This is a genomic window from Aeromonas sp. FDAARGOS 1405 (genome assembly GCF_019048265.1).
In the GTDB taxonomy this organism is placed as follows: domain Bacteria; phylum Pseudomonadota; class Gammaproteobacteria; order Enterobacterales; family Aeromonadaceae; genus Aeromonas; species Aeromonas veronii_A.
Window position 1 is genome coordinate 792,501 of record NZ_CP077311.1, and the last position, 57,458, is coordinate 849,958.

Annotated in this window: 52 protein-coding genes, 6 tRNA genes and 1 riboswitch (2 of these 59 cut by a window edge); of the genes, 25 read left to right on the plus strand and 33 right to left on the minus strand. The window is 59.8% G+C overall.

Annotated elements, in window-relative coordinates:
* On the plus strand, positions 1–2,233 hold the 3' portion of the coding sequence (rapA, locus tag I6L35_RS03775) for an RNA polymerase-associated protein RapA (RefSeq protein WP_216979578.1). Its footprint begins 635 nt before the window's first position; only the last 2,233 of its 2,868 coding nucleotides appear in the window; its start codon lies beyond the left edge, outside the window; the stop codon is at positions 2,231–2,233.
* Between the two features lie 115 nt (positions 2,234–2,348).
* A complete protein-coding gene (rluA, locus tag I6L35_RS03780; protein WP_216979579.1) occupies positions 2,349–3,005 on the plus strand; it encodes a bifunctional tRNA pseudouridine(32) synthase/23S rRNA pseudouridine(746) synthase RluA in 657 nt (218 codons plus the stop codon).
* Positions 3,006–3,065: 60 nt separating this feature from the next.
* On the opposite strand, the gene I6L35_RS03785 is transcribed toward rluA, so the two are convergent.
* The 5 genes from I6L35_RS03785 to treR all read right to left on the minus strand — a co-directional run bounded on the left by I6L35_RS03785 (position 3,066) and on the right by treR (position 8,276).
* On the minus strand, positions 3,066–3,254 hold the full coding sequence (locus I6L35_RS03785) for a hypothetical protein (RefSeq protein WP_005336040.1): 189 nt from the start codon (positions 3,252–3,254) through the stop codon (positions 3,066–3,068).
* 120 nt (positions 3,255–3,374) lie between these two features.
* On the minus strand, positions 3,375–3,974 hold the full coding sequence (locus tag I6L35_RS03790; RefSeq protein ID WP_216979580.1) for a sugar O-acetyltransferase: 600 nt from the start codon (positions 3,972–3,974) through the stop codon (positions 3,375–3,377).
* A 3-nt stretch (positions 3,975–3,977) separates the two neighbouring features.
* Positions 3,978–5,639, minus strand: a complete 1,662-nt coding sequence (treC, locus tag I6L35_RS03795; RefSeq protein ID WP_216979581.1) for an alpha,alpha-phosphotrehalase — start codon at positions 5,637–5,639, stop codon at positions 3,978–3,980.
* A 67-nt stretch (positions 5,640–5,706) separates the two neighbouring features.
* A complete protein-coding gene (gene treB, locus I6L35_RS03800) occupies positions 5,707–7,137 on the minus strand; it encodes a PTS trehalose transporter subunit IIBC (RefSeq protein WP_216979582.1) in 1,431 nt (476 codons plus the stop codon).
* Positions 7,138–7,328: 191 nt separating this feature from the next.
* On the minus strand, positions 7,329–8,276 hold the full coding sequence (gene treR, locus I6L35_RS03805; RefSeq protein WP_144716009.1) for a trehalose operon repressor TreR: 948 nt from the start codon (positions 8,274–8,276) through the stop codon (positions 7,329–7,331).
* 137 nt (positions 8,277–8,413) lie between these two features.
* On the opposite strand from treR, the gene I6L35_RS03810 reads away from it, so the two are divergent.
* The 6 genes from I6L35_RS03810 to pbpG all read left to right on the plus strand — a co-directional run bounded on the left by I6L35_RS03810 (position 8,414) and on the right by pbpG (position 14,140).
* A complete protein-coding gene (locus I6L35_RS03810; RefSeq protein ID WP_216979583.1) occupies positions 8,414–9,364 on the plus strand; it encodes an AEC family transporter in 951 nt (316 codons plus the stop codon).
* A 164-nt stretch (positions 9,365–9,528) separates the two neighbouring features.
* Positions 9,529–9,723 (plus strand): heavy-metal-associated domain-containing protein, encoded by a 195-nt coding sequence (locus tag I6L35_RS03815; RefSeq protein WP_005357810.1) that lies wholly within the window; start codon positions 9,529–9,531, stop codon positions 9,721–9,723.
* A 130-nt stretch (positions 9,724–9,853) separates the two neighbouring features.
* The gene (gene ansB / locus I6L35_RS03820; protein ID WP_216979584.1) at positions 9,854–10,912 is read left to right on the plus strand and encodes an L-asparaginase 2; all 1,059 of its coding nucleotides are present in this window, start codon (positions 9,854–9,856) and stop codon (positions 10,910–10,912) included.
* A gap of 263 nt (positions 10,913–11,175) precedes the next feature.
* Positions 11,176–12,468 (plus strand): hemolysin family protein, encoded by a 1,293-nt coding sequence (locus I6L35_RS03825; protein ID WP_005336050.1) that lies wholly within the window; start codon positions 11,176–11,178, stop codon positions 12,466–12,468.
* 18 nt (positions 12,469–12,486) lie between these two features.
* Positions 12,487–13,152, plus strand: a complete 666-nt coding sequence (locus tag I6L35_RS03830) for a DedA family protein (protein WP_005336051.1) — start codon at positions 12,487–12,489, stop codon at positions 13,150–13,152.
* A gap of 160 nt (positions 13,153–13,312) precedes the next feature.
* Positions 13,313–14,140, plus strand: a complete 828-nt coding sequence (gene pbpG, locus I6L35_RS03835; protein WP_005348750.1) for a D-alanyl-D-alanine endopeptidase — start codon at positions 13,313–13,315, stop codon at positions 14,138–14,140.
* A gap of 9 nt (positions 14,141–14,149) precedes the next feature.
* Here the strand turns inward: pbpG and I6L35_RS21235 are convergent, their stop codons facing one another.
* From I6L35_RS21235 to pncC, 13 genes are all read right to left on the minus strand, one after another.
* Positions 14,150–14,278 (minus strand): hypothetical protein, encoded by a 129-nt coding sequence (locus tag I6L35_RS21235; RefSeq protein WP_302056540.1) that lies wholly within the window; start codon positions 14,276–14,278, stop codon positions 14,150–14,152.
* A gap of 206 nt (positions 14,279–14,484) precedes the next feature.
* Positions 14,485–14,561: transfer RNA gene (locus tag I6L35_RS03840), tRNA-Arg, on the minus strand.
* Between the two features lie 28 nt (positions 14,562–14,589).
* A tRNA-Arg gene (locus I6L35_RS03845) sits at positions 14,590–14,666 on the minus strand.
* 28 nt (positions 14,667–14,694) lie between these two features.
* A tRNA-Arg gene (locus tag I6L35_RS03850) sits at positions 14,695–14,771 on the minus strand.
* A 25-nt stretch (positions 14,772–14,796) separates the two neighbouring features.
* Positions 14,797–14,873: transfer RNA gene (locus I6L35_RS03855), tRNA-Arg, on the minus strand.
* A 100-nt stretch (positions 14,874–14,973) separates the two neighbouring features.
* Positions 14,974–15,050 (minus strand) — tRNA-Arg (locus tag I6L35_RS03860).
* A gap of 3 nt (positions 15,051–15,053) precedes the next feature.
* Positions 15,054–15,146 (minus strand) — tRNA-Ser (locus tag I6L35_RS03865).
* 213 nt (positions 15,147–15,359) lie between these two features.
* Positions 15,360–15,548, minus strand: coding sequence for a carbon storage regulator CsrA (gene csrA, locus I6L35_RS03870; protein WP_005336053.1), 189 nt, complete (start codon positions 15,546–15,548; stop codon positions 15,360–15,362).
* 103 nt (positions 15,549–15,651) lie between these two features.
* A complete protein-coding gene (locus I6L35_RS03875; protein ID WP_005336054.1) occupies positions 15,652–16,890 on the minus strand; it encodes an aspartate kinase in 1,239 nt (412 codons plus the stop codon).
* Between the two features lie 16 nt (positions 16,891–16,906).
* The gene (alaS, locus tag I6L35_RS03880) at positions 16,907–19,531 is read right to left on the minus strand and encodes an alanine--tRNA ligase (RefSeq protein WP_108570813.1); all 2,625 of its coding nucleotides are present in this window, start codon (positions 19,529–19,531) and stop codon (positions 16,907–16,909) included.
* A 295-nt stretch (positions 19,532–19,826) separates the two neighbouring features.
* Positions 19,827–20,336: a regulatory protein RecX gene (locus tag I6L35_RS03885; protein ID WP_139742581.1), complete on the minus strand. Its 510-nt coding sequence runs from the start codon at positions 20,334–20,336 to the stop codon at positions 19,827–19,829.
* 41 nt (positions 20,337–20,377) lie between these two features.
* Positions 20,378–21,442: a recombinase RecA gene (gene recA / locus I6L35_RS03890; RefSeq protein WP_005348744.1), complete on the minus strand. Its 1,065-nt coding sequence runs from the start codon at positions 21,440–21,442 to the stop codon at positions 20,378–20,380.
* A gap of 80 nt (positions 21,443–21,522) precedes the next feature.
* Positions 21,523–22,014, minus strand: coding sequence for a nicotinamide-nucleotide amidase (gene pncC, locus I6L35_RS03895; protein WP_216979585.1), 492 nt, complete (start codon positions 22,012–22,014; stop codon positions 21,523–21,525).
* A 289-nt stretch (positions 22,015–22,303) separates the two neighbouring features.
* Here pncC and mutS point away from each other — a divergent pair, with 289 nt between their 5' ends.
* Positions 22,304–24,823 carry a DNA mismatch repair protein MutS gene (gene mutS / locus I6L35_RS03900; protein WP_216980232.1) on the plus strand — a complete coding sequence of 840 codons (2,520 nt, stop codon included), beginning with the start codon at positions 22,304–22,306 and terminating at the stop codon, positions 24,821–24,823.
* Between the two features lie 104 nt (positions 24,824–24,927).
* On the opposite strand, the gene ydiK is transcribed toward mutS, so the two are convergent.
* Both ydiK and I6L35_RS03910 read right to left on the minus strand, forming a co-directional pair.
* Positions 24,928–26,019: an AI-2E family transporter YdiK gene (gene ydiK, locus I6L35_RS03905; protein ID WP_216952793.1), complete on the minus strand. Its 1,092-nt coding sequence runs from the start codon at positions 26,017–26,019 to the stop codon at positions 24,928–24,930.
* Positions 26,016–27,404, minus strand: a complete 1,389-nt coding sequence (locus tag I6L35_RS03910) for a phosphatase PAP2 family protein (RefSeq protein WP_216979586.1) — start codon at positions 27,402–27,404, stop codon at positions 26,016–26,018. Before I6L35_RS03910 ends, ydiK begins: the two co-directional genes overlap by 4 nt.
* 185 nt (positions 27,405–27,589) lie before the next feature.
* Here I6L35_RS03910 and I6L35_RS03915 point away from each other — a divergent pair, with 185 nt between their 5' ends.
* From I6L35_RS03915 to I6L35_RS03955, 9 genes are all read left to right on the plus strand, one after another.
* Positions 27,590–27,970, plus strand: coding sequence for a hypothetical protein (locus I6L35_RS03915; protein ID WP_005340143.1), 381 nt, complete (start codon positions 27,590–27,592; stop codon positions 27,968–27,970).
* A gap of 256 nt (positions 27,971–28,226) precedes the next feature.
* A complete protein-coding gene (gene hslR / locus I6L35_RS03920) occupies positions 28,227–28,625 on the plus strand; it encodes a ribosome-associated heat shock protein Hsp15 (RefSeq protein ID WP_216952790.1) in 399 nt (132 codons plus the stop codon).
* Between the two features lie 83 nt (positions 28,626–28,708).
* Positions 28,709–29,593, plus strand: coding sequence for an Hsp33 family molecular chaperone HslO (gene hslO, locus I6L35_RS03925; protein ID WP_216980233.1), 885 nt, complete (start codon positions 28,709–28,711; stop codon positions 29,591–29,593).
* A 149-nt stretch (positions 29,594–29,742) separates the two neighbouring features.
* Positions 29,743–31,368 carry a phosphoenolpyruvate carboxykinase (ATP) gene (gene pckA, locus I6L35_RS03930; protein ID WP_216979587.1) on the plus strand — a complete coding sequence of 542 codons (1,626 nt, stop codon included), beginning with the start codon at positions 29,743–29,745 and terminating at the stop codon, positions 31,366–31,368.
* Positions 31,369–31,561: 193 nt separating this feature from the next.
* On the plus strand, positions 31,562–32,227 hold the full coding sequence (locus I6L35_RS03935) for a GntR family transcriptional regulator (protein WP_216979588.1): 666 nt from the start codon (positions 31,562–31,564) through the stop codon (positions 32,225–32,227).
* Positions 32,228–32,260: 33 nt separating this feature from the next.
* Positions 32,261–34,063 (plus strand): aminopeptidase P family protein, encoded by a 1,803-nt coding sequence (locus I6L35_RS03940; protein WP_216979589.1) that lies wholly within the window; start codon positions 32,261–32,263, stop codon positions 34,061–34,063.
* Between the two features lie 86 nt (positions 34,064–34,149).
* Positions 34,150–34,554, plus strand: coding sequence for a nitrous oxide-stimulated promoter family protein (locus I6L35_RS03945; RefSeq protein ID WP_216979590.1), 405 nt, complete (start codon positions 34,150–34,152; stop codon positions 34,552–34,554).
* A gap of 112 nt (positions 34,555–34,666) precedes the next feature.
* Positions 34,667–35,143, plus strand: a complete 477-nt coding sequence (locus I6L35_RS03950) for a GNAT family N-acetyltransferase (protein WP_139405189.1) — start codon at positions 34,667–34,669, stop codon at positions 35,141–35,143.
* A 119-nt stretch (positions 35,144–35,262) separates the two neighbouring features.
* Positions 35,263–35,730: a glycine zipper 2TM domain-containing protein gene (locus I6L35_RS03955; RefSeq protein ID WP_201952827.1), complete on the plus strand. Its 468-nt coding sequence runs from the start codon at positions 35,263–35,265 to the stop codon at positions 35,728–35,730.
* Between the two features lie 82 nt (positions 35,731–35,812).
* Here the strand turns inward: I6L35_RS03955 and amt are convergent, their stop codons facing one another.
* Positions 35,813–37,240, minus strand: coding sequence for an ammonium transporter (gene amt / locus I6L35_RS03960; RefSeq protein ID WP_216979591.1), 1,428 nt, complete (start codon positions 37,238–37,240; stop codon positions 35,813–35,815).
* Positions 37,241–37,744: 504 nt separating this feature from the next.
* Here amt and I6L35_RS03965 point away from each other — a divergent pair.
* Entirely contained in the window at positions 37,745–38,668 is a 924-nt protein-coding gene (locus I6L35_RS03965; protein WP_216979592.1) for a GGDEF domain-containing protein, read from the plus strand.
* 91 nt (positions 38,669–38,759) lie between these two features.
* Here I6L35_RS03965 and I6L35_RS03970 read toward each other — a convergent pair whose 3' ends face one another.
* The gene (locus tag I6L35_RS03970; protein ID WP_159159217.1) at positions 38,760–39,383 is read right to left on the minus strand and encodes an outer membrane beta-barrel protein; all 624 of its coding nucleotides are present in this window, start codon (positions 39,381–39,383) and stop codon (positions 38,760–38,762) included.
* Between the two features lie 248 nt (positions 39,384–39,631).
* On the opposite strand from I6L35_RS03970, the gene I6L35_RS03975 reads away from it, so the two are divergent.
* Positions 39,632–40,270, plus strand: coding sequence for an exopolysaccharide biosynthesis protein (locus tag I6L35_RS03975; protein WP_216979593.1), 639 nt, complete (start codon positions 39,632–39,634; stop codon positions 40,268–40,270).
* 66 nt (positions 40,271–40,336) lie between these two features.
* Here the strand turns inward: I6L35_RS03975 and I6L35_RS03980 are convergent, their stop codons facing one another.
* Entirely contained in the window at positions 40,337–41,611 is a 1,275-nt protein-coding gene (locus I6L35_RS03980) for an amino acid permease (protein WP_216979594.1), read from the minus strand.
* A gap of 64 nt (positions 41,612–41,675) precedes the next feature.
* Between I6L35_RS03980 and I6L35_RS03985 the strand changes: the two genes are divergently transcribed.
* Positions 41,676–41,930: a hypothetical protein gene (locus I6L35_RS03985; protein ID WP_216979595.1), complete on the plus strand. Its 255-nt coding sequence runs from the start codon at positions 41,676–41,678 to the stop codon at positions 41,928–41,930.
* Between the two features lie 153 nt (positions 41,931–42,083).
* Here the strand turns inward: I6L35_RS03985 and I6L35_RS03990 are convergent, their stop codons facing one another.
* Positions 42,084–42,974 (minus strand): sensor domain-containing diguanylate cyclase, encoded by an 891-nt coding sequence (locus I6L35_RS03990; protein ID WP_216979596.1) that lies wholly within the window; start codon positions 42,972–42,974, stop codon positions 42,084–42,086.
* Between the two features lie 349 nt (positions 42,975–43,323).
* Here I6L35_RS03990 and I6L35_RS03995 point away from each other — a divergent pair, with 349 nt between their 5' ends.
* On the plus strand, positions 43,324–43,641 hold the full coding sequence (locus tag I6L35_RS03995) for a hypothetical protein (protein WP_058056329.1): 318 nt from the start codon (positions 43,324–43,326) through the stop codon (positions 43,639–43,641).
* A gap of 23 nt (positions 43,642–43,664) precedes the next feature.
* Positions 43,665–44,300: a Vat family streptogramin A O-acetyltransferase gene (locus I6L35_RS04000; protein ID WP_216979597.1), complete on the plus strand. Its 636-nt coding sequence runs from the start codon at positions 43,665–43,667 to the stop codon at positions 44,298–44,300.
* Positions 44,301–44,389: 89 nt separating this feature from the next.
* Here I6L35_RS04000 and I6L35_RS04005 read toward each other — a convergent pair whose 3' ends face one another.
* The gene (locus tag I6L35_RS04005) at positions 44,390–44,971 is read right to left on the minus strand and encodes a penicillin-binding protein activator LpoB (RefSeq protein WP_216979598.1); all 582 of its coding nucleotides are present in this window, start codon (positions 44,969–44,971) and stop codon (positions 44,390–44,392) included.
* A gap of 286 nt (positions 44,972–45,257) precedes the next feature.
* On the opposite strand from I6L35_RS04005, the gene I6L35_RS04010 reads away from it, so the two are divergent.
* Together I6L35_RS04010 and I6L35_RS04015 are read left to right on the plus strand one after the other, a co-directional pair.
* Positions 45,258–45,671, plus strand: a complete 414-nt coding sequence (locus tag I6L35_RS04010) for a GNAT family N-acetyltransferase (RefSeq protein ID WP_201968239.1) — start codon at positions 45,258–45,260, stop codon at positions 45,669–45,671.
* Positions 45,672–45,976: 305 nt separating this feature from the next.
* Positions 45,977–47,623 carry an RNA-directed DNA polymerase gene (locus I6L35_RS04015; protein WP_216979599.1) on the plus strand — a complete coding sequence of 549 codons (1,647 nt, stop codon included), beginning with the start codon at positions 45,977–45,979 and terminating at the stop codon, positions 47,621–47,623.
* A 515-nt stretch (positions 47,624–48,138) separates the two neighbouring features.
* Here the strand turns inward: I6L35_RS04015 and thiH are convergent.
* The 8 genes from thiH to I6L35_RS04055 form a co-directional block, all read right to left on the minus strand.
* Positions 48,139–49,410 carry a 2-iminoacetate synthase ThiH gene (thiH, locus tag I6L35_RS04020; RefSeq protein WP_216980234.1) on the minus strand — a complete coding sequence of 424 codons (1,272 nt, stop codon included), beginning with the start codon at positions 49,408–49,410 and terminating at the stop codon, positions 48,139–48,141.
* Positions 49,411–49,445: 35 nt separating this feature from the next.
* The gene (locus I6L35_RS04025) at positions 49,446–50,213 is read right to left on the minus strand and encodes a thiazole synthase (RefSeq protein WP_216979600.1); all 768 of its coding nucleotides are present in this window, start codon (positions 50,211–50,213) and stop codon (positions 49,446–49,448) included.
* A 1-nt stretch (position 50,214) separates the two neighbouring features.
* Entirely contained in the window at positions 50,215–50,421 is a 207-nt protein-coding gene (thiS, locus tag I6L35_RS04030) for a sulfur carrier protein ThiS (protein WP_005342953.1), read from the minus strand.
* The gene (locus I6L35_RS04035) at positions 50,418–51,212 is read right to left on the minus strand and encodes a HesA/MoeB/ThiF family protein (protein WP_216979601.1); all 795 of its coding nucleotides are present in this window, start codon (positions 51,210–51,212) and stop codon (positions 50,418–50,420) included. Before I6L35_RS04035 ends, thiS begins: the two co-directional genes overlap by 4 nt.
* A complete protein-coding gene (gene thiE / locus I6L35_RS04040) occupies positions 51,202–52,809 on the minus strand; it encodes a thiamine phosphate synthase (RefSeq protein WP_216979602.1) in 1,608 nt (535 codons plus the stop codon). The genes I6L35_RS04035 and thiE overlap by 11 nt, the downstream gene beginning before the upstream one ends.
* On the minus strand, positions 52,806–54,797 hold the full coding sequence (thiC, locus tag I6L35_RS04045; protein ID WP_302056541.1) for a phosphomethylpyrimidine synthase ThiC: 1,992 nt from the start codon (positions 54,795–54,797) through the stop codon (positions 52,806–52,808). Before thiC ends, thiE begins: the two co-directional genes overlap by 4 nt.
* A 280-nt stretch (positions 54,798–55,077) precedes the next feature.
* Positions 55,078–55,190, minus strand: a riboswitch (TPP riboswitch).
* Positions 55,191–55,461: 271 nt separating this feature from the next.
* Positions 55,462–56,925: an aerolysin AerA gene (gene aerA, locus I6L35_RS04050; RefSeq protein WP_216980236.1), complete on the minus strand. Its 1,464-nt coding sequence runs from the start codon at positions 56,923–56,925 to the stop codon at positions 55,462–55,464.
* A gap of 260 nt (positions 56,926–57,185) precedes the next feature.
* Positions 57,186–57,458, minus strand: the 3' portion of a protein-coding gene (locus tag I6L35_RS04055) for a hypothetical protein (protein WP_216979603.1). 213 nt of this gene lie beyond the right edge of the window; the window shows 273 of its 486 coding nt (coding positions 214–486); its start codon lies off the right edge, out of view; its stop codon occupies positions 57,186–57,188.

Below are 57,458 nucleotides of genomic sequence, written 5' to 3' on the forward strand. Positions count from 1 at the left end.
CCAATGGCTGGTCGAAATGCTGCGCCGTTTCAACCTGCACTTCTCCCTGTTTGACGAGGAGCGCTGCATCGAGGCGTTTGCCGATGCGGAGAACCCCTTCGAGACCGAACAGCTGGTGATCTGCAGCCTCGACTTCCTGCGCAAGAAGCGTCGTCGCTTCGAGCAGGTGCTGGAAGCCGAGTGGGATCTGCTGGTTGTCGACGAAGCCCACCATCTGGAGTGGAGTGAAGAGGCGCCGAGCCGTGCCTATGAAATGGTGGAAGCACTGGCCGAACAGGTGCCGGGCGTGCTGCTGCTGACTGCGACACCGGATCAGCTGGGCCACCAGAGCCACTTTGCCCGTCTGCGCCTGCTCGATCCCGAACGTTTCTACGACTACGAGGCTTTCCTCGCCGAGGAGCAGGCCTATGGTCAGGTCGCCAGCGCCGCACAAGAGCTGCTGGATGGCGAGACCCTGAGCGATGAAGCCAGACAGATCCTCGCCAGCCAGCTGGAAGGGTTGGACTTGAGCGATGCCGCAGCTCGCCAGCAGGCGGTCGCCAAGCTGCTAGACCAGCATGGCACCGGCCGGGTACTGTTCCGCAACAGCCGCGCCAATATTCAAGGCTTCCCCGAGCGTCACCTCAACGTCTACCCCATGCCGCTGCCGGAGCAGTACAAAACTGCCATCAAGGTGATGGGCATGATGGGTGGTAACGGTGGCGATCTGCAGACCCGTGCCCTGCGCTACCTCTATCCCGAGAAGATCTTCCAGCAGTTCGAAGGCGACAACGCCACCTGGACCCAGTTCGACCCGCGCGTAGAATGGTTGCTGGAGCTGCTGCTCTCAGCCCGCCAGCAGAAGGTGCTGGTGATCTGCTCCGAAGCGGCGACCGCCATCGCGCTGGAAGAGGCGCTGCGTACCCGTGAAGGGATCCGTGGTGCCGTGTTCCACGAAGGGATGTCGATCCTCGAGCGGGACAAGGCCTCCGCCTATTTCGCCCAGCAAGAGGGTGGCGCCCAAGTGCTGCTCTGCTCCGAGATCGGTTCAGAAGGACGCAACTTCCAATTTGCCAGTCATCTGGTGCTGTTCGATCTGCCGCTCAATCCGGATCTGCTGGAACAACGTATCGGCCGACTGGATCGTATCGGTCAGCAGAATACCGTCGAGATCCACGTTCCCTATCTGGAAGGGACTGCCCAGCGCGCCCTGCAACTCTGGTATCACGATGGTCTGGACGCGTTCGAGCAGACCTGCCCGACTGCCCGCCCGGTATTCGAAGCGGTACGTGAAGAGCTGTTCGAGCTGCTGGCCGCCAACACCGGCGATCAGGCAACCCTCGAGGCCCTGCTGGTCAAGACCCGCGAACTGCACGAGCCGCTCAAGGCCCGACTGGAGCAGGGCCGCGATCGCCTGCTGGAGATCCACTCCAGCGGTGGCGCCGCCGCCCAGCAGCTGGTCGACAAGCTGGCCGCCGAAGATGACGACACCGGCATGATCTCCTTTGCCCTCAAGATGTTCGACGAGATCGGCGTCAATCAGGATGACCGTGGCGAGAACGCGCTGGTGCTGACTCCCGGTGATCATATGCTGGTTTCCAGCTTCCCAGGCCTGCCGCAAGATGGCATGACCATCACCTTCGATCGCAACACCGCCCTGTCGCGGGATGACATGGCGCTGCTCTCCTGGGATCACCCCATGATGCGCGGCGGTATCGACCTGATCCTGGGCTCCGAGATCGGTGCCACCTCGGTCGCACTGCTCAAGAACAAGGCGCTGCCCATCGGCTCCATCCTGCTTGAGCTGATCTTTGTCGCCGAGTCTGCGGCCCATCCCCAGCTCTACCGATTCATGCCGCCGACGCCAATCCGTCTGCTGATGGACAAGAACGGCCAGAATCTGGGTGATAAAGTGGCGTTCGATGCCTTCAACCGCCAGCTGACTCCGGTCAATCGCCACCTCGGCAGCAAGCTCGTGACTGCATCCCAACCGGTAATCCACGGTCTGATTGGCAAGGGCCAGGCCATTGCCGAAGAGCTGAAAGCCGGGATTGTCGACAAGGCCCGCGCCCAGATGGCGCAGACCCTGCAGCAGGATCTGGATCGTCTGGAAGCACTCAAGGCGGTCAACCCGAACGTGCGCGACAGCGAACTGGATTATCTGCGCAATCTGCAGGCAGAATTGCACCACCTGATCGATCAGACCCAACTCAAGCTGGATGCAATCCGCTTTATTGTGGTTACCCATAACTGACAAGGTACCGACCGACAGCGGCCAGACCCAGCTCAAACTGGATACCCAAGGCCGCTTTGTCGTGGTTACCCATAACTGATGGGGGCTTGCCCCCACCTTCTGATGCGAGACATTTATGTTTGAATACTCACCGCCTCTGGAACCCTGGCTCGATATCCTGTTCAAGGACAAGGACATCATGGTGGTCAACAAGCCCACTGGCCTGCTAAGCGTCCCCGGGCGCGGCCCCGAGAATGAAGACAGCGTCCTGCATCGGGTCAAACAGCAGCACCCCAAGGCGGCGGCAGCTCATCGCCTCGACATGTCCACCACAGGCGTCATTGTCATTCCCCTCAATCCCAACTCTCATCGGGAGCTGAGTCGGCAATTTCGCGAGCGGGAGACCGAGAAGCACTACCTCGCCTGGGTGTGGGGTGAGCCGGAGGCAGTGTCGGGTCAGGTTGACCTGCCGCTCTGCGTCGACTGGCCCAACCGCCCGAAACAGAAGGTGGATCACGAGGAGGGGCGTCACGCCCTGACCCTGTGGCAGAAACTGAAGGTGGAGAACGGCAACAGTCTGATCAAGCTGACCCCCATCACAGGTCGCTCGCACCAGTTGCGCGTCCATATGCTGGAGCTGGGGCACCCGATCCTGGGTGACAACCTCTATGCTCATCCGGATGCGCTGGCGGCCGCGCCCCATCTCTACCTTCATGCGGCCAGCCTGACCATCAGCCACCCCCGCAGTGGCGAGCGGATGACCTTCGAGGCGCCAGCTCCTTTCCCGGTCTAATCCCGCAAATCGCAGAGATAAAAAAGCCCCCATCGCAAGATGGGGGCTTTTTCATTAGGGTCAGACGCGAATATCGATCTTGCTTCCCAGAGAAGCGCTGGCCGATGTCGGTGCAACCGGCGCTGATTGCGCTGCGTTTTGCAGCAGCTTCAGCGCAGCTTCGCCCTCTTGGGTCTGCTGTTTCTTGGCCAGACTGGCCGTCATCAGAGCAGAACCAAACGACGCATTTGCAGAACTTGATATATCCATAGGGTTCCTCCTGCACTCAACAGTATCGGCCAAGCGGCCCCGAACATAAGCACTGAATGCAAAACAATCTGACAGTTGCTTTTCTATCAATCAGATAGCACTAGCATTCATGGCCCCTGTTCACCGCTGGATGACGCCTTCAAGCTCCTGTGCCGTCATCGCCCGAAGCACCTTGCAAGGGTTGCCAGCTGCCACCACGTTGGCGGGCACATCTTTGATCACCACCGAACCGGCGCCGATGACGCTGTTGTCACCGATAGTGACGCCGGGGCAGATGACGACGCTGCCGCCAATCCAGACGTTGTGGCCGATCCGCACTGGCTTGCCGAACTCGACACCCCTGATGCGTGGCGCCACCGCCACCGGGTGAGCGGCGGTGTAGATCTGCACCCCGGGCGCCAGCAGCACGTTGTCGCCGATGTGTACCTCGCAGACGTCGAGGATGGTGCAATTGACGTTGGCGTAGAAGTTCTCGCCGACGAAGATATTGGCACCATAGTCGCAGAAGAACGGCGGATTGATGGCGCACTCCTGGCCGCGGCTACCGAGCAGCTCGTGCAGCAAAGCATCCCGCGCCGGTTTCTCCTGCCAGCTGGTGTTGAAGGTGTGATAGAGCCTGCGGCAGCGCTCGCGCGCCGCTTTCAGCTCGGGATCGCCCGCATCATAAGGCTCCCCCGCCACCATCTTCTGCCACTCGGCACCACGCACCACCTTCTCCATTACCTACTCCATCAGCCAGATCAGGGATTCATAAGGGCGCAGCATACCCGATTGCGGTTGGGCCGGGCTATCCAAGTAGTTGCCGAGCAGCAGCCGACCTTGCCCGCTTTGCAGCTCGGCAGGCAAGGCAAACTCCACCGGCTCGCCGTAGAAGTTGCTCACCACCAGCAGGGTCTGACCGTTGGCACGGCGGGCATAGGCCCAGATCTGCGGGTGCCCGGTCAGCAGCTCCTGATAATCCCCCTGAGTGAAGATGGGGTGCGCCTTGCGAAGGGCGATGAGATCCCGATAGTGCCAGAACACCGAGTGCTGGTCGGCCAGCGCCGCCTCGGCATTGATCTCGGAATAGTTGGCGGCTGGCTTGAGCCAGGGCGTCCCTTGGGTGAAACCGGCATTGGCCGCAGCGCTCCACTGCATCGGGGTGCGCGAGTTGTCGCGGGACTTGGTACCGAGAATGGCGAGGATCTCGGCCTCGTTCATCCCTTCCGCCTGCTTGATGGCGAAGATGTTGCGGCTCTCCACATCCTGATAGTCGTTAATGTGCTGATAGCCGGGGTTGGTCATGCCGAGCTCCTCCCCCTGATAGATGTATGGGGTGCCTTGCAGGCCGTGCAGCGTGCTGGCCAGCATCTTGGCGGCCACTACCCGATGCTCGCCCTCATCGCCGAAACGGGAGACGATGCGAGGCTGATCGTGGTTGCACCAGAACAGCGCCGACCACCCCTTGCCGTGCATGCCGCTCTGCCAGTGGTTGAAGATGCGCTTGAGTTCGAGGAAATCGAACGGCGCCTTGGTCCACTTGTCGCCGTTGGGGTAATCCACCTTCAGATGGTGGAAGTTGAACACCATGGAGAGCTCGGAGCCATCGAGGGCGCCATAGCGCTGGCAGTGCTCCAGCGAAGTAGAGGACATCTCCCCCACCGTCATGGCTCCCACCGGGGCAAACACGTCGCGGCTCACGTCCTGCAAAAATTCGTGGATGCGCGGCCCGTCGGTATAGAAGCGGCGGCCATCGCCAATCTCGTCGTTCGGGAACGCCTGATCCTTGGAGATGAGGTTGATGACGTCGAGGCGGAAACCATCCACCCCCTTCTTGGCCCAGAAGTGGATGATGTTTTTCACCTCGGCGCGCACCGCCGGATTTTCCCAGTTGAGATCCGCCTGCTCGCGGGCAAACAGGTGCAGGTAGTACTGACCGGTAATCTCATCGAGCTCCCAGGCGCTGCCACCAAACTTGGATTGCCAATTGTTGGGCACGCCGCCATCCACCGGATCGCGCCAGATGTAGTAGTCGCGGTAGGGGCTGTTTTTATCACCCAGCGCCGACTGGAACCAGGCGTGCTCGGTGGAGGTGTGGTTGACCACGATATCCATCACGATGCGGATGTCGCGCGCGTGGGCGGCGGCCAGCAGCGCCTCGAAATCAGCCATGGTGCCGTAGGCGGGGTCGATGGCGTAGTAGTCGGCGATGTCGTAGCCGTTGTCCACCTGCGGCGAGACGTAAACCGGGGTCAGCCAGAGGGCATCGACCCCCAGCGTCTTGAGGTAGTCGAGGCGGGCCATGATCCCCTTGAGATCGCCGGTGCCACGGGCGCCGGAATCCTGAAAGCTCTTGGGATAGATCTGGTAAATCACGGCGCTCTGCCACCAGGGTGTTTGGCTCATGGCTCTTTCTCTTGTCACAAATTGAAAAGGGAGAGGGCGACCCGTTGGGTCGCCCTGACAATCAGATTCAGGCGCTGGCTTCGGCCAGCTTGCCGGCTGCTTGCTGGCGCTTGTAGACCAGCAGGGTCAGCACCACCGGCACCACGATGGCGACCAGCATGGCGAGGGAGTAAACGGCCCAGTATTGCGGCTGGATGGAGAGGATGCCCGGCAGGCCGCCTACCCCGATGCCGTTGGCCATCACCCCGGCGAAACCGCAGATGAGGGCCGCAAGGCTGGAGCCCACCATGGCGCACAGCATGGGGAACTTGTACTTGAGGTTGATACCGTACATCGCCGGTTCGGTCACCCCGAGGTAGGCGGAGATGGCGGCAGGTACCGAGATCTCCCGTTCGTTCTCCTTGCGGCTAATCAGAATGATGCCGACGACCGCAGAAGCCTGGGCGATGTTGGAGAGGGCGATCAGCGGCCAAATCGGGGTGCCACCCATGCTCTGCATCAGTTGCAGATCCACCGCGTTGGTGGTGTGGTGGATGCCGGTGATGACCAGCGGCGCATAGAGGAAACCGAACAGAGCGGCACCGATAGGGGCGAAGGAGCCGGTCATGGCGGCCTTGGCAGCGAAGCCGACGCCCTCACCAATCCAGCGGCCGAACGGGCCGATAAAGGCGTGAGCCACGATCACCGCCAGCAGCAGCGAGACAAATGGCACAATCACCAGATAGAGATAGGCCGGAATGATCCGCTTGAGGTTGGTCTCTACCCAGGCGAGGAAGACACCCGCCAGCAGCGCCGGAATGACCTGCGCCTGATAACCCACCTTCTGGATCACGAACAGGCCGAAGTCCCACACCTCGGGAGTCTGCTGACCAATGCCGTAGGCGTTCATCAACTGCGGTGACACCAGCGTTACCCCCAGCACAATACCGAGGATCTCGGAGCCGCCCATCTTCTTCACTGCAGACCAGCAAACACCGACCGGCAGGAAGTGGAAAATCGCCTCGCCCAGCAGCCAGAGGAAGGCGTGTACCTGAGCCCAGAACTGGCTGATCTCGGTGAGGGTGTGAGTGCCATCGTCGAACATCTTGATGTCGCCGATGACGTTGCGAAAGCCCAGGATCAGACCGCCGGTGATGATGGCGGGCAGCAACGGTACGAAGATCTCCGCCAGATGGGAGATGCCCCGCTCCAGCGGGTTCATGTTCTGGCGAGCCGCCTGCTTGGCGGTCTCCTTGCTGCCACCGCTGACGCCGAGCTGTTCGGTCAGCGCCTTGTACCACTGCTCTACCTCGTTACCGATCACCACCTGGAACTGACCGCCCTGGGTGAAGCTTCCCTTCACCGCCGGGATGGTCTCGATGGCCTTGCTGTCGGCCTTGGCCGGATCGTTCAGGACGAAGCGCAACCGGGTCAGGCAGTGGCTGACGGTGGCGATGTTCTCCTTGCCGCCGATCTTGTCGATCAGGGTGGCAAGCTGCTGTGCGTTGATCTTGGACATGGGTCTTCCCTCTGTGACGCCATTGAATAGTGGTCTGTATCGCCCTTTTGAGCCAGTCTGTCGGCCGGAGCGTTTTGGTATCGTTCCCATTTAGCATGCCGACAATCTGGCCAGATCGAAATGGGAACGTTCCCAATTCGTGGCTAGCGTCACAAAAAGCGCACTTTTTGTTCAGTCTGAAGTGATGGGGCTCACAGGGTTCGGCAGGGGGCGATAGTCACCAGCGGAGGCTGATCCTGCTCAATCTGACCGAGCAGCTGACGCGCCGCCTGCTCCCCCGCCCCCTTGTAGCCAAGATCGAGACTGAGGGCGTTGGGAAAGAGGAAGCTGAGCATGGGGTTGTTGCCAAGGCCGGTCACCAGCACCTCGCTACGCCCTTGTTCTTGCAGGTATTTTGCCGCACCGATGGCGAGGGTGTCGCTGGCGCAGACCAACGCCTGGGTGGAGGGCGTCAGCAGCTCGGCCGCCAGCCGGTAGCCGCTCTGCAGGCTGAGATCGCCGAGGGCGCTGCACGGGCGCAACCCTTGCTCTGCGCAGTAAGCGAGATAGGCGTCGAGGCGGCGCTGGCCGGTGGTGAGATCCGAGGCATCAACCCCCAGATAGGCGATGTCGCGGGCGCCACGGCTTGCCAGCTGCGCCAGCATGGTGCGCACCGCACCGGCGTCGTCGAAGCAGACCGAGGAGAAACCGGGATATTCACGGGCGACCAGCACCAGCTTCTCTTTCAGCGGCGCCATGGCGGCATAGTCCAAGTCATTGAAGGCGAAAAGGATAATGCCATCCACCCCGCGCCGATCCAGCACCGCCAGATGCTCCTGTACCTTGGCGGGGGAGAACTTGCTCTCCATCAGCACGGCATCGTAGCCACGCTGGTAGAGGGTCTCCAGCATGCCGCGCACCGCCTGATTCTCCGAGCTGGAGTCGAGCCGCGAGACGATGATCCCCACCACCTGCTGGCTCTGGCTGCGCATGGCACGCGCCGACTTGCTCGGCACGAAGCCATGTTCGGCGATGATCTGCTCCACCCGCTCGCGGGTCTCCTGCTTCACCTTGGGATCCTGATTAAGCACCCGGGAGACGGTAGACTTGCCGACGCCACTCAGTCTGGCGATATCGAGAATGGTCAGTTTCTTGTCCATGAATTGGCTCACAGGAGGCTAGGCGATGGAATTGCCCACATTGTTGTGATTAACCCCTGTGAATACAAGCCCATGGCGTTAGAATGCCCTTTTTGCCCCGCCGTCAGGGTGTGTGGGCACAGCACAGGACGCCCATCATGGATCTGCTGGCCAGTCTGCTCTTCTCCCTCTCCATCACAGGCCCCATCTGCGTGGTGCTGCTGCTCGGCATCTTGCTCAAGCGGCTGGGGCTGCTGCCGGATCCCTTTACCGAATCCGCCTCGCGACTGGTGTTTCAGGTCACCCTGCCCGCTCTGCTCTTTCTCAGTATTCTGGGTACCAACTTCGCCACCATGCCGAGCCTCTGGTTTATCGGCTATGGCCTGCTCGCCACCGTTATCAGCTATCTGGTGCTGGAGCTGCTGGCCGGACGTTTTATCGGGGAGCAGCGACTGCGCGGCATCTTCGTGCAGGGGAGCTTTCGCGGCAACAGCGCCATTATCGGGCTCGCCTATGTGCAGAACGCCTATGGCCACGAAGGGTTGGGGGCGGCGGCCTTCTATGTCGGCGCGGTGACCGTGCTCTACAACATTCTCGCTGTGATCACCCTCACCCGCAGTCTCGGCGGTGCCACCGGTATCCGCCCCATTCTGCTCGGCATCATCAAGAATCCGCTCATCATCGCCATTGTGGCGGCGCTGCCGTTTACCCTGCTCGGTATCAAGATGCCGCAACTGCTGCTCACCACCGGCAGCTACTTCGCCAACATGACGTTGCCGCTGGCGTTGCTCTGCACCGGCGCCTCCCTCAGTCTCGGCGCCCTGCGCGGCGGGGCGGCGCTGACCGGCTGGGCCAGCGTGATGCGGCTCTGCCTCATTCCAGCGGTGTTCACTCTGGGAGCAGCCCTGCTCGGCTTCAGCCATCTGGAGCTCGGCATCCTGTTTCTTATCAGCGCCACCCCGACTGCCGCCGCCAGCTATGTGATGACCCGCGCCATGGGGGGTGACAGCGTGCTGGCAGCGAACATCATCGCCACTACCACCCTTGGATCGCTGGTTACTACCAGCCTCGGGGCAACTCTGATGAATTACCTCGGTCTTATGTACTGACCCTGCCCGAGGAAACTGCCAACCTCATCGCCACCACGAACCTTGGCACCCATACACCGGCAGGGAGCCATCCTGATGAACTATCTGGGTCTTATGTACTGACGGCTTGACCTTGCCGGAGGCGGCAGCTTTAGGCTGGCGCTCATCAACAGAGGAGATATTCCATGACCATCGAACTCACAGTGTCCGGCATGTCCTGTGGTGGCTGCGCCGCCAGTCTGCAAAAAGCCCTGCTGGCCCAGCCTGCAGTCACTACCGCGACCGTCGATTTCGCCAGCAGCAAGGCCGTCATCGAGAGCGAGCTGAGCAAGGCCGAGCTGATCGCCCTGATCGAAGCCAAAGGTTTCTCTGCGAGTTAAATTATCTCTATAGAGGTATAAAGCAGGTTAAAAATCTGTACTCACCTGTCTTTTGGTGAGTTTTATCACAGACCCAGGTTATTAAACGGGCAAACTTGCTGCGATTATTCCAACCATAAGGATTTGCAGCATGACCCTACCGATCCGCAAGACCCTGCTCGCCGCCGTCGTCGGCCTGACCCTCTCCCCCATGGCCATGGCCCTGCCCAACGTCCATATTCTGGCAACCGGCGGCACCATTGCCGGGGCAGGCCAGTCGGCTACCCAGTCCAACTACGAGGCTGGCAAGGTGGCCATCGAAACCCTGATCGCCGCCGTGCCCGAGATGAAGAACGTGGCCGATGTGCAGGGTGAGCAGGTGGTGAAGATCGGCTCCCAGGACATGAACGACGAGGTGTGGCTCAAGCTGGCCAAGCGGGTCAACGAGCTGCTGGCCAAGGATGACGTGGATGGCATCGTCATTACCCACGGCACCGACACCATGGAAGAGACCGCCTACTTCCTCAATCTGACCGTCAAGAGCGACAAGCCGGTGGTGCTGGTCGGCGCCATGCGCCCCTCCACCGCCATGAGTGCCGATGGCCCGCTCAACCTCTACAACGCCGTAGTGACCGCCTCCGACCCCGCCTCCAAGGGCCGTGGCGTCATGGTGGCGATGAACGACACAGTGCTGGATGCCCGCGACGTCACCAAGACCAACACCACCGGGGTGCAAACCTTCGCCTCCCCCAACTTTGGCCCGCTCGGTTACATCCACAACGGCAAGATCGACTATCAGCGCAGCCCGGCCAGTCTGCACACCAGCAAGACGCCGTTTGACGTGAGCAAGCTCGACAAGCTGCCGCAAGTCGGCATCGTCTACAGCTACGCCAACGCCACCGACTTGCCGGCCAAGGCGATGGTGGATGCCAAGTTCGACGGCATCGTCAGCGCCGGGGTGGGCAACGGTAACCTCTACCACACCCTGTTCGACACCCTGGCCAAGGCGAGCAAGGATGGCATCCGCGTCGTGCGCTCCGCCCGCGTGCCGACCGGCGCCACCACCCTGGATGCCGAGATCGATGATGCCAAGTACGGCTTCGTGGCCTCCGGCACTCTCAACCCGCAGAAAGCGCGGGTGCTGCTGATGCTCTCCCTGACCCAAAGCAAGGATCCGGCCCAGATCCAGCGCTGGTTCCAGCAGTTCTGATAAAGGTTTTCTGACAAGTAATAAGCAAGGGCGGGACTTCCCGCCCTTTTCCATCCTGCATGCAATGCCACTTCGCCAAGCACCCGCCTCACCCATTACGTCGTTTGGCGAGGTCATCCTTCCCTTTTCCGGCCATCTTTTTCAGCCACCGCAGAGCGCTGTCATCAAATTAGCGAGCCGGATCACCCGCTTTCACAAGCACATCGCCGCCAAATTCATTACACTGCCAGCGATCTTATCCACTCAAGGAGTGCTGTTGCTGTATGGAAATATTGATCCTGCTGGGATTGATTTTGCTTAATGGCGTCTTCGCCATGTCAGAAATCGCCATCGTCACCGCACGCAAGGCTCGCCTCGGCAAGCTTGCTTCTGAAGGCAACCGCTCCGCCGCCATTGCCCTCAAACTGGGCGAAGACCCGACCCATTTTCTCTCTGCCGTCCAGATCGGCATTACCAGCATAGGTCTGCTCAACGGTATCTACGGCGAATCCCTGCTGGCCCAGCCCTTCTCCCTCTGGTTGCAGGAGTGGGGACTCCCCGCCAAGAGCAGTGGCCTGATCGCCACCATCATTGTGGTGGTGGTGGTTACTTATCTCTCCATCGTGGTGGGGGAGCTGGTGCCCAAGCGGCTGGGCCAGCTCAATGCCGAGCGCATCGCCTGTCTGGTGGCCCGCCCCATGCACTGGCTCGCCACCCTGACCCGCCCCTTCGTCTGGCTGCTGTCGGCCTCCACCAATGCCAGCCTGCGGCTGCTGCGGGTCAACCAGAATGGCAGCGCCAACGTTACCGAGGAGGAGATCCACGCCATGCTGGTGGAGGGCTCTGAAGCTGGGGTGATCGAGGATCATGAACACACCATGCTGCGCAACGTCTTCCGTCTCGACGAGCGCAGCCTCTCCTCCCTGATGGTGCCGCGCAGCGATATCCGCTATCTGGATCTGGCGCTGCCGCTGGAGACCAACCTGCAGCGGCTGGTGGAGTATCGACACAGCTATTTTCCGGTCTGCGACGGCAACCTGTCAGAATTGGTGGGTATCATCAATGTCAGCAAGGTGCTGCACGCCTATATCAAGGGGGAGCCCATCGATCTGGCTGCCCTGACCCAGGAGGGTAGCCTGCTGCCCGAGACCCTCAACGGCGTCGAGCTGCTCAACCACTTCCGCACCCACAGCGAACAGATGGCGCTGGTGGTGGACGAATATGGCGAGCTGCAGGGACTGGTCACCCAGCAGGATCTGCTGGAGGCGCTGGCGGGGGATTTCCAGCAGGAGGATGGCGAGGACAACTGGGCCTTCCGGCGCGCCGACGGCAGCTGGCTGCTCGATGGCCTGATCCCGCTGCCAGAGTTGAAGGACTGTCTGGAGTTGGTTCGTCTGCCAGAAGAAGAAAAACATCACTATCACACCCTCGGAGGGCTTATCATGCTGCTCCTTGGTCGTGTTCCACAAACCGGAGACCTGGTGACACTGGAACAGTGGCAACTGGAAATTGTTGACATGGATGGCCTGCGCATCGACAAGGTGCTCGCCATGCCCTTGACCGATCAACCCAGCTAACCTGCGGAGTTTGCAAGTATGGAGCAGTTTTACCAACTGGCTCACGCCTTTATGAATCACGATCTGAACACACTTTCCGATCCCAAGATGGCCTTCATGATCTGTGGTGTGATTCTGACGTTTCTGGTACTGGAAAACGGATTCATCCCTACCGCCTTTCTGCCCGGTGACAGCCTGCTGATCCTCACCGGCGTACTCATCTATCAGGATGTGTTGTCTCTCGGGGTGATCCCGCTGTTGATCATGGCCACCTTTGTCGGCACCTGGCTCGGTTACATGCAGGGGCGCTTTCTCGGCCACACCCAGCTCTACCATCGGCTGATGTCCCATGTGGAAGAGCGACACCAGCAGAAGGTCTACCACCTGCTGGACAAGTACGGGATCATCACCCTGATCACCGCGCGCTATATCGCCTTCGTGCGCACCGCCTACCCCTATATCGTGGGAGCTACCGAGCTGCCCCAGGGGCGCTTCCTCATCGTCAATCTGATCAGCTCCATCATGTGGATCTGCCCGCTGGTCGGGTTTGGCTACTACCTGAGCCACACCAAGCTGGCCGCCGAATACCAGACCCAGTTCTTCAACATCATCATCTATCTGCCGGTGGCCCTGCTGCTGGGTGGCATGGTGGCGCTGGTCTGGCGCTGGATCAGCAAACGCAGGGCTGCGCAGCCGCGGGATTGACCCCTCGCCCAACGCCCGACCCGAAAGCCCTCGCCAGAGGGCTTTTTTTGATCGCCAATTTTGCGCAAATAGCAGAAATAGTCCCGCTCGGCCCTTGTAAAGCCGGGGTAAAAATGAGTGAATCTAGCGCCTTTTTTTGGATGGGAATGGAGTCGGTTGTATGTGGTGTCGGATTCGCGCAGCAGCGCTGGTTGTCGGGTTGATGGGAATGCTGGGATTGCCTGCGGTCAGCGCGGCACCCAACCCTGCCAAACTGGAAGTACGCTCGAGCAGCGCCCTGGTCGTGGATGTAAAAACGGGCAAGACGCTCTACCAGAAGAATGCCACCAAGGTACGTCCTATCGCCTCCCTCACCAAGCTGATGACAGCGCTGGTGGTGCTGGATGCCAAACAGAATCTCAACCAGACCATCACGGTCGACAAGAACGATCTGGATCGGGTCAAACACACACACTCCCGCATCCGCATGGGCACCAAGGTGACCCGCCGCGACGCCCTGCATCTGGCATTGATGTCCTCCGAAAACCGGATGGCCTCGGCACTGGCGCGTCACTATCCGGGCGGTCGCAGTGCCTTCGTGCGGGCCATGAACAACAAGGCCAGACAATTGGGAATGCGTAATACCCACTTCTACGACTCCACCGGCCTCTCCACCCGCAACGTCTCTACCGCCCAGGATCTGGGCAAGCTGGCTGCCGCCGCCTATCGTCAGCCGCTGATCCGTCAGTTCACTCAGGATGAGAACCGGGAGATGCGCTTCAGCGCCCCCGCCTACAGCCTGATGTTCAACAACACCAACCCGCTGGTGAAAAACCCGGATTGGGACGTACGCCTCTCCAAGACCGGCTTCACTGACGAAGCGGGGCGCTGTCTGGTGATGCGCGCCAAACCGGACAGCCGCGAGCTGGCCATCGTGCTGCTCAACTCGGTGGGCAAACGCACCCCTATCGGCGATGCCAACCGCATTCGCAAATGGCTGAAAAGCTGAGTAAAGCTCTCAATACCAAAGGATGCTGCGGCATCCTTTTTTATTGCCCGCAGAACGCCTCAGCAGGCCTTGCAGGATGTTGATAGCCAAACCCTGAGTGATGATCTGCGCAGCATCTGCCGTTGCAACAGCAGACATACAAGGCGCCTATAGATGAGGCAAAGGGTGGTGAGGCGGGGCAACGATCAGAAGAGCTATGCGCAATCACAGACAGGGGAAGAAATAAGGACAAGAACAGCCAGGTAAACGGGCGATCCACCCGCAACAGCGCACGGGGATCCGCACCAAAAAGTTAAATATCGCCCATAAAAAAACAGCCCCGACCGAAGTCGAGGCTGTCTGTATGGTGCGCCCGAGAGGATTCGAACCTCTGACCACCTGGTTCGTAGCCAGGTACTCTATCCAGCTGAGCTACGGGCGCTCATAAACTTTTGGTATTGCTTGAAATATGGTGCGCCCGAGAGGATTCGAACCTCTGACCACCTGGTTCGTAGCCAGGTACTCTATCCAGCTGAGCTACGGGCGCTCATAAACTTTTGGTATTGCTTGAAATATGGTGCGCCCGAGAGGATTCGAACCTCTGACCACCTGGTTCGTAGCCAGGTACTCTATCCAGCTGAGCTACGGGCGCTCATAAATCGTTGTGTCGTTTTAAATGGTGCGCCCGAGAGGATTCGAACCTCTGACCACCTGGTTCGTAGCCAGGTACTCTATCCAGCTGAGCTACGGGCGCCCTGTTTTAAAACGATAAAAAAAGCTTACTTATCAGTAAGCCTTTTCCAAAGTGTCGACTTGCTGATGGTCAACACATGACTCTTGCTTGAGTCGTAATATGGTGCGCCCGAGAGGATTCGAACCTCTGACCACCTGGTTCGTAGCCAGGTACTCTATCCAGCTGAGCTACGGGCGCAAATGGCGGAGAAGGGGGGATTCGAACCCCCGATGCGGGTATAAGCCGCATACTCCCTTAGCAGGGGAGCGCCTTCAGCCTCTCGGCCACCTCTCCGTTTGCGGGGCTGATAATACTTCACAGGGATTTTTAGTCAAACACTTTTTTGGAGAAAAAAGTGCGTTCGCTCAGCATTTGGTCAAAGCGTGGAATATTCAAACAATATCGGCACTTATCCCGCAGTTTCGCGCCCTGCAGGGCAATTTCAGGGGGCCGGAAAAACAAAAGGCGACACATGAGGTGTCGCCTTGTCACAGCCATGAAAGTGGCTTAGAAGCCCGGTTGGCCCGGAACTTTCTCGGCCTGGATGCGCTGGTAGATCTCTTCGCGGTGTACGGAGACCTCTTTCGGCGCGTTAACACCGATACGGACCTGGTTGCCTTTAACGCCCAGTACGGTGACAGTCACTTCATCACCAATCATCAGGGTTTCCCCAACACGACGAGTCAAAATAAGCATTCGCTTGCTCCTGTATCCTGTTTTGTTTTTATATCGATATGCGACATTATCTAACAAAGATACCGATATGGTAAATGGTTGAAACTAAATCAATCAGAGATTGTTAGCCCAAGGGCTGCTCCTGCGGTGCCTGATCCAACCCGAAAGCCGCGTGCAGGGCGCGCACTGCCAGCTCCAGATACTTCTCGTCAATGACCACAGAGATTTTGATTTCAGAGGTCGAGATCAACTGCATGTTGATCCCCTCCTCGCCCAATACCTTGAACATGGTGCGCGCAACACCGGGATGGTTCCACATGCCGACACCGACAATGGAAACCTTGGCAATTTCGCCATTTCCCTGCACGCAGGAGGCGCCAAGTTCGGTGGCGGTCTCCTCCAGCAGTGCCCGGGCGCGGCGATAGTCATCACGATTCACCGTGAAGGTGAAGTCGGCGGTGCCATCTCCCAGGGTGTTCTGCACAATCATGTCGACATCAATGTTGGCGTCACTGATCGGATTCAGGATCTGCGCGGCAACAGTTGGTCTGTCCGGCACGCCCAGAATGGTCAGGCTGGCCTCGTTGCGGTTAAAAGCGATCCCGGATACCAGGGGAGCTTCCATCCTATCACCTCCATATGTGATTAAGGTTCCCTCTCCATCGATAAAGCTCGACAGCACCCGCAGCGGGACGCGGTACTTGCCCGCAAACTCCACCGAGCGGATCTGCAACACCTTGGCGCCGAGACTGGCCATCTCCAGCATCTCCTCGAAGGTGATGGTGTCGAGACGACGCGCCTTGGGCTCGATGCGCGGATCCGTGGTGTATACCCCATCCACATCGGTAAAGATCTGGCACTCATCGGCCTTGATGGCCGCCGCCACGGCAACCGCCGTGGTATCCGAACCGCCGCGGCCCAAGGTTGTGATGGCGTTATGCTCGTCACGGCCCTGGAAACCGGCGATCACCACCACCTTGCCCGCAGCCAGTTCGGCATGAACCAGCTCGGTGTCGATGTGGGTGATGCGTGCCTTGCCATAGGCGGAATCGGTATGAATCCGCACCTGATCACCGGTCATTGAGACCGCGGGACAACCGCGTTTGTTCAACGCGATCGCCAGCAGCGCTATGGTGACCTGCTCACCGGTGGAGACCAGTACATCCATCTCCCGCCGGTTGGCATCAGGATCCAGTTGCTGGGCCATGCCCAGCAACCGGTTGGTTTCGCCCGACATGGCGGAGACAACCACCACCACGTCGTGTCCCTGGGCGCGGGTCTGCTCGACCCGCTCAGCTACCGCCTCGATCCGCTCCAGTGTGCCGACCGAGGTGCCGCCGTACTTCTGTACATAGAGTGCCACAGATCACCTCGCCCGATTACAGGCGCTCTTCCAGCCAGGAGTGAACGGATTGCAGCGCTGCCGGCACCGCCTCAGGCTGGGTACCACCCGCCTGTGCCATGTCCGGACGGCCACCGCCCTTGCCACCCACCTGCTGGGCAACCAGATTGACCAGTTCACCGGCCTTGACCTTGCCGGTCAGGTCGTTGGTGACACCGGCGATCAGGTTGACCTTGCCGTCGGCACAGGTGGCCAGCAGCACGACACCGGACTTCATCTGGTTCTTCAGTTCGTCCAGCATGCCGCGCAAGGATTTCGGATCGGCCCCTTCCAGCGCTGCAACCAGCACCTTCTGACCGTTGATCTCGATCACCTGACCCAGCAGATCGTTACCAGCCTGAGCGGCCAGCTTGGCCTTAAGCTGCTCCAGCTCGCGCTCCATCATCTTGGCCTTGTCCAGCATCTGGCGAACCTTGTCGGCGATGCAGAACTGGTCACCTTTCACCAGTGCAGCGGCCTCTTCGATCTGCTCGCCAACCTGATGCATGAAGTCGATGGCCGCTTTGCCGGTCACCGCTTCGATACGGCGCACGCCAGCAGCGATACCGCTCTCGGCGATGATCTTGAAGAAGCCGATATCACCGGTGCGCTTGGCGTGAGTACCGCCGCACAGCTCGGTGGAGTAGTCGCCCATGCGCACAACACGCACGTCGTCTTCATATTTTTCACCAAACAGCGCCATGGCACCGGCGGACTTGGCCGCTTCCAGATCCATCAGCTGGGTGGTGATTTCGTGGTTGGCGCGGATCTGGTTGTTTACCAGCTCCTCGACCCGGCGAATGGTCGCCATGGTCAGCCCCTCGAAGTGGGAGAAGTCGAAACGCATGCGCTCGGCTCCAACCAGAGAACCTTTCTGGGTGACGTGCTCGCCCAGAGCCTGACGCAGAGCTGCGTGCAGCAGGTGAGTCACTGAGTGGTTCAGGGCGATGGCCTGACGACGGTCAGCGTCTACCACGGCCTCAACCTCGGCCCCTTTCTCCAGGGTGCCCAACTCCATATAACCCTTGTGGATGATCGCCTTGCCCGCTTTCAGGGTGTCGGTCACGGCAAAGATGCCGTCGTCCACTTTCAGGGTACCGCTGTCGCCAATCTGGCCGCCGGACTCGGCGTAGAAGGGGGTCTCTTCCAGCACGATGACTGCTTCGTCACCGGCGATCAGACCGCTCACCTCTTCCACACCCTTGTAGATGCCGACCACGCGAGTGCGCTCGCTCAGGGTCTTGTAACCGGTGAAGGGGGTCTCGAAGTCGAGCTTGAGCATCTCGTTGTAGTTCACGCCGAAGCTGGAGGCCTCTTTGGCACGAGCACGCTGCTTCTCCATCTCGGCCTTGAAGCCCTCTTCGTCGATGCCGATCTCGCGCTCGCGCACCACGTCGGCAGTCAGGTCGGCCGGGAAGCCGTAAGTGTCATAGAGCTTGAACACCACTTCGCCCGGAATAACCTTGGCATCGCCCAAGTTGGCCAGAGCGTCTTCCAGCAGCAGCAGACCGCGATCCAGCGTGCGGACGAACTGCTCCTCTTCGATGCGCAGCACGCGCTCGACCAGCGGCAGCTGGGCGATCAGCTCGGCAGCGACATCCTTCATCTGCACCGCCAGCTCGGCAGCCAGTTTGTAGAAGAAGACATCGGTCGCGCCCAGCTTGCGACCGTGACGCACGGCGCGGCGGATGATGCGACGCAGCACATAGCCACGACCTTCGTTGGACGGCATCACGCCATCTGCCACCAGGAAGGCGCAGGAGCGGATGTGGTCAGCGATGACGCGCAGAGACTGGTTGCTCAGGTCGGTGGTGCCGACAATCTCGGCCGCTTTCTTGATCAGCGCCTGGAAGATGTCGATTTCGTAGTTGGAGTGGACACCCTGCATGATGGCGGAGATACGCTCCAGACCCATGCCGGTATCCACGGACGGACGCGGCAGCGGCTCCATGGTGCCGTCAGCCTGACGGTTGAACTGCATGAAGACCACGTTCCAGATCTCGATGAAACGGTCGCCATCCTCTTCCGGTGAGCCGGGACGGCCACCCCAGATGTGATCGCCGTGGTCATAGAAGATCTCGGTGCAGGGACCGCACGGGCCGGTATCGCCCATCGCCCAGAAGTTGTCGGAAGCGTAAGGGGCACCCTTGTTGTCACCGATGCGCACGATGCGATCGGCCGGGACACCGACCTCTTTTTCCCAGATATCGAAAGCCTCATCGTCAGTCGCGTAGACGGTCACCAGCAGGCGCTCTTTCGGCAGCTGCAGCACCTCGGTCAGGAAGCCCCATGCAAACTTGATGGCATCCTGCTTGAAGTAGTCACCGAAGCTGAAGTTGCCCAGCATTTCGAAGAAGGTGTGGTGACGAGCGGTATAGCCGACGTTTTCCAGATCGTTGTGCTTACCACCGGCACGCACGCAACGCTGGGAAGTCGTCGCGCGATTGTAGGCACGCTTGTCTGCGCCAAGGAACACGTCCTTGAACTGGTTCATACCCGCGTTGGTAAACAACAGGGTCGGGTCGTTATGCGGTACCAGCGAGCTGGAGGAGACAACCTGGTGCCCCTGGGAACGGAAATACTCGAGAAACGCAGCGCGAATCTCTGACGTGGACATATACATGGAAAATCCTGCTTGATTCGAATACGGACTTTTAACCGCATTAATGTAAGTTTTCTGCGGGGTAAAGTAAAACAGACAGGGCCGCCACGGGCGAAAAAGCGCACATAAGCGGGCCAGATAAGAGCGCCGCTGCCCACAGTGGCTTTTTTCACTGTCGAGAGGCAAAAAAGCAGCGCATAAAGAGGGATGAGATGAACAAAAGGCCGCTTTTTCGGGATTGTGCGCGCAAGCTACTGAGCGAGCAGGAAAAACCTGCCACAAGGAGAGGTGAAACGACGTTTGCCACGCAGTGGCGTTACTCCTCCCGCTCCTGCAGGGCCGAGATGGCATAACGGGCCTGATCCTGGGTAAAGCCGCGCCCCAGCAGGTACTTGAGCCACTTCATCCGCAGCTTGAAATCCGCCAGATCGGCCACTCGGGCGCGCCGTTCGAGCAGGGCAAACGCCAGTTCGAACCAGTCCAGCTCCGGCTGATCGAATGCGGCATCAATCTGCATATCGTCGAGCCCCTTGCGGCGCAGATCGAAGCGGATCTTGATGGGGCCATGGCCCTTGGCGGCACCGGCCCGTACAGCCATACCGCCGTAACGTTCGTCATTGACCCAGTTGTAACCGCGGCAGTAGTCGACCACCGCCTCGATCACCTCTTCATTGAAGCCCTGCTGGCGCAGCCGGTTAGCCAGCTCGGACTCGGCACTCTCGCGGCGGGCCAGACTGCGCATGGCAAAGGCGCGGGCGGCGGTAAGCTGCTCTGCAAAGGTCGGTTCGGCAGGCTCGACCGGTTCGGTAACGGATTCATCAACCATAAATAACAAGGCCGGGTATCTACCCGGCCTTCCTTTGTTCCTTACTCGAACTCTTGTTCGCTTTCGGCATCGAACTCGTCTGCCTCAACCGGAGCAGCCTTGTCATCGACTGGCACGGCACCGGAGAGCAGCAGCTCGCGCAGGCGGGCTTCCACTTCGCCAGCCATCACCTTGTTCTCGGCGAACAGCTTCATGACGTTGGCCTTACCCTGACCGATCTTCTCGCCATTGTAGCTGTACCAGGCACCCGCCTTGTCGATCAGCTTGTGCTTGACGCCGAGATCCACCAGCTCGCCCTCTTTGGAGATACCGGCACCGTAGAAGATCTGGAATTCAGCCTGCTTGAAGGGCGGGGCCACCTTGTTCTTGACCACTTTGACGCGAGTCTCGTTACCGACCACTTCGTCGCCTTCCTTGATGGCGCCGATACGACGGATATCCAGACGCACGGAGGCGTAGAACTTGAGCGCGTTACCACCTGTGGTGGTTTCCGGGCTACCGAACATGACGCCGATCTTCATCCGGATCTGGTTGATGAAGATGCACAGGCAGTTGGCGTTCTTGATGTTGGCGGTCAGTTTGCGCAGCGCCTGGGACATCAGACGGGCCTGCAGGCCAACGTGGGAGTCACCCATCTCCCCTTCGATTTCCGCTTTCGGGGTCAGGGCCGCCACGGAATCGACGATGATGACGTCAACGGCGTTGGAGCGAACCAGCATGTCGCAGATTTCCAGCGCCTGTTCACCGGTATCCGGCTGGGAGATCAGCAGGTCGTCGACGTTGACGCCCAACTTGGCAGCATAGATAGGGTCGAGGGCGTGTTCCGCATCGACGAAGGCACAGGTTTTGCCCTTCTTCTGGGCTTCCGCGATCACCTGCAGGGTGAGGGTGGTTTTACCGGAAGATTCCGGGCCGTAGATTTCGACGATACGGCCACACGGCAGACCGCCAATGCCCAACGCCACGTCCAGCGAGAGGGAACCGGTAGAGATGGCTTCGATATCCATGGTCTTGCTGTCGCCCAGACGCATGATGGAACCTTTGCCGAACTGCTTTTCAATCTGACCCAGCGCAGCCGCCAGTGCCTTCTGTTTGTTCTGATCCATGCCAATCTCCGCTGGAAATCGTGAGTAAGAAGTGAAGTTGGGCTAAGTATACTGTCTATTCATACAGTATCAAGCCCAATTTATCTGAGCAGGGCCAACAGACCCGACAAGGCCTGTCTCACCGCCTGCTGGCGCACCTGCCGGCGATCCCCGTCGAAGCGGGCGAGCAGGGAGTGGTGACGGCCATTGCTGTCGGCCCAGGCGAACCAGACGGTGCCGACCGGCTTGCCCTCGGTAGCGCCGCCGGGGCCGGCGATGCCACTGATAGCAACGCTGATGGAGGCAGACGAGTGGGCCAGCGCACCACGAGCCATCTCCAGCACCACGGCTTCGCTCACCGCGCCGTGCTGTTCAAGGCTATCGCTGCTCACCCCCAACATCTGCTGCTTGGCTTCGTTGGTGTAAGTAACAAATCCGCGATCAAACCAGCCTGAGCTGCCCGCGATGTCGGTGATGGCCGTTGCCACCCCGCCGCCGGTACAGGATTCGGCGGTCGCCGCCAGCCAGCCCCGTTGACCAAGGGCCCGCCCCAGCTCGATGGCGAGGTGCTCTATCTCTGCGTCCAGTTTCATCACAGCTCCTTCTGATTCGTGGAAAGGGCACATTATGCGATCCCGCCACAGCCCCTCGCAACTGAGCTGATTGTCACAAGGCTGATGACTCGCATCAGCCAAATGGTGGTGTGAGCCAACCTCCCCCGGCGCGGCGCTTATGTGTAGAATGGCGCCATCAAGCTCAAGGCTCATCACCGCAGACACTGGCCCGCAGAGGCCCCTTCTGGAACAGAACATGACCGCACAACACCAAGCCAGCGGCGCCACAAGCTCCGCTCCCGGCGCCAATCTGAGCGCCCACACGCCCATGATGCAGCAGTACCTTGGCCTCAAGGCCGAGAACCCGGAGATCCTGCTGTTCTACCGGATGGGCGACTTCTACGAGCTGTTCTATGACGATGCCCGCAAGGCCTCCCAACTGCTCGACATCTCCCTGACCAAGCGCGGCCAGTCGGCTGGCAGCCCCATCCCGATGGCGGGGGTGCCCTATCACGCCATCGAGGGGTATCTGGCCAAGCTGGTACAGCTCGGCGAGTCGGCCGCCATCTGCGAGCAGGTGGGGGATCCCGCCACCAGCAAGGGGCCGGTGGAGCGCAAGGTCATCCGCATCATCACCCCGGGCACCGTCTCCGACGAGGCGCTGCTCAGCGAGCGGCAGGACAACCTGATCGCCGCCGTCTACCACGATGGCCGCCGCTTCGGCTATGGCACCATGGACATCGGCTCCGGCCGCTTCTTCATCAACCAGTTCGAGAAAGAAGAAACCTTGCTGGCTGAGCTGCAGCGCACCAATCCGGCCGAACTGCTCTACCCGGAATCGTTCGAATTCCTGCACCATATCGAGGGTCGCCGCGGCCTGCGTCGCCGCCCGGAGTGGGAGTTTGAGCTGGGCACAGCCCGCAAGCTGCTCTGCCAGCAGTTCGGCACCCAGGATCTGGTGGGATTTGGCGTCGACAAGAGCGAGACCGCCCTGTGCGCCGCCGGTTGTCTGATGCAGTACGTCAAAGATACCCAGCGCACCGCCCTGCCCCACATCCGCAACGTTCGCCTCGAGCAGCCGGATCACGCGGTCATCATGGATGCCGCCACCCGCCGCAATCTGGAGCTTACCCAGAACCTGGCCGGTGGCTATGAAAATACCCTGGCCGAGGTGCTGGATCGCACTGCCACCCCCATGGGCAGCCGCCTGCTCAAGCGCTGGATCCACCAGCCGATCCGCGATCGGGTGATCCTCAAAGGTCGCCAGAGCACCATCAAGGAGCTGATCGAGCAGAACCTCTACGACGAGTTGGGCAACCTGCTGCGTCAGGTAGGTGATGTGGAGCGGGTGCTGGCCCGTCTCGCCCTGCGCTCGGCCCGCCCGCGCGACCTCACCCGCCTGCGTCAGGCCTTCGCCCAGTTGCCCGAGTTGCAACGCCTGCTGGCGGACAACGAGCACGAAGCGGTGCAACAGCTGGCCGAGCGGGCCAGCACCTTCCCCGAGCTGCTCGACCTGCTGGAGCGTGCGGTGATGGAGGTGCCGCCGGTGCTGATCCGCGATGGTGGCGTCATCCGTGACGGCTTCAATCAGGAGCTGGACGAGCTGCGGGATCTCGCCAACGGCGCCACCGCCAGCCTCGCCCGCATCGAGGAGCGGGAAAAACTGCTGACCGGCATCAACACCCTCAAGGTGGGTTACAACAAGGTGCACGGCTTCTATATAGAGGTGAGCCGCGCCAACAGCCATCTGGTGCCGGCCCACTACATCCGCCGTCAAACCCTCAAGAACAACGAACGCTACATCATCGATGAGCTGAAGAAGTACGAGGACAAGGTACTCACCGCCCAGTCCCAGGCACTGGCGCTGGAGAAACGCCTCTACGAAGAGCTGCTCGATGCCCTGCTGCCCCACCTCGGCGATCTGCAGGATTCCGCCGCCGCACTGGCGGAGCTGGACGTGCTGGCCAACCTGGCCGAGCGGGCCGAGACCCTCGACTACCGCTGCCCAACCCTCATCGACGAAGATCAGATCATCATCGAAGCGGGCCGCCATCCGGTGGTGGAGCAGGTGATGACAGATCCCTTTATCGCCAACCCTATCCGGCTGGAGCGGGAGCGGCGGATGCTGATCATCACGGGTCCCAACATGGGCGGTAAATCCACCTATATGCGCCAGACCGCGCTGATCGTGCTGCTGGCCCATATCGGCGCCTTCGTGCCGGCCGACAGCGCCCGCATCGGCCCCATCGACCGCATCTTCACCCGCATCGGGGCATCAGACGATCTCGCCTCCGGCCGCTCCACCTTTATGGTGGAGATGACCGAGACCGCCAATATCCTCAACAACGCCACCGCCCGCAGTCTGGTGCTGATGGACGAGATTGGCCGCGGCACCAGCACCTACGACGGCCTCTCGCTGGCGTGGGCCTGTGCCGAGCAGCTGGCGAGCAAGATTGGCGCCTACACCCTGTTCGCCACCCACTACTTCGAGCTGACCCGCTTGCCCGAGCTGATGAGCGGGCTGGCCAACGTCCACCTCGATGCGGTGGAGCACGGCGACACCATCGCCTTTATGCACGCAGTGCAGGAAGGGGCGGCCAGCCGCTCCTACGGCCTGCAAGTGGCGGCGTTGGCTGGGGTGCCGAAATCGGTGATCCAGCAGGCACGTCACAAACTGCACGAGCTGGAGAGCGCCACTCCGGCCGCCGCCGGTGAAAGCCGCCCGGCTCCGGTGACCCTCGCCCCGCAGCCTCATCCGGTGGTGGAAGAGCTGGAAGCAATGCGCCCGGACGAGCTCACCCCCCGTCAGGCGCTGGATCTGCTCTATCGCCTCAAACAGATGCTGTGAACAACCGCTTCGGCTCAGGTATGAAACAACCGGCCTCACGCTGTTATCATCAACAAAAGAGCCGCCCATCGGGCGGCTCTTTGCATCGTCTTTTTATAGAACCGTCAATCTATACTGGGCGCTGCCGCGATATGGGTCGCCTCTGACTGGTGGTCACCCTCCTTGATCCAGGCATCCAGCAAGGTATAAGCCACAGCCAGCACCACGGGGCCGATAAACAGACCGATGATCCCCATCGCCAGCAGGCCGCCGATAACCCCCACCAGAATGAGAATGAGGGGCAGATTGGCACCGCGTTTGATCAGGAAGGGACGCAGGAAGTTGTCCATTGTGCCGGCGATCAGCGACCAGACCAGCAGGAAGGTGCCCCAGGTAGTATCACCGCTCCAGTAGAGATAACCGACACAGGAGATCAGCACCGGAAAGGGACCTATCTGGGCGACGATGAGCAGGAACATTACCACCACCAGAACCATGGTGTAGGGGATGCCAGCGATCCACAGCCCCACCCCGGCCACCGAGGATTGCACCAGCGCAGTAACCACCACCCCCATGGCCACGGCGCGGATCGCCTGGGAAGCCAGCACGGTCGCATTGTCACCGCGATCCCCGGCCAGCCGGTGGGCAAAGCGGCGAATGCCGGTCGCCACCACTTCACCGGAGTGATAGAGCAGACCACAGATACCGACCGTCAGCAGGAAGTGGACCAGCAGCATGCCCAGATTACCGGCCTGAGCAGCCAGCCAGCGCGCCGTCTGACCGAAGTAGGGCGCCAGCTTGGCAAACAGCACCTGACCACCGCTCGCCAGAATTTGCTGCCAGAAGTCATAGAGCTTGCCGCCCACCAGCGGGATCTGCTGCAACCAGAGCAGCTCGGGCGGAGGCGACTGGCTGATATTGGTCCCCAGTTCGATCAGCATGGGGGCTTTCTCCGCCACATTGGCCAGTGTCATAAAGAGCGGAATGACAAACATCAGCAATAGCACCAGGCTCATAAAGAGAGCGGCCAGCGCACGCTTGCCCCACAGCAACCGCTGCACCATCAACATCAGTGGCCAGGTAGCGATGGTGATCATGGTGGCCCACACCAGTGCGGGCAGGAAGGGGCGCAGCACCATAAAGCAGGAGATGATCAGGAGGCTGAGAAACAGCACCCCCAAGGTTATCTTGGCCAAATCCACTTTTTTCATATTCATAGAGTTCCCCTTGCAGGGCGTCCGCCCCTGGGTCGTGAGTCTTGTTTCAAGAGAGAGAGTATCCACCAGAGGCCGACGCTCAACCAGAGCCCCAGCCCGAAAAAGAGCACAAACTGTCCAAGCAGTATGATCAACGAGCTACTGGTCAGCAGCGGCAACAGCCACAGGCCGGCACCGATCAGCAAGCAGCCCGCCAGCACAACGCCCCCTGTAAGCAGCGGGGGATAACCAGCTCGAACGAGGGCCGCATTTCCCCCGAGCCAGAGGCCCAGCGCTACCAGCCCGATACCGGTCAGATGGGCCGATTGGGTCAGTCCCCCGAGCGCCAGCGCCGCGGCAATCAGCAGCAACCAGCCTGCCACAAGCCCATCCGTACGCCAGCAGGGACGAGCAGCCAGCAGTATGGCGCCCATCAGCAGCCCCGCCACTACGTCAGAGATAAAGTGTGCCCCAAGCCAGACCCGCGCCAGACCGGTGGTAAGGGCCAGCAGCAGCGCCAGCGAGTAGGCCTGTCCGCGCCGGGCAGGCCAGAGCCAGCCAAGCAGCGCGCCCCAGAACAGCAGGGCCGATGCGGTGTGACCGCTCGGCATGCCAAAGCCCTGGGCACTGTGAGTCGCCAGTTCAGGTTGCAGATGGAAGGGACGCGGCCAGCCGATCCCCTCCTTGCTCGCCTGCACCAGCAAGCCGAGCCAGAGCATGGCGAACAGCAGCTGGCGCAGTCGCGGCCACCCCAGCAGCGGGAGCAGCAAAGGTATCAGGGCAAGCTGAAAGCCGCCTGAACCAAACAGATTGCTGACCGACAGCCACCAGACATCGGGCCCCAGCCACTGTTGCAGCCGCAGCATCAGCGGGATCTCGGCCTGATGCAGCGCATTGCCCTGCGCCACAAAATCGGCCTGCCAGCGCACCTCGCTCTCGGGCACCTTATCCAGTCGGGATTGCAGCCAGTCGAGCTGCTCCGGGAAGCGGCGCTGTGCGCGGGGGAGCTTGTCCACCGCGATCAAGCGGGCGTTGAGGATCTCGCCACCCAGATTGGGGGCCTGCAGCAGCGAGACAAAATCGGAATCTTGCTGGGCGACGATAGGCTCAAGAGTGCGACAGGCAAAGACCTGCGCTTTCTGCCAGCGGCCAAGATCCGCGACGACTTCGCCGCGCAGACCGGTCTCTTCATACAGCTCGCGCAGCGCCGCCTGCTCGGGGCTCTCGCCGCCATCGATATAGCCACCGCTCAGGCTGTAGCGGGAGGAGATGCGATCCTGCACCAGCAGCAGTTGATCCTGATGGCGGATGGCGCAGGCGGCTGCCGTTGGGCCAGCCGGTTCGGCACTCAGGGCTGGCAGAGCGGCAAACAACGCCAGCAACAGTAAAAAGAGGGTTCTCGACATCAATTTGCTTTCCCTATGCACAATGGCGACAAGCCTCCCAGAAATCAGATAGTTGGGCAATGCTGGCGGCCTGTTCAGCGCTGATCCGGCCATGATGGCCACACCGGGAAGATTGCGATGAGCGAGGGCACTCCCTACTATTGGCGGCTATCTTCAATGTCATGCAGCAACCGCTGGAGCCCTCCATGAGACAGTTCGGCTTTTTCCTCGGCATCGCCATCGGTGTCATCCTGATCCTGTTCGGCAGCATCGTCATCTTTCAGGCCCTGCCTGCGGCACTGGACGTACTGGAGATGCCAAGCCGCATCCCGTTCGTGCGCGAGGTCTACACCTGGCTGATGACCAGCGCCAACGGCCTCACCGCCCAGCTGGAGCAGAACTTCCTGGAAGCGTTCCAGACCGTGCTCAAGCTGATCCTGCTCATCACCTTCATGTGGGTCTGCGTCAAGCTGGTCAACATGGGGGTGCTGATTATCCGTGCCGGGGTTGACCTCATCCGCACCGCCATCGCCCACAGCGAAGGCCCCCACGACCAGAAGAAGCCGGATCAGCACGATCACTTCTGACTAAGCAGTGGTCAACGGATGTGAACGCTGCCGCCCCCAACAGGGGCGGCAGTGTTATATGCGCGGTATGGAGGCCCTTCTCAGCCCCCATGAATACCCGATAAACCAGCGCCATTCCCTTGTTAATCAGCAAACTGCCCATATGTTGCATCACCTTGACATGGTTTGTGCCCCGCACGGCGGTTGCCCGGTTTCTATCCCGCCCCCGGGCTCTGGTATAATCGACCGCCTCTTTTCCCCGTTATGGAGCCTGTTCATGGCCAATCATCCGGAAAGCGCCCTTGAGGTTCGTCTCGACAAGTGGTTGTGGGCGGCCCGTTTCTACAAGACCCGCTCGCTGGCGCGGGATCAGATTGACGGCGGCAAGGTGCACTACAATGGTCAGCGCAGCAAACCGGGCAAACAGGTGGAAGTGGGTGCGCTGATCCGCTTCTGGCAGGGGCAGGATGAGCGGGAAGTGCGGGTGCTGGCCTTGAGCGATCAGCGCAAATCGGCACCGCTCGCCCAGCAGCTCTATGAAGAGACCGCTGAAAGCTTGAAAAAACGGGCTGAAAACAGCGAGGCACGCCGCTTCAACAGCCAGTTTGCCCCAAGCCCCGAGCGCCGCCCCGACAAGCAGGAGCGGCGTCAGCTGCTCAAGGTCAAGCAGTACTGACCGACCCCGATTTGATAGCGCAGTGACGGCCACAGGCGGTCACTGCGTCCGATTTACCTCACCGAAGAACTCAGGAATATATGATGAGCAACCAAGATCTGCTGTATCGCTATCTGTTTGAAGAGTACGAAGTACGTGGCGAGCTGGTCCAGCTGGATCACACCTACCGCCACGTGGTGGAAGCCCAGAACTACCCGGTGCAGGTGCAAAAGCTGCTGGGCGAGCTGCTGGTCGCCACCAGCCTGCTGACCGCTACCCTCAAGTTTGAAGGCTCCATCACCGTTCAGCTGCAGGGCGATGGCCCGGTGCGTCTGGCCGTGATCAACGGTGACAACAACCAGCAGTTGCGCGGCGTGGCACGCTATGAGGGCGAGCTGCCGAGCGACGACAAACTGCAGAGCCTGATCGGCAACGGCCAGCTGGTCATCACCATCACCCCGGAACAGGGCGAACGCTATCAGGGCATCATCGCGCTGGACGCCGACACCCTGGCTGGCTGTCTGGAGCACTACTTCGCCCAGTCCGAACAGCTGGCGACCAAGCTGTGGATCCGTACCGGTTACCATGAAGGGCAACCCCGCGCCGCCGGCATCATGCTGCAGGAACTGCCAGCCCAGAGCGAGGATCACAGCGACGACTTCGAGCACCTGACCCAGCTCACCAGCACCATCAAGGATGAAGAGCTGTTTGGTCTGGAAGCCGAAGAGATCCTCTACCGTCTCTACCATCAGGACAAGGTGCGGGTGTTCGATCCGCAGGCGGTCGAGTTCCGCTGCACCTGCTCCCGCGAGCGCTGCGAAGGGGCCCTGCTGCAGATAGAAAAGGAAGAGGTGATGGATATGGTGCAGGAGCTCGGCAAGATCGACATGCACTGTGATTATTGCGGCGCCCAGTACCAATTTAATGGGATCGATGTCGAAACCCTGTTCAGCAGGGCTCCCGGCAATGATGCAAACAAGTTACACTAATTAAAGGCGGGCAAAACCCGCCTTTAACTTTAATAACAAAAAAATACCCTATTTTATAAAGTTTGATGGCGATCGCTAAACTCTACCACCTAAGTGATAGGATGAACGTCAGATAGAACCCTACAAACCTCTGAACCCAGGAGAATACAATGACAATCGTGGCAGAACCCACCCTGGCCCAACAATTAGGACTGGACCAGTACGGCATCAAAAACAGCCAGGAAATCGTTCGCAACCCCTCTTACGAGCAGCTTTTCGCTGAAGAGACTCGCCCTGACCTGGAAGGGTTCGAGCGCGGCGTCGTCACCGAACTGGGCGCCGTCAACGTCAACACCGGTATCTTTACCGGCCGCTCTCCGAAAGATAAATATATCGTCAAAGATGCCACTACCCAGGATACTGTGTGGTGGTCTGACCAGGGTAAAAACGATAACAAAGCGATTACCCCCGAAGTGTGGTCACATCTGAAAGGGCTGGTCACCAAACAGCTCTCCGGCAAGCGCCTGTTTGTGGTAGACGGCTTCTGCGGTGCCAACCCGGACACCCGCCTGGCCGTGCGCATCATCACCGAGGTGGCCTGGCAGGCACACTTCGTGAAAAACATGTTCATCCGCCCGAGCGAGGAAGAGCTGAAAACCTTCAAGCCTGACTTCGTGGTGATGAACGGTGCCAAGTGCACTAACCCGAACTGGAAGGAGCAGGGTCTCAACTCCGAGAACTTTGTTGCCTTCAACATGACCGAGAAGATGCAGCTCATCGGTGGCACCTGGTACGGTGGCGAGATGAAGAAGGGCATGTTCTCCATGATGAACTACTTCCTGCCCCTGCGCGGCATTGCCTCCATGCACTGCTCCGCCAACGTGGGTCAGGACGGTGACGTAGCCATCTTCTTCGGCCTCTCCGGCACCGGCAAGACCACCCTATCCACCGATCCGAAGCGCCAGCTGATCGGCGATGACGAGCACGGCTGGGATGACCACGGCGTGTTCAACTTCGAAGGGGGCTGCTACGCCAAGACCATCAAGCTCTCCGAAGAGGCCGAGCCGGATATCTACCACGCCATCCGCCGCGATGCGCTGCTGGAGAACGTGACCGTTGCTGCCGATGGCACCATCGACTTCGATGATGGCTCCAAGACCGAGAACACCCGCGTTTCCTACCCCATCTATCACATCGACAACATCGTCAAGCCGGTCTCCAAGGCTGGTCACGCCACCAAGGTGATCTTCCTGACTGCCGACGCCTTCGGCGTGCTGCCCCCGGTCTCCAAGCTGACCAAGGAGCAGACCAAGTACCACTTCCTGTCTGGCTTCACCGCCAAACTGGCCGGTACCGAGCGCGGCATCACAGAGCCGACCCCGACCTTCTCCTCCTGCTTCGGCGCAGCCTTCCTCTCCCTGCATCCGACCAAGTACGGTCAGGAGCTGGTAAAACGGATGGAAGCGGCAGGTGCAGAGGCCTATCTGGTCAACACCGGCTGGAACGGCACCGGCAAGCGCATCTCCATCAAGGATACCCGCGCCATCATCGACGCCATCCTGGATGGCTCCATCGAGAAGGCCGAGACCAAGGTGCTGCCAATCTTCAATCTGGAGATCCCGACCGCGCTGCACGATGTGAACCCGGCGATCCTCGACCCGCGCGACACTTACGCCGACAAGGCCGAGTGGGATGCCAAGGCCGTCGATCTGGCAGGGCGCTTCATCAAGAACTTCGAGCGCTTCACCGATAACGACGAAGGCAAACGTCTGGTTGCGGCAGGCCCGCAGCTGTAACAGGCTCGCTTCGTATCAGTGACACCATGCCGGTCAGCCACGCTGACCGGCATTTTTGTTTTTGTGGAGCCCCGAACGCCGCCATCGTCCCCGTTAAGGGGGCCAAAACCTTGCCTTTGCCTATTGTGACAGGTTAGATTCAGCCAAACTTTATACAATATACAATTCTGTAACGCCCAATCGTGACCCGACCATGACCCCACCCTACAAGACCCGAACCCAGATGGTGATGGAAAACCTCCGTGGCCGGATCCTCCGTGGGGAGTTCCCAGCTGGCGCCCCCTTGCGTCAGGATGCCATTGCCAAAGAGCTGGCCGTGAGCCGCATCCCGGTGCGCGAAGCCCTGATGCAACTGGAAGCGCAGGGGCTGGTCAAGTTCGAAGCCCATCGCGGCGCCGTGGTCACCATGCTGGACGCCTCGGCCATTGAAGAGCTCTTTTATTTGCGAGCGCTGCTGGAAGCCGATACCCTGTTTCACGCCGTCGACAAGATGACGGAAGCCACCTTCGCGCAAGCGGAGGCGATCCTCGCCCAATTTGATCACGCCCTGGAGTCAGGCACCCAGATCGAACATTGGGCCGAGTTGAATCACAGCTTTCACGCCACCCTCTATCAGGCTGCCGGTCGCCCCCAGGCACTTGACCTGATCGCCCAGATCAATCTGAGCTGTGACCGCTATGTCCGCTTCGAGCTGCTCTTTGCCCAGGGCGGTGTAGACAAGGCGGAACGTGAACACGCCCAATTGCTGGAACTGTGCCGCACCCGGCGCAAGCACGAGGCGGTGGTACTACTCAGGCAGCATATCGAGGCGGCGGGCCAGTCGATCAAACAGATCCTGGCCAGCGGCCATAAAAACTGAACACTCATATAGCAACCATCTGGCACTAACGACATGAATAATTTCGAGATAATTGAAACCCGCGTCGCCCAAGTCAGGGCCGAGCTGGCCATGCAGGAGTTGGACGCCTTTATCGTCCCCCACGATGATGAGCACCTCGGCGAGTACATTCCCGCTTGTGCCGAGCGGCTTGACTGGATCACCGGGTTCAATGGCTCTGCCGGCGTTGCCATCATCATGGCCCAGCGTGCCGCCCTCTTTGTCGATGGTCGCTATACGGTACAGGCCCGCATGCAGGCGCCGTCCGAACTGTTCGAGTTGCTCCACCTCATCGAAAATCCCCACGTGCAGTGGCTGGCCGAGCAGCTGCCGTCAGGCTCCCGGGTTGGCTTCGATGCCCGTCTGCACAGTCTGACCTGGTACAAGAACGCCAAGGCAGTGCTGGCCGAGCGCGGTATCGAGCTGGTGCGAGTCGAGCAGAACCCCATCGACCTGAACTGGAGCGATCGCCCCGAGCCCCCCAAGGCACCGGTCATCCTCTACAGCGAGGAGCTTGCGGGCCAGTCCAGCCAGGCCAAACGTGAAATGCTGGCCAGTGATCTGCGCAAGCGCGGGCTGGATGCCGTGCTGCTGACCCAGGCCGAGCCCATCAACTGGCTGCTCAACCTGCGTGGCCGCGACATCGAGCGGCTGCCGGTGGTGCTCGGTTTTGCCGTGCTCTACGCCAACACCACCATGGATTTCTTCGTCGATACCGACAAGATCGACTGCTTCGCCTTCAGTCAACACGTGGGCCAGGATGTCTCCGTCTATCCTGTCGACAAGCTGGAAGATGTGCTGCAACGCATCGGTGAAGATCAGCAAAAGGTGCTGGCCGATCCGGACAGCGCCAACGCCTGGACCCAGCTCATCATGGAAGAGGCGGGTGCCATTCTGGTGGCAGGCCAGGATCCAACCATGCTGCCGAAAGCGTGCAAAAACGAGATCGAGCTGACCGGCATGCGCGCCGCCCACCTGCGCGATGGCGTGGCTATGACCCGCTTCCTCGCCTGGCTGGATCGGCTGATCGCCTCCGGCGAATTCGAGGGAGTGGATGAAGGCACCCTGGCCGATCAGGTGGAAGCGTTCCGCCGCGAGCAGGAACACTACGTCGAGCCGAGCTTCGACACCATCTCGGCACTCGGCCCCAACGCCGCCATGTGCCACTACCGCCATACCAATGGCACCCCGCGCCCCTTCGGCCAGGACAGCCTCTATCTGCTGGACTCCGGCGCCCAGTATCTGGATGGCACCACCGACATCACCCGCACCATCAAGGTGGGTGAGGTGACCGATGAGCAGAAGGCGATGTTTACCCGGGTGCTGCAGGGACATATTGCGCTGGATCAGGCCCGCTTCCCGCGCGGCACCGCCGGTATCCAGCTCGACGTGCTGGCCCGCATGCCGCTGTGGCAAGCCGGTTACAACTACGACCACGGCACCGGCCACGGCGTCGGCCACTTCCTGAGCGTCCACGAAGGGCCCCAGCGCATCGCCCCGAAAGGGAGCATGGTCGCCCTGCAGCCGGGCATGGTGCTCTCCAACGAGCCGGGCTACTACCGCGAAGATGGCTTCGGCATCCGCTGTGAAAACCTGGTGGTGGTGACCGAGCTGGAGCAGATCGGCGAGCTGCCGATGTTGGGCTTCGAGCGCCTGACCTATGTTCCGTTCGATACCCGCCTGATCGATCGCAGCCTGCTGAGCCCGGCCGAGTTCCGCTGGATCAATGAATACCACGCCGAAGTGTTCCGCCGTCTGAGCCCGCTGCTCGAAGGCGATGATCTCGCTTGGCTGGAGCAGGCAACCAGCCTCATCTGATGACACAGGGCCTGCGGGCCCTGTTTTTTATCCCCCATTTGACCTGTATCAACACTCCAAGCGAGCAGGTCAGGAGAATGGCGGCCATGAAAAGTTATCATGCCAGCCCAGCCCGGGGCCCACACGCCGCAGCCAGCAAAAAGGCGAGTGACCACCCCAGACTCATGCGCGAGCAGCAGACGGTCAGCGCCATGATCCGCCTCTACTGCCAGCACCATCATCAGGATCCCCACTGCCGTCACTGTCGCCAGTTGCGGGATTTCGCCCATCAGCGCCTGCGTCGCTGCCGTTATGGCCACGGCCACAAACCCACCTGCGCCAACTGCAATATCCACTGCTACGCCCCGGCGATGCGCAAACAGATCCAGCAGGTGATGAAGTGGAGCGGCCCGCGCATGTTGCTGCGCCACCCCTGGCTCACCCTTCGCCACCTGCTCGACGGCTTTCGCAAGGCTCCCAAACTGCCCCACAGCAGACCGCTGCCGCCATAACCGCCAATCCCTTGCATCCGGCAGGGGATGACCACTACCCTATGACTCCTTTTCTGCCGTTGGCCCCAAGGTCAGCGGCATTGCCGATCCGTTTTCTGCCGATGGAGTCCTGATGCACCACAACCCGCCCCTGCTACGCACCGCCACCCACAATGACATGCACGCCATCTGGCAGATCGATGCCAAGGTGTTTGGCGAAGATGTCTATCCCGCCTTCTTCTTCCGTCAGGCGATGGATTTGTGGCCCGAGTTGTTGCTGGTGGCCGAATACGAGGGGCAACTGGTGGGTTATGTGCTGGGTGGCTTTGGTCAGGAGCGGTCGCAAGGCTGGGTGCTCTCGCTGGCGGTGCTGCCCGAGGCGCGCGGTTTCGGCCTCGCGGAGCGGATGATGCGCCAGATGGAGGCCAACCAGCAGGCGCTGCAGATAAGCGAACTGCGGCTCACGGTCGATCCGGCCAATCCGGCCCAGCGCCTCTACTACCGTCTTGGCTATCAACTGGTTGAAGAGGTCGCCGACTACTTCGGCCCCGGCGAGGATCGGCTTGTGCTGGTTAAAACCCTCTCCGGTACAGCTGCGATTCAAGGATAAAACCGGTTACAGAACGCATAATTGGTTACATTTTGCCGATTTCATGTCCCGCTTGCTTGGAGTAAAGTTCAATTCATCAAACTGATTGTTTGAATTCTATTCAGCCTTGGAGGCCCATCATGTTGAAACGTATGACCCTTATTGCCCTGCTGGCCGCCACTACCGTCACCGGTTGCGCCAACAGCGATGTCTACTCTGGCGATGTCTACACCAAAGACCGTGCCAAACAGGTACAAACCGTAAGCTATGGCACCATCATCTCCACCCGCCCGGTGAAGATCCAGGCCGATGAAAACTCCCTGCTCGGCACTATTGGCGGCGCCGTGGTCGGCGGCCTGCTGGGCAGCACCATAGGCGGCGGCACCGGCCGTGATATCGCCACAGCAGGTGGTGCCATTGCCGGCGCGGCAGCCGGCAAGGCCGCTGGCGACAAACTCAACCAGGTCGACGGGGTCGAGCTGGAGATCAAGAAAGAGAACGGCGAAGCCATCGTGGTGGTGCAGAAAGCCAGCCCCACCTTCGTGCCGGGCGCGCGGGTACGCATGACCCAGGGCAATGGCAGCATCAACGTGGCCGTCGTGAATTAAGGGTGTGAACTCAGGCTTTGCAGCTTTAGAGTCATAAAAAAACCGCCGGTTCCGGCGGTTTTTTGTTGTCTGACGTTCTGGATTACATGCTGTAAGCCTTCTCGCCGTGGGAGGTGACATCCAGCCCTTCCCGCTCGGCATCGCCATTGACCCTCAGCCCGATCAGCATATCGACCGCCTTGAAGGCAATCGCCGCCACGGCACCGGACCAGAGCAGGGTGACACCGACCCCGATAGCCTGGATCTTCACCTGAGTCAGGATGGAGTACCCCTCGGCAACCTGATTGGTAACATAGTCCCACACCCCGGTGCCGCCCAGATCCGGGCTGGCAAAGACGCCGGTCAGCAGGGCGCCGAGAATGCCGCACACCCCGTGTACGCCAAACACGTCCAGGCTGTCATCGGCCCCCAGCAGACGCTTGAGACCGTGGACGCCCCACAGACCGGCCACACCACTGACAAGACCCATCACTAGCGCGCCACCAACACCGACAAACCCGGCCGCCGGGGTGATCATCACCAGACCGGACACCGCTCCGGACGCCGCACCCAGCAGGGAGGGACGCCCCTTCATCACCCACTCGGCCAGCGTCCATGACAGAGCTGCCGCAGCCGGCGCCACCCAGGTGTTGATAAAGGCGAGCGCAGCCACCCCGTTGGCTTCCAGCGCGGAGCCCGCGTTGAAACCGAACCAGCCGAACCAGAGCAGGGAGGCACCGATCATGGTCATGGTCAGGCTGTGGGGGGTCATGGGATCACGACCGTAGCCCAGACGCTTGCCCACCAGATAGGCACCCACCAGACCCGCCACAGCGGCGTTGATGTGCACCACGGTGCCGCCTGCAAAGTCCAGCGCACCATGCTGGAACAGATACCCGGCAGTTGCGGTCGCGGTTGCTGCGGCTTCGGCGCTGGTATAGGCATCCGGACCCGCCCAATACCACACCATATGAGCCAGCGGGATATAGGCGAAGGTGAACCAGATCACCGAGAAGAGCAGCACGGCGGCAAACTTGATGCGCTCGGCAAACGCCCCCACGATAAGGCCGCAGGTGATGGCGGCAAAGGCCCCCTGGAACACCACATAGATCAGCTCGCTGATCCCGACACCCTTGCTGAAGGTGGCGGCGATGGAGTCAGGGGTCACCCCCTTGAGCAGCACCTTGCTGAAGGAGCCGTAGAAATTGCCCCCCTCGGTAAAGGCCAGTGAATAACCGTAAATTACCCAGAGCACGCAGATAAGGCAGAACAGGGTAAAGACCTGCATCAGCACGCTCAGCATATTCTTGGCCCGCACCAGACCACCGTAGAAGAGGGCCAGACCGGGGATCGACATCAGGATCACCAGGGCCGCCGAGAGCAGCATCCAGGTGTTGTCACCCTTGTTGATTGTCATGGCGGCAACCGGTGCCACCGCCGCCTGTACCTGAGCGACCTCTTCGGCCCAACTTGGGGTAACCAGCAAGGCAGGCAACATCGTCAGACCCGCCATCATCCATTTTTTGACCATAGAGCACTCTCCTTCCCTGTCGTACCGGTACAAGACCGGCTCCGTTTCCCTGATTGAATCTGTGGCGAACCGCAAGGTGTTGCTGCAACCCGCCAGAATCACACCCGCGCCCGGCACGGGGATGCCTCTTGCCACTTCCTCATCACTGCGTCTGCCGCCGATGACCGCAAGAGACCGTCTGACATGTAAAAAGCATAAAGTGGGCCATAATTTTAAATCCTTAAAAATCATTAAATTAACTATCTCAGCCATCGTTAACGCACCAAAATGGCGCACGCTCTGCGCTAACCGGTACTGAACCGCCCTGTCACAGGGCAGGGCATGGCCGGCGCACCACAAATGCGCAAATCCTGAACCAGCCCACAAGCTGAAGCCCTCGATATCGCGCGCTGCGGGCCAACTCGTTTACACTGGCAGACCAGCCGTTTCTGTTATCCGACTACGGCATACCATTACGCAGCGCCTTGTTTGCAACGTGATGGCGGGCACAATCCGAGGAACACCATGCAGTTTGATCGTCTCGATATCAGCCTCTCCCACTACCATCAGCTCGATCGGGAGCATCGTTCCCACATCTTGTTGCTGGGGGGATTGATGCTGGCCATCATGACCCTTCATCTGTTGCTGCTGCCCCACTTCCCCTACGAGCGCTTTTACGCCGTCAGCTTTGGCTTCGAGGTGATCAACTGGCTCACCATGCTGTTCCTGTTCTGGGTGGTGCAGTGCGCCCACCTGCCCACCCACACCTACCGCATGCTCTCCTGCGGTCTGATGCTGTGGATCATGGGGGCCACCGCCGACATCATGGATGAGCTGGTGGCGCAGCCGCTCTGGCTCGCCATCTATGCCGAGGATCTGCTGCGCTCCAGCGGCATCCTGCTCAGCAGCATCGGCATCCTGAGCACCATGCACCACCTCTTTCATATCAATACCCGGCTCAGAGAGCAGGCGCTGTTTGACGATCTGACCAAGCTGCCAAACCGGCGCTACTTTCATCAGCAGCTGTTTCTGGAGCAAGGGGTTTGCCATGCCCTCATCCTGCTGGACCTGGATCACTTCAAGCGGATCAATGACAACTACGGCCACGATATCGGGGATCGGGTGTTGCAGCAGTTTGGCGAGCTGTTGCAACAGCACTGCCCACCGGGTGCGCTGGCGGCCCGTGTCGGTGGTGAAGAGTTTGCCCTGCTGCTGCCCGTCGCTCACGAAGCCGATTTGCAGCAACTGACCAACACCCTGCTCACTGCGACCCGCACCATAGCCCCCGACCCGACCCATACCATGACGGTCAGTCTGGGGATGGGGATCCGCGAGCCCGGGGAGCCGGCCGTCTCGCTGTTCAAACGGGTGGATCAGGCGCTTTATGGCGCCAAGGAGGCGGGTAGAAACTGCGCGGTATGGGCGACGCCGACTAATAAAGAGGCGTGAAGAGCTGCCGGTTGATTGCCGGTCACTGCGGAACATTGCTGCTGAAACAGGGGCCCAGGGGCCCCTGTTTTATGGGGGGAAATCCCCCCACCTAAAAGCGGAAGGTAAGACCGATATTGGCCTGCCACTGGGTCACCAGCTCCCCGCGTACCTTGAACACGCACTGCTCCGGGTTGCAGAGAAACTGGTTGTTGTCGTTAACCAGCGAGCCATAACCGCGCACCTCGGCCCGCAGCGCCAGATGCTCGGCGAGGCGCGGTTGCACCCCGAGCGCCAGCGACATGGAAGGGGTCACCTCGCTGTCGTAAGCGGCAAAGCGGGTCACCCCGATCCCGGCGCCGATATAGGGCGCCATCAGGTTGTCAGAGAGGGTCAGAGCACCGGCAAAGTGCAGGATGTCCACCGTCAGGCGATCCGGCTGGTCGGGAGAGAGGGTGGTGGACTGATGGCTGTAGAGCAGCTCGATCATGCCCGGATCATCCACCTCCTTGCTGATAAAGAGACCCCAACTGCCGGAGCCCTGCCCCTGCAGTGAATCGAGCGAGGCCGAGCGCGAGACCGGCTGCACCACCTCGTCACTCTTCTCGAAGTCGATGGCTGAGCTGTAGCCGAAAAACGGCGTCACCTGCCAACCGGATGTGGTTGCTGCCTCACTACTCCAGACCTGCCCGAGTGGCAGCAACAACCCCATCATCGCTATCCCGGCTCTCTTCATCATCCCCTGCTCCCTGTGTGATTGTGCAGAAAGCATACCAGAGGCATCCTGCGCTCATCCTAAATGGCAGCTGTACCGGTTCACTTTCATGGGGGGGATCACACTCATCGATGGCGCGGCAAAGCAGTACCATTGTGGCCTTGCCGTACTCCCCGCCACCATTCATCGACGGTTAACCTCTGCCACGTATGCTGGCGCCAAAGCGGGTCATAGGGACCAGTCATCACCACTCAGAAGGACATCAGGGAATGGTTGCCGCGCAACTTCACGACCCCCAAACCACCCTCGCGGATACCCTGCGGGCCACCGCGCACGCCATCGACGAGAGCCACATCAGCCTGCGCCAGATGCTGGAGCTGGTGGGCGAACAGGGCATGCTGCTGTTTTGTGTGCTGCTCACCGTCCCCTTTCTGTTGCCGGTCTCCATCCCCGGTGTCAGCACCCCGTTTGGCCTGCTGATCCTTTTTATCGGTATAGGCATCACCCTCAACCGGGTGCCCTGGCTACCCGCCATCCTGATGGAGCGCCGCTTCGCCGCCGACCAGCTCAAGCCGACCCTGCACAAGGGGGCAGATCTGCTGGCCCGTGTCGATCGCGTTATCCGCCCGCGTCTGCTGGTGCTGACCGGCAGCAGCACGGTCAACCGCTGCAACGGTCTGCTGATCATGCTGGCCGCCCTGCTGCTGATGCTACCCCTGGGCGCCATCCCCTTCACCAACGCCATGCCTGCCTGGGCCATCCTGCTGCTGGCCACCGGCATGTTGCAGCGGGACGGTCTGTTCGTCGCCAGCGGCTATCTGCTGGTAAGCGCAACCCTGGTCTGGTTCAGCGTGCTGGCCATCGGCTTGCTGATGGCGGGCCAGAGCGCCACCGGCCTGCTCGGCTAACCCCGATGCACAGAAAAAGGGCGACCAGATGGTCGCCCTTTTGGATTTGTGCGGGATACTGCCCGGTCAAAGCAGATCGTAGATAAGGGCCGAGATGGCAAGCAGCCCCATCACCAACACAAAAAGGGTACTCGGCCCGCGATAACGCTTGAGTGCGGGCAAGCGATAGATAGAGCAGGCTGGCAGCAGAAACAGGATCACCGCGATCAGCGGGCCACTGACGCGTTCGATGATGTCGAGCACATTGGGGTTCAGATAGGTGATGAGGGCGGTCACCAGAAACAGGATCACCGACGACACCCGGGCGATGGTCGACTCATTGAGAGAGAGCCCCAGCCCCTGACAGGCACCGCTCACCATGCTCACCGTCCCCTCGCTCACCCCCATGGAGGTGCCGAGGAAGGATTTGGACATGGCCAGAATGGCGATAAGCGGCCCCACATAAGCGATCAGCGGATTGGAGAACTTGTTCGCCAGCGCCGACAGCACGGAGATATTGTCGGTGCGGGCCAGCGCCATCTCGGCCTGACTCAGGCTCATCACGCAGCTCACCACGAAAAAGAGCACGCTGCCGCAAATCAGCATGCTGCTGTATTTGATGATCCGCTTGGCACGCAGGTCGGCACTCTCCTGACAACGCTTCTTCTGCGCCGCACTGAAGGAGGAGATAATGGGCGCATGGCTGAAGGAGAAGACCATCACCGGCACGATCAGCCAGAGGGATTTCCAGAACGCCGGATCACGCCACTCCACTGCCTGACTCTCGCTGAAATAGGAGAGGCTCCACTGGGGCAGCAGATAGATGGATAGGCCAATCAGAAAGGCGACCATCGGCAGAGCCAGCACGCTGATGGCCGACACCACGATCTGTTTGCCAGCCAACAGGATCAGATGCAGGCCCAGCATCACCCCCAGCACCAGCAAGCCGCGGGGAAGCTCGGCGTCCCCCAGCTGGTGAACCACGAAGCTCTGGATCGCATTGGTGATAGATATGCTGTAGACCAGAATGATGGGGTAGAAGGCCATCAGATAGACCAGCATCAGCAGCTTGCCCGCTCTGGCACCGAAGTGCTCCTCCACCACATGGGTGATATCCCCTTCCTTATGGGAGCTGGAGAGCACAAAGCGGCTCAATGCCCGGTGGGAATAATAAGAGAGCGGGAAAGCCAGCAATAATATAAATAGCAAAATAACCGGAGAATTACTGCCAACCGTAATAGGGAGAAATAACGTACCGGCACCAACCGCAGTGGCATATAAGCCCATGGTCCATACCGAATCGCTTTTCTCCCATTTCAATTTTGAAACAGGGTTACTCTTTTCAGCAATAGAAACACTCATTGCAATATATACCTTATTAGTCTGTCATCATTATTTTTATTGGCCCGAATAACAGGCTGGCGATATGTCATGGCAGATCGCCCTGTTCGTGAAAGAACAACACCGCCAGTGGCCAATAGGGCCACCGGAAGGGAACGGAGCTGCCACGCTACCATCGTTGAAATCGCCAACCTGGTCAAGGTTAATAATTCATGACCGTTTGAATCAGATTGTTTCAAAAGACAACGAAATGTGTCACATTCGTCATCCAGAACCAGATTCAAACCCTTTTGATAACATACCGATAAAACCTCATCCTGTTGCCCAACAACATAAATAAGACCAGCGATCAGGCCGATAATATTAACACCTTATCCTTTAGAATATGAGTTAAATAATAAGCCCAACTTTTCTACTAATTGACAGTGATGTCAGTCAACTTATTTAGAGTAAAAGAACGGGCTATTTCCGCCATGCGACCGGATAGACACTCTCAACCTGCCGGACAGTGTGCCACCCGGTTGCGGCCTGCCCGCTTGGCTCGATAGAGCCACTCGTCGGCCCGGGCCAGCGCCTGATTGATCTCCTCCTCCGGCTGCACCAGGGTTGTGCCCAGACTGACCGTGATGGCGACCGGATCGGCAGGCAATGCTTCGACAGCGGCACGGATCTGCTCCGCCATCTGCAGCAAACCGGCCTCATCGATCCGTGGCAACAGGATCAGAAACTCCTCGCCGCCGCTGCGCACAAAGAGATCGTCCGCCCGCAACAGGGCATCGATGCAGCCACTGAATCGCTGCAAGGCCCGATCTCCCTGCTGATGGCCGTAGTGATCGTTGATCTGCTTGAAGTGATCGATGTCGAGCATGATAAGGCCACAGGGCGCCTCCCCTGTCCGCAGCGGCTGGCAGTGCTCGAAGAAGAAGCGGCGGTTGTAGAGACCGGTCAGCTGATCGGTCTCGCTCTGGCGCTGCAGTCGCTGCTGCAACTCGTACTGGCGGGTAATATTGCGAGTCACCCAGGCCACCGCCCGCTTGCCGTCATAGAGGGAGGGCAGCGGCGCAATCTTGCCCTCGAAGCGTTGTACCCCCTGCGGCCCGACGGCGGCATTGATCCCCCCCACCTCGGCTGCTGAGAGCTCATACTCCACCACCCGCACCTGACCGCTCGCCAGTGACTCGGCAACCTGTGCCTTGACCCACATGGCCATCTCGGGTGGCAGCACATCGGCCAGTTGCTTGCCCGCCAGCGGATTGCCATCGTGATAGGATTGCTGCTCCATGCCGCCGATATATTCCACGTAATAACCATCTTCACTGAGGATGAAGATGGGATCTGGCAGTTGGGCCATCACTTCATAAAGCTGGGTTACCGAAAGCGCCACGGAGACTCCTGTACGTTAGGGTCAAACAGGGGGGAGATATTCTGCCTCAAGAGGACTCACTCGCCCTCATCGGCAACGGAGAAAAATCTGCCGTCATAGCCAACAATCCTTTACATCTAGCAGCATGCGGACGTCTCGGCCAGCAAGGATTGCCTGCGCCCACCGCCGCTCTGACTTGCGACCGTTCGCAGTGGCGGGTTGCCCCTCCCCCGCTCAATGATATCTCATTGTTTCAACTCACAAGTTCATTTACGCTGGCCGTCACGAGTCCAGTTTTTACCTCATCAGCCATCAGGAACGCCAGCCCCCAGCAACCGCAGGGGCTGTACCAGGGAAAAGGAATAGCCAGATGAAAAACGCCATCGTTACCGCCCGCTTCGACGCTATCAGTACCGAAGGGGAACAGCTCACCCTCAAGATCGCCATCAAGGCCCCCGAGCCGGATCCCAAGTCCGCCAGCGGTGACTGGCGCTGCAAGGTGAAGCTGGCGGGGCTGAGCGACAAAACCTTTATCTACGGCATCGACAGCCTGCAGGCCCTGAGCCTCGCCATCAAGTTTGTCGAAACTGAACTGCGCGCCTTCTCCGATGCGGGCTGGCAATTCTATCTGCCAGGCTGCCCCGATCACCCCATCGACATGAGCGCCTGCTACTTCCCGGCGCTCTAGCCCGGCCAACCCTAGGAGCCCGGATGCACGGACCCGACCCCGCCAATCCCCACCCCATGAACGGCTTTCCCCAGGTGTGTTTTATCAAGAACACCATCAAGGGGCCCAATATCGAGGTGGGTGACTACACCTATTACGACGACCCGGAGGATTCGGCGGGCTTCGAGCGCAACGTCCTCTACCACTTCCCCTTCGTCGGCGACAAGCTCATCATCGGCAAGTTCTGCGCCATCGCCCGCGGGGTGAAGTTCATCATGAACGGCGCCAACCACCAGACCTCCGGCTTCTCCACCTACCCCTTCTTTATCTTCGGCAACGGCTGGGAGCATGCCGCACCCGCCCCGGGTAGCCTCCCCTACAAGGGGGATACCGTCATCGGCAACGATGTCTGGATTGGCTATGAGGCTCTGATCATGCCGGGGGTAAAGGTCGGCAACGGCGCCATTATCGCCGCCCACTCCGTGGTCACCGGTGACGTGCCCGCCTACGCCGTGGTCGGCGGCAATCCCGCCAAGGTGATCCGCTACCGCTTCGACGACGACACCATAGCCCGTCTCAACGCCATCGCCTGGTGGGACTGGCCGGTGGAGCAGATCAGCCGCAACCTGCCGCTCATCAGCGGCGGCGAGATAGCCGCGCTGGAAGCGGCAATCCGCTAGAGACAAGCCCCATCAGGCATAGGGCCAGAAATGAGAAGAGGGTTGAGCGCACAGGCACTCAACCCTCTTTTTGATTGGTCGCAGACCGCTCAGTGGCTGGCGGAGCGACTACCGCTCCAGATCAGCTCGCCGCTGCGCAGCTCCATCAGGGTCATCGACAACCGATAACGGCTCCCCTGTGCCACCAGATCCCCGTAGAGCATGTAGCCGGCGCCGGTCTGGCGGCCAAGCCGCACCAGCGAGGCCGGGTTCATCCTGCCCTGCTGATACTCAAGCTGGCCGGTGATGGCCGCCACCTGCCCTTGGTCGACAAAGTGAAAACCGCTCTTGCTCTGGATGCGCTTGCTCATGGCCGCCGCCATGGCGCGGGTGTCCACCGGCTCGCCGGTGCCGTTCTGGGGCGGGGTGAGCAGCAGCACCGGCTGACCGGTTTGCGCCAGCTCCCGCACCTCGGGGGCCTGCACAAAGAGATCGGCCATGGCCTGCGCCAGTCCGGTCGGCGCCACCGGCTTGGGCTGAACGTCCCCGCTATCCGGTTTGGTCACCGGCTTGTCCGGCTGGCTCACTGGCTGATCGGGTTCACTGACAGGAGCCTGAGTACCACCGTAGGGATTGACCGCACAACCGCCCAGCAGCATGGCCCCCACCATCAACAAGGAACGCAGCTTCATCTTTTCTCTCCGCTAGAAATCCGTAAACGGGCATCAACACATGCCCGCATGGCGGAGCCCCTGCCCCGCATCCTCCTTATGCTAGGGACAAACCCCGACAGGGTCGATACGCCCACCACCACAGGGCGACAGAGACTGGCGAACCTGGGCCCACAAAAAGCTGGCACGGCTCCACCCGATTCCGTTAGGGTAGTGTCGGTAAAACATCAACAGTAACGCAGCGGTAAGCCCGGCACACAACACGTCGCAACCCGACAGAGATCATCACACTCAAGCAGGAAGCACTATGCAACTCACCCCACCCCAACCGCCTCAGGACGATGAGATCGAAGCGCTGCGCATTGGCCTCTCGGGCTTCAACAAGGATCACGCCGGCACCCATCTGCGCGAGCGGATCGCCAGCTTTATCAAGGATAAAGAGGGCAAGGTACACGGCGGCATCATCGCCGACATCAAGTGGGGCTGGCTGCATGTCGACTGGCTCTGGATCGACGAAAGCATCCGCCGCGATGGCTGGGGCGGCCGTCTGCTCGGCGCCATGGAGCAGTACGCCCAAAGCAAGGGCATCAGCAACTACCATCTGGAAACCACCAGTTTTCAGGCCCTCCCCTTCTACCAGAAGCAGGGTTACGAAGTCTTTGGCCAGCTGCCCGATATGCCGCCGGGGCATATCAGTTACTTTCTGAAAAAGCAGAGTTAATACAAAAGGGAGCCTTTCCCCATGATTGAAACTGGTGACATGAAGAGCTTATTAATCAGCATCAAGATGGACTCCAACCCCGTCAGTCTGTCATTTTGCAACAAAAATGAGGATACATAAATGAAGTGAATCATTTTCTACCGGAAGAGAAGAATAATATCGCATAGGGAACATCTTCCAATTCTGAACGCTACATATCACACCTTTGGACAAAATTGTTTTAGAAAAACTCTAGTCTTGAGTATACTACCCCAAACTTTTAAATTGATTTATAAAATTAATGTGGGTTGAGGGGCAAAAATTAAATGAGTAGATTAAAGAATCTATTAAAGAATGGCTTTTTTCCTATACAATTACCCCCTGCGTTTAACTCAATCTCATTTTCTGAGAAATGTGATTTATTTGAACCTGCATGGAAAGCTCAAAAAGCGCCTAAAACTCGCGCTGAAAAATACTCAGTGGCAAGATCATCTTACTACAGAAGAACGACCAGCATTCTCAACCCAATTGGATATTACAATATTGCCAGTGAAATAGATGAGCACTGGCAAAAGATTGAGGTTTTATATAGAAGAAGTGCTATATCATTAAGTAAACCTAAAATTGTTGACTCACTTAGATCAATAGAGATTAGCAAATTCAACGAGTTATATGAAGCCAAGATAAATAAGTCTTCTGGTTATAAGTATGCACTTATAACGGATATAGTAAGTTACTTTCCTAGTATTTACACTCATTCTATTCCATGGGCTGTACATACCAAAGCAGTTGCAAAAAAGAATACAAAGCAGGTTCCCGAATATTATGGCAATTTGTTAGACGCAAGATCAATGGCATTACAAGATGGCCAAACAATGGGAATACCTATCGGTCCTGACACATCACATATAATATCTGAAATAATCGGCTCGGCAATAGATAAAGAACTCCACGATGAATTGAAATATTGGCCAGCTGGGTTTAGATATGTTGACGATTATTATTTATTCTTCAATGCTAGAGAGGAAGCGGAGAGAGCTCTTGCAACGCTCACAAAGATAGTTGGAAATTATGAATTACAGATTAGCGCTGCGAAGACAAAGATATTAGAGGTCAAAGACCTAGTCGAAGAATCATGGAAGTACAGTATTAAAAAACTAACGATCTCTGCATCCAGACGGGCACAGAGAGATGATATACACAACTATTTCCAAAGAGTGTTTGCTTTAGAAAAGCAATTTAAGGATGAAAGCATTGTTAAGTACGCGCTAAAACAGATCTCATCTAGCATAATAAAAAAATCCAACTGGAATGTTTTTGAGTCTTATTTATTCAAGTGTGGATATGGTTTTCCCAATACACTCCAGATAATTGTAAATATTTTTAGCACCTATAAGAAATATAACTACCCACTTGACAGTAAAGCTCTCTACAGATTTTGTAATAATTTGATTATAGAGCATGCCATACCTGACCACCATGGTGAAGTTTCTTGGTTACTATGGTTGGCAAAAGAAATGAAAACCTCTTTAAAAAGAGAGGTTATTCGAGAAATAGAAAAGATGTCCAGCAATGTATGCAAACTAATGGTGATAGACCTTTATGAGTCAAAAATAATTAAGCACTCATTGAAGGCCGATACACTTAGACAATATGCAAACAGTGATTGCCTAATGACTGAAGATTGGCTTTTAACATATGAGGCGGGCAAGAGGATGTGGTTAAAAAACAGTGATTCCACTTTTATCACCAGTAACTATTTTTTTAACCAGCTAATTAAGAATAACGTTTCTTTCTACGATAAAAATGCAACTTGCCACTCTATTTTTGACGTAAAAGACACTATAAGATTGAATGAGGAGTGGTTTGATATTGATGCTGATATACGTGACAATTTTTATTTTGATGATCTAGATGAGGAGTATTTTGATAGCGCAGACAGATGTGATGATGATGACGACATAGAATATTAATAATAGATATTAATTAATACTTTATGAATTGGACGCGTCAACTAAAGAAGTACCGCAGAGCGCACTGAATAAAGTGAATTGCAACTCTCGTCACAATCGCGGTGCAATGCGCTCCGCTTATTGCACCCTACGACTACTTCCTGAGGTTATGGCGGGCACGGTTTTGGTTCCCCCTCCAATGCGCCGAGGGGAAGGTGCAAGGTCAGGAGCGCCATCAGGGATGATGTCGCAGACGCAGCCGGCACAGGGATGTGCCGTCTGCGGCGGTCCGTCCGACCTTGCACCTGACCCGAGGGAAACCGCGTAGCGGTCGGGTTGGTGGGGGTGGCCTTTCTTTTGGTGACTTTTCTTTGGCCACGCAAAGAAAAGTTACTCGCCCCGGCCCGAAGGGCGGGCGAAACCCCTTCGAGGCCAGCGGCCTCGCGTCCTGCACGGCGCAGCCGTGCCTGCTCGCCACAGGCACGGAGTCTGGCTGGACGCTGGGATGCCACCGGCAAAGGGGGGCATGGCCGCCCCTATCGGCCCAAGAAGGGTTCCCAGTCCTTGAACACCGGCTGCAACCCCGCCTGCCGCACGGCGGCGGCCACTTCCCCCACCGGGCGGTCGTCGTGGATGGCGAACTGCTCCAGCTCCTCCGCATCCCCCTCGGCATAGCCACCCGGCTGGGTACGCGATTCGGCCGACATCTGGGTGATGCCAAGGCGCACCGCGCCGTTGCGAAACGTAGCCGACTCGCGGGTGGAGAGGGACAAGTCCAGCGTGGGCGAGAAGAGGCGCCAGGCGCAGATAAGCTGGGCCAGCTGACGATCCGACATGACCACGGCAGGCTCCAGCCCGCCGGTGCAGGGGCGCAGGCGCGGGAAGGAGAGCGAGTAGCGGCTCTGCCAGTGGTGACGCTCAAGCCAGCTCAGATGCTCGGCGACAAAGTAGCTGTCGGCGCGCCAGTCCGAGGAGAGGCCGATCAGCGCCCCCAACCCGATTTTGTCGATACCGGCGCGGCCCAGCCGATCCGGCGTGGCGAGGCGCCATGCGATGTCCCGCTTGTTGCCGCGCAGGTGGTGGCGGGCGTAGGTGGGGGCGTGGTAGGTCTCCTGATAGACCATGACGGCGTCGAGGCCGAGGCTTTTCAGCTCGGCATATTCGGCCTGCGAGAGGGGCTGCACCTCCATCCCCACCGTGCTGAAGTGGCGGCGGATGATGGGCATCACCTCGCGAAAATAGGCGAGCCCCACCTTGTGCTCGTGCTCGCCGGTCACCAGCAGCACGCTGTCAAAGCCGCGCGCCTTGATGGCCAGACACTCGCGCTCAATCTCCTCTGCATTCAAAGTCTTGCGCTTGAGGCGGTTGCTCATGGAGAAGCCGCAGTAGGTGCAGTCGTTGGCGCAGAGGTTCGACAGATAGAGCGGCACATAGAAGCCGATGGTGTTGCCAAAACGCTGGCGGGTCAGCCGCTCGGCCTCGGCTGCCATCTGCGGCAGATACGCCTCGGCGGCAGGGGAGATCAGCGCCATAAAATCGGCCAGAGTGCGGCGGGGAGCACTCAGCGCCCGCTCTACATCGGCGGCGGTCTTGGCACGGATCTGCATGCCGATATCGTCCCACTCCAGCTCCTGCCATCGATTGGCAAAATCCAACCCCCTCCCGGCCTCCCCCTTGGGAGGGGGAGGAGTGCAGGGATCGCCCCCTTCAAGTACCGAATCAGCCGAAACCCTCACCCCCAGCCCCTCTCCCTGAGGGAGAGGGGGGCTAAACACATCAGCCTCGGGAGAAACCGAGAAAGAGGACATGGCGATTGGCTCTTGCCCCGAGCCAGCATCATGACTCATAACGCCCCCAGAAAATCGGTCAGCGGGCTGGAGGCTTGAGCCTGCAGAGCGCGGGCACCGAGGCCCGCCTCATAGGCGCTGCGACCGGCGGTGCAGGCTAGTGCAAAGGCGCGGCCCATGGCGACTGGGTCGCCGCTCACCGCGATGGCGGTGTTGACCAGCACGGCGTCGGCACCCAGCTCAAAGGCGGCGGCGGCGTGGCTCGGCGCACCTATGCCCGCATCCACCACCACAGGCACATTGGCCTGCTCGACGATGATGGAGAGAAACTCCCGGGTCACCAGCCCCTGATTGGAACCGATGGGCGCACCAAGCGGCATCACGGCAGCGCAGCCCACCTCTTCGAGCCGCTTGCACAGCACGGGGTCGGCACCGCAGTAGGGCAGCACCACAAAGCCCGCTTTCACCAGCTGCTCAGCGGCTTTGAGCGTCTCGATGGGCTCGGGCAAGAGGTAACGGGGATCGGGGTGGATCTCCAGCTTCAGCCAGTTCGTACCCAGCGCCTCGCGGGCGAGGTGGGCGGCAAACACCGCCTCGGCGGCGGTCTTGGCGCCGGAGGTGTTGGGCAGCAGCTTGACCCCGAGTTGCAGCAAGGGGCTCAGGATATCGTCGTGGGCCTTGCCCGGTTCGAGCCGCTTGATGGCCATGGTGACCAGTTGGGAGCCGCTCGCCTCGATGGCGGCGGCCATCAGTTCCGGGCGGGCAAACTTGCCAGTGCCGGTAAAGAGGCGCGATGAGAAGGTGTGATCGGCAATGGTCAGCATGTCAGCCTCCGGCAATGGCGGTGAAGAGATGGAGTTCGTCTCCGTCATTGAGACGGGTCTCGGCCCAGCGGCCACGGGGCAGCACGGCGCCGTTAAGGGCCACCGCCACTCCCTGTGGATTAACGTCTTGCGCCACCAGCAGGTCGGCCACGCTCTGCCCTGCCGTCAGAGGCTGGGCTTTATCGTTGAGTCGAATGGTGAGGGTCATGGGGTGATCTCCTTATCGTGTGTCGCGTATCGGCGCTGCCCGCAAACCGGGCAATCGGGGTCGGGGGCCAGAGTGAGGGTCTGCCACTGATGGGTCAAAGCATCGAAGCGGCGCAATGTGCCAGCGACCGGACTTGGCAAACCGAGCAGCAGTTTCAGTGCCTCCAGCGCCTGCAGGGAGCCCATCACCCCGACCAGCGGGCCGGTGACGCCGCTGGTCTCGCAGCTCTGGGCGAGCTTGGTATCCAGCGGATAGAGGCAGGCGTAGCAGGCGTGATCGCTGCTGGTACGCGCCATCAGCTGCCCCTGCCAACCCACTGCGGCGGCGGAGATCCAGGGCTTGTCCTGAGCCACGCAGGCGGCGTTGATGGCCTGCCGAGTGGCGAGGTTGTCGCAGCAGTCGATCACCAGATCTACCTCGGCCACAAACTCCGGCAGGCTGGCGGCATCGAGCCGCTGGTTGATGGCGATCAGCTCCACCAGCGGGTTGTGGGCGGCCAAGCGCTCGCGGGCCAGCTCCGCCTTGGAGTGGTTGACCGCCTCGCTATCGAACAGGATCTGGCGCGGCAAGTTGCTGGAGTCCACCGTGTCGCCATCGGCCAGCCACAAGGTGCCCACCCCGGCCCCGGCGAGATAGAGGGCGAGCGGCGAGCCGATCCCTCCCAAGCCCACGATCAGCACGGACTTATCTTTCAGCCGCGCCTGACCCGCCTCCCCCACTTCCGCCAGCATCAGCTGGCGGCCGTATCTCAGATACTCTTTGTCACTAAGAGAAGCGGCATCAGAGCGCATGTTCAGCCTCCCGTATAACAGTGGCCGAACGCGGCTCATCCCCCGCCCCCACGGCGGCAAGCAGCCGTTCGGTCACCCCCTGCCAGTCGTCGCTGGCAGTGATGGCCGAGACCAGCGCGATACTGCCGACCCCACTCTCCTTGACCGCCGCCACCCGCTCCTCGCTGATGCCGCCAATGGCCACCGTCGGCCACTCCGCCATCAGGGCGCGGTAGCGGTGCAGCCGCAGCAGCCCCTGCGGGCGCGAAGGCATCGCCTTGGTGTTGGTCGGGAAGATATGACCCAGCGCCATATAGGAGGGGGCCAGCTCGCGGGCCCGCATCAGCTCGAAGTAGCCGTGGGTGGAGATGCCAAGGCGCAGCCCGGCCGCCTGAATGGCGGCGAGATCGGCGGTCTCCATGTCCTCCTGCCCCAGATGCACGCCCCAGGCGCCCGCCTCGATGGCCTGCTGCCAGTAGTCGTTGATAAAGAGCCGCGCCCCATGGCGGCGACCGAGCGCTACCGCATCGCGAATGGCCGGAGCCACCTGAGCGACAGGCAGATTCTTGATCCGCAGCTGGATGGTCTTGACCCCCTGCCCCAGCAGGCGGCGCAGCCACTTGACCGAGTCCACCACCGGATAGAGGCCGAGGTTGTGTTCGGTGGCGGCAAAGGGGCCATCCGGCAGGCGGGCACTGCTTGTTTCATAAAGCCCGAAGCGGCGATCGATTGTTGAGCCCGCCAATACGGCTCGGGGGAAGTGAGCCAGATCGGCGGGCCAGCCGAGATGGGCGATGGGGCCCGGGCCTGCCCCCACCCCCTGCGCCGCCGCCAACCCCTGTTGCAGGTAGGCTCGCGCCAGGGTGATGGCGTCCTCCACCGGATAATCCTGCGCCACCACGGCGGCAATGGCGCTGGCGTAACAGCAGCCGGTGCCGTGACCGTGGCGGGTATCGAGGCGCGGCGCCGCCAGCCAGAATTCGCGGGTCTCGTCCTGGTAGTAATCGAGGCAGAGATCGCCACTCCACTCCAGATGGCCCCCCTTGACCAGCACGGCGCGGGCGCCGAGTTCGCGCAGGCGGCGGGCGGCAAGGCGCACCAGTTCGGGGCTGCTGACCGGCAGTCCGGTCAGGGCTTCCAGCTCGGGGCCGTTGGGGGTAATAAGCGACAGACGTGGCAGCAGCTGTTCGCGCACCGCCCCCAGCATATTGGGCTCCGCCATCGGGGTGCCGGTGCTGGCAATGGCCACCGGGTCGTAGACCACGAAGGGGGCCGGGGTGGCCGCCAGTCGGCGGGCCAGCACCTCCACATGGAGCCGGGTCGGCAGCAGGCCTATCTTGATGGCGGCAGGCGGCAGATCGACGCCAAGGGCGTCGATCTGGGCGGTGAAGGTCTGCATCAGCACGGGGTCGACCATCTTCACCGCCACCGAGTTCTGGGCGGTAATGGCGGAGATGACCGAGCAACCGTGCACGCCAAGGTCGTGCAATGTGTGCAAGTCGGCCTGAATGCCAGCGCCGCCGCCGGAGTCTGAACCGGCGATGGTCCAAACCACAGGTCGAGAGTCGGTCACGGGCGACAGATCGGCGGGGCTGACAGCCCCGCTTGCGCTGCTCACGCCTCCTCCCCGGCGGCCTGTTTCAGCGCCGCCGCCTGATGGTAGATCTCGCCGCCAGTCTCCTTGAAGGTTTCGGCCATGCGGGCCATGCCGCTCTCCACCTCGGCCACCACCTGCTCCTGCTGGCCATCCATGCCGACCAGCTTGATCTCCACCGCCTCCAGCTTGGCCGCGTAATCGCGCACGTCCTGAGTGATCTTCATGGAGCAGAACTTGGGCCCGCACATGGAGCAGAAGTGAGCCACCTTGCCTGACTCCTGGGGCAGGGTTTCGTCGTGGTAGGCGCGGGCGGTGTCAGGATCCAGGGCCAGATTGAACTGATCCTCCCAGCGGAACTCGAAACGCGCCTTGGACATGGCGTTGTCGCGGATCTGGGCCCCCGGATGACCCTTGGCCAGATCGGCGGCGTGGGCGGCGATCTTGTAGGTAATCAGCCCCTGCTTCACATCCTCCTTGTTGGGCAGCCCCAGATGCTCCTTGGGGGTGACGTAGCAGAGCATGGCGCAGCCGTACCAGCCGATGAGCGCGGCACCGATGCCGGAGGTGAAGTGATCGTAACCGGGGGCGATGTCGGTGGTGAGCGGGCCCAGCGTATAGAACGGCGCCTCGTGGCAGTGATCCAGCTGCTCGGTCATGTTGCGCTCGATCATGTGCATCGGCACATGACCCGGCCCCTCGATCATCACCTGCACGTCGTACTCCCACGCAATTTTGGTCAGCTCGCCCAGGGTGCGCAGCTCGGCGAACTGGGCCTCGTCGTTGGCATCATAGACGGAGCCCGGACGCAGACCATCGCCCAGCGACAGGGCCACATCATAGGCGGCGCAGATCTCGCAAATTTCTCGGAAGTGCTGGTAGAGGAAGTTCTCTTTATGGTGGGAGAGGCACCACTTGGCCATGATGCTGCCGCCGCGCGAGACGATGCCGGTGAGGCGCTTGGCGGTCATCGGCACAAAGCGCAGCAAGACACCGGCGTGGATGGTGAAGTAGTCCACCCCCTGCTCGGCCTGCTCCAGCAGGGTGTCGCGGAACAGCTCCCAGGTGAGGTCTTCGGCGATGCCGTTGGTCTTTTCCAGCGCCTGATAGATGGGCACGGTACCGATGGGCACCGGGCTGTTGCGCAGGATCCACTCGCGGGTCTCGTGGATATAGCGGCCGGTGGAGAGATCCATCACGGTGTCGGCGCCCCAACGGGTCGACCAGACCAGCTTCTCCACCTCCTCTTCGATGCTGGAGGTGACCGCCGAGTTACCGATATTGGCGTTGATCTTCACCAGAAAATTGCGGCCGATGATCATCGGCTCCGCTTCCGGGTGGTTGATGTTGCTGGGGATGATGGCGCGACCGGCGGCCACCTCATCGCGCACAAATTCGGGGGTGATATTTTCCGGCAGGCGGGCACCGAAATCGCGGCCCGGATGCTGGGTACGCAACAGCTCGGAGCGCACCCGCTCACGCCCCATGTTCTCGCGAATGGCGATAAATTCCATCTCGGGAGTAACGATACCGGCACGGGCGTAGTGGAGCTGGGTGACCCGGCGGCCCGGCTTGGCGCGGCGTGGCTTGGGCAGATGCTCGAAGCGCAGGTGATCCAGCCCCTCGTCGGCCAGCCGCTCCTGAGTGAAGGTGGAGCTGAGCCCCGGCAGTTCGTCGGTATCATCGCGCTCCAGCACCCAGTTCTCCCGCAGGCGCGGCAGGCCACGGCGCACGTCGATGGCAACCCCCTCCTCCCCGTAACGGCCCGAGGTGTCGTAGACCGGCACCGGCTCGTTGGGCTCGAACTGAGGAGCCTCTTTGGTGCCGCCGACGAAGGTGTCGGCCAGCTGGATCTCCCGCAGGGGAACACGAATATCGGCGCGGGAGCCTTCGATAAAGATGCGACGGGAGTTGGGATGAGCCATCCCCTTGAGGCTGTCGATAAAGGCCTGAGCGCTGGATCGCTGCTCGCGGCGGCTGGATTTGGCGGTATCAGATACAGAAGTAGACATAGCAAAACTCACATTAACTGGTTGAAGTTATGGGTGTTTGCTTGTCTGGAGTTCGAGGAGAAGATGAACTTGCGGCGGGGTGTTTATCTCGGGAGGGAGTGCGCGCGGGATGGATCTCCGCGCTGCTGTTCTGTCGCTTCCCGCTCTCTGCTCGCTGTGGGCAAGGCACCCCACGTGCTGGACAACCGGACGGGACAGACTCCCTCCTGTGCGCCCTGACCCATCAAGGGTGAGCCCTTTGATGAGCGGAAGAGGCTTGTTCCTCCTCCGGCGCGGTAACCCGCAAGTTACCCTTGTTCCCTTCGCAGGTTTTAACCTGATCAGGTTCCACGGATCCCGAATTAACGGTCTCAGCTTCGCGTCGTTCGACGGTCAGCACTCCGACAAGATGGCGCCAGTATAAGGGGGAAAATCCAAAGCACAAGCCGTTAACAATCTGGCCAACACGCCTCTTTCAACAAATGAGTGAACAATGCCTCGCTCACGGGGCCACCCCAAACAGAGGCCAAACCTGCGTTGGCATCACCTTGGCAAGCCATAGCTTCCCGCTGTGATCATGCAGGGACAGGAGGACAAAAAGAGGGAAAAGCGAAGTGCGCTGGGCAAGTGCATCGTCTTGCGCAGAACAGAAACAGGCCCCCATGAAAGGGGCCTGCGAGGGAAGTTATTGAACCGGTGCTATGGTCAGGGATACGTTGCCAAACCCTTCGCTGGCAAGAGTCTCGCTATCCAGATCCACACCGGTCAGAGCCACACCTTCAGCAGAGGCGTTACGCAACTGGGCAGAGGCCGTGGAACGGGTCTGGGGCTGACCGATTTCTATATCGCCGGCGAACTGGCTTTCGGCATAGAAGTCACCGGTCACTGCCGAACGGATCGGGCGCAGCACACGACCCAGGTTATTCTGCATTGTCGACAAACCATACTCGCTGATGGTCCAGTTCCAGTCCCACCACTTCACTTCACCCGGGATATAACGTTTGTCCCACTGATAGCGAATACTGCTCGCCTTGTCGCGGAACGGGCCGACGGCAAAGGTGTGCTCCCAGGTGGGGCGATTCTCAGGATGGGTATACCAGGCATTGCCGCCCCAACGCAGGAAGCCCTTCATGGTCAGGTCATAATTGACCTCGGCCTTGAACTCGTAGGGGTAGGAGATGTTGGACTTGTAGAGGGCAATCCGCACCGGCAGGCTGGAGTGAGGCGGCACCGTGGGGCGCGCTTCAACCGAGACGGTCTCGGTCGTCGAGCCTCCTTTCTGGGAGGCCCAGCTTTGGCTCGCTGCGATCTCGATGGCCAGTTCGGTTTCTCCCACCAGCGGCCACTGAAACTTGTTCTTGGTGGTCACCTTCTCGCTCAGGCTGTAGGTATCGGTTTTCGACCAGTTGGTGGCCTTGTCGTACTTCAGGGTCACCACCACCTGCTGAGGCAGATCCGTGTAGTTGGTCGCATTGGCCGTGATGGTCTTGACCAGCTGCTTGCCGCTCTCGGTGACCTGACCATGGCTGAAGGAGTCGGGCTCCAGGGTATATGAGAAGTTGCTTACCTTGATGGAGCTCTTCTCCCCGCAACGATATCCGGAGCAGCCGCCGTCATTATTTCCCTTTATCAACCAGCCATCGCCAACCCGGGTAACATCCATATCTTCCCCGACATAGGGGCTATGATTTCCACCCACCCAGGCGTATCCCAAATAATGAGCGAGATAACTGACCGGCTTGATAAAATAATCATTGTCGTGGACAAGCCGCCATTGCACATCGACCTCATCACCCGCCGGAATATTCCAGTCAGAGAGTGCTGGTATTTCTCCGGAAACCGGTGAATTTGGATAGCACCAGGTTTCTCCGGCAGTGCCCTGTTTGATTTCGCCATTATATCCTGGCCCCATAATCACCCAGCGATCCGCCAGCCCAGTGATCTGCCACTGCCCCATGCGGCTGACCAGATTACCCTTGATACTCATGGCTTCATCACGGGTCAGAGGACGGTAACCACTGGCACAGACGCCCGTGCCAAGGCCCGCCCACTTGACCTGATCAGGGTAGACAGGTTCAGCCGCCTGCACCTGAGCGAGCATCAATGAAGACGCCAAAAACGCCAGATTGGCGGTAATTATTCTATTCATCATTTATCCCTCTTTCAGACATACGATAATTGTTATTGTGTAGAAATATCCTTTTTCATTTGACAGGTATGGACTCCGACAAAACCTGACACAAATAAAATAAACCACCAAAAAACATCCATGACAAACAAAATAATGGTGATACAGGAAAATAATTAGAGTGATGACTTTATTGAGGAATAAATCATAAATATTGTGGCAGCCATTATTTAATGGCTGCCACAATATGGTGAAACCATATTAAATAAGAAGATGCTGAATTACTCTTCCGGATTGATCACTTCAATTCCCTTCAATATTCCATCCGCCGAACGGATCAATACCAGCTCGCTCCCGGCATGCAGATCGGCGGCCGAACCGTTGACCCAGCGCACCTGCGGATTGAGTGGCACAGTGCCCAGGGTGGCCAGCGTGAGCTGCCGGTCATCGAAGGATTGCAGGCGATCTTGCGCCCGCTGCCAGGGCTGACGGACCAGCGGGGCTCTGGCGGCCAGCAGCTCAATCCGGGTGGCAACGCCATCGGCCACCAGCAG

Coding starts and splice junctions, on each gene's coding strand:
- I6L35_RS03950 (WP_139405189.1), top strand. CDS start 34,667: ATGCACCACAACCCGCCCCTGCTACGCACCGCCACCCACAATGACATG.
- thiC (WP_302056541.1), bottom strand. CDS start 54,797: ATGTCTACTTCTGTATCTGATACCGCCAAATCCAGCCGCCGCGAGCAG.
- csrA (WP_005336053.1), bottom strand. CDS start 15,548: ATGCTTATTTTGACTCGTCGTGTTGGGGAAACCCTGATGATTGGTGAT.
- ydiK (WP_216952793.1), bottom strand. CDS start 26,019: ATGAATATGAAAAAAGTGGATTTGGCCAAGATAACCTTGGGGGTGCTG.
- I6L35_RS03810 (WP_216979583.1), top strand. CDS start 8,414: ATGGATCTGCTGGCCAGTCTGCTCTTCTCCCTCTCCATCACAGGCCCC.
- I6L35_RS03945 (WP_216979590.1), top strand. CDS start 34,150: ATGAAAAGTTATCATGCCAGCCCAGCCCGGGGCCCACACGCCGCAGCC.
- I6L35_RS04005 (WP_216979598.1), bottom strand. CDS start 44,971: ATGAAGCTGCGTTCCTTGTTGATGGTGGGGGCCATGCTGCTGGGCGGT.
- aerA (WP_216980236.1), bottom strand. CDS start 56,925: ATGAATAGAATAATTACCGCCAATCTGGCGTTTTTGGCGTCTTCATTG.
- I6L35_RS03915 (WP_005340143.1), top strand. CDS start 27,590: ATGAGACAGTTCGGCTTTTTCCTCGGCATCGCCATCGGTGTCATCCTG.
- treB (WP_216979582.1), bottom strand. CDS start 7,137: ATGTCCAAGATCAACGCACAGCAGCTTGCCACCCTGATCGACAAGATC.
- I6L35_RS03995 (WP_058056329.1), top strand. CDS start 43,324: ATGAAAAACGCCATCGTTACCGCCCGCTTCGACGCTATCAGTACCGAA.
- I6L35_RS03910 (WP_216979586.1), bottom strand. CDS start 27,404: ATGTCGAGAACCCTCTTTTTACTGTTGCTGGCGTTGTTTGCCGCTCTG.
- pckA (WP_216979587.1), top strand. CDS start 29,743: ATGACAATCGTGGCAGAACCCACCCTGGCCCAACAATTAGGACTGGAC.
- I6L35_RS03785 (WP_005336040.1), bottom strand. CDS start 3,254: ATGGATATATCAAGTTCTGCAAATGCGTCGTTTGGTTCTGCTCTGATG.
- I6L35_RS04035 (WP_216979601.1), bottom strand. CDS start 51,212: ATGCGCTCTGATGCCGCTTCTCTTAGTGACAAAGAGTATCTGAGATAC.
- ansB (WP_216979584.1), top strand. CDS start 9,854: ATGACCCTACCGATCCGCAAGACCCTGCTCGCCGCCGTCGTCGGCCTG.
- I6L35_RS03940 (WP_216979589.1), top strand. CDS start 32,261: ATGAATAATTTCGAGATAATTGAAACCCGCGTCGCCCAAGTCAGGGCC.
- I6L35_RS03985 (WP_216979595.1), top strand. CDS start 41,676: ATGTCATGGCAGATCGCCCTGTTCGTGAAAGAACAACACCGCCAGTGG.
- treR (WP_144716009.1), bottom strand. CDS start 8,276: ATGGACAAGAAACTGACCATTCTCGATATCGCCAGACTGAGTGGCGTC.
- I6L35_RS03815 (WP_005357810.1), top strand. CDS start 9,529: ATGACCATCGAACTCACAGTGTCCGGCATGTCCTGTGGTGGCTGCGCC.
- hslO (WP_216980233.1), top strand. CDS start 28,709: ATGAGCAACCAAGATCTGCTGTATCGCTATCTGTTTGAAGAGTACGAA.
- recA (WP_005348744.1), bottom strand. CDS start 21,442: ATGGATCAGAACAAACAGAAGGCACTGGCGGCTGCGCTGGGTCAGATT.
- I6L35_RS03970 (WP_159159217.1), bottom strand. CDS start 39,383: ATGAAGAGAGCCGGGATAGCGATGATGGGGTTGTTGCTGCCACTCGGG.
- I6L35_RS03980 (WP_216979594.1), bottom strand. CDS start 41,611: ATGAGTGTTTCTATTGCTGAAAAGAGTAACCCTGTTTCAAAATTGAAA.
- I6L35_RS03955 (WP_201952827.1), top strand. CDS start 35,263: ATGTTGAAACGTATGACCCTTATTGCCCTGCTGGCCGCCACTACCGTC.
- pbpG (WP_005348750.1), top strand. CDS start 13,313: ATGTGGTGTCGGATTCGCGCAGCAGCGCTGGTTGTCGGGTTGATGGGA.
- I6L35_RS21235 (WP_302056540.1), bottom strand. CDS start 14,278: ATGTCTGCTGTTGCAACGGCAGATGCTGCGCAGATCATCACTCAGGGT.
- I6L35_RS03790 (WP_216979580.1), bottom strand. CDS start 3,974: ATGGAGAAGGTGGTGCGTGGTGCCGAGTGGCAGAAGATGGTGGCGGGG.
- pncC (WP_216979585.1), bottom strand. CDS start 22,014: ATGAAACTGGACGCAGAGATAGAGCACCTCGCCATCGAGCTGGGGCGG.
- alaS (WP_108570813.1), bottom strand. CDS start 19,531: ATGTATATGTCCACGTCAGAGATTCGCGCTGCGTTTCTCGAGTATTTC.
- I6L35_RS03975 (WP_216979593.1), top strand. CDS start 39,632: ATGGTTGCCGCGCAACTTCACGACCCCCAAACCACCCTCGCGGATACC.
- I6L35_RS04025 (WP_216979600.1), bottom strand. CDS start 50,213: ATGCTGACCATTGCCGATCACACCTTCTCATCGCGCCTCTTTACCGGC.
- I6L35_RS03965 (WP_216979592.1), top strand. CDS start 37,745: ATGCAGTTTGATCGTCTCGATATCAGCCTCTCCCACTACCATCAGCTC.
- mutS (WP_216980232.1), top strand. CDS start 22,304: ATGATGCAGCAGTACCTTGGCCTCAAGGCCGAGAACCCGGAGATCCTG.
- treC (WP_216979581.1), bottom strand. CDS start 5,639: ATGAGCCAAACACCCTGGTGGCAGAGCGCCGTGATTTACCAGATCTAT.
- thiH (WP_216980234.1), bottom strand. CDS start 49,410: ATGTCCTCTTTCTCGGTTTCTCCCGAGGCTGATGTGTTTAGCCCCCCT.
- I6L35_RS04000 (WP_216979597.1), top strand. CDS start 43,665: ATGCACGGACCCGACCCCGCCAATCCCCACCCCATGAACGGCTTTCCC.
- thiS (WP_005342953.1), bottom strand. CDS start 50,421: ATGACCCTCACCATTCGACTCAACGATAAAGCCCAGCCTCTGACGGCA.
- rluA (WP_216979579.1), top strand. CDS start 2,349: ATGTTTGAATACTCACCGCCTCTGGAACCCTGGCTCGATATCCTGTTC.
- I6L35_RS03885 (WP_139742581.1), bottom strand. CDS start 20,336: ATGGTTGATGAATCCGTTACCGAACCGGTCGAGCCTGCCGAACCGACC.
- hslR (WP_216952790.1), top strand. CDS start 28,227: ATGGCCAATCATCCGGAAAGCGCCCTTGAGGTTCGTCTCGACAAGTGG.
- I6L35_RS04015 (WP_216979599.1), top strand. CDS start 45,977: ATGAGTAGATTAAAGAATCTATTAAAGAATGGCTTTTTTCCTATACAA.
- I6L35_RS03830 (WP_005336051.1), top strand. CDS start 12,487: ATGGAGCAGTTTTACCAACTGGCTCACGCCTTTATGAATCACGATCTG.
- I6L35_RS04010 (WP_201968239.1), top strand. CDS start 45,258: ATGCAACTCACCCCACCCCAACCGCCTCAGGACGATGAGATCGAAGCG.
- I6L35_RS03825 (WP_005336050.1), top strand. CDS start 11,176: ATGGAAATATTGATCCTGCTGGGATTGATTTTGCTTAATGGCGTCTTC.
- amt (WP_216979591.1), bottom strand. CDS start 37,240: ATGGTCAAAAAATGGATGATGGCGGGTCTGACGATGTTGCCTGCCTTG.
- I6L35_RS03935 (WP_216979588.1), top strand. CDS start 31,562: ATGACCCCACCCTACAAGACCCGAACCCAGATGGTGATGGAAAACCTC.